This is a genomic window from Stenotrophomonas sp. NPDC047960, assembly GCF_043204395.1.
In the GTDB taxonomy this organism is placed as follows: domain Bacteria; phylum Pseudomonadota; class Gammaproteobacteria; order Xanthomonadales; family Xanthomonadaceae; genus Stenotrophomonas.
Genome location: NZ_JBIDBX010000007.1, coordinates 57672 through 114125, shown reverse-complemented (window position 1 = coordinate 114125; position 56454 = coordinate 57672). Strand labels below are relative to the sequence as shown.

Below are 56454 nucleotides of genomic sequence, written 5' to 3'. Positions count from 1 at the left end.
TTGTGCTGCGGGTGCAGGCCGATGCCCGCGCCCTTGTGCAGCACGCGCTTGCGCAGCACGAACGGAAGGTCTTTGTCGTCGGCGAAGAACGGGTAGGCGGTGGTCGGTCCGGCGCCGCCGTGCGGGCCCGGCTGGGAAATGCCGATATCGCGCTCGTGAACCACGCGCGAGGGCCTGGCCGGGTCGCTGCCCTGCCCTGCGGGCTGGCTCACGTCGCAGTCGATGTCGCGCTTCAGGGCCGGTTTCAGCTCGGGGGTCAACGCCACCCAGTCGCGCAGTACCAGGCAGGCCACGGCGGTGGCACCGGCGGTGCTGAAGTGGGTGCCGTCGGCCTTGTTCTGCTCGGGTACGAACATGAAGTAGGGTTTGGCGCCCTGCTCGCCCAGCGCGCGGATCCAGCGGGTGGAGCTGGCATTGAGGTCGATCAGCGCCACCTGTTCGCGCGCGGCCAGCTGCTTCACCGCCTGGGTGTACAGCCCGTGCGTGTCCAGCAGCGAACCGAAGTCGTACAGCAGCCTCGCCACCGGAGTGATCAACACCGGCGTGGCGCGCTTGTCGCGGGCCAGCTGCACATAGCGCATCAGGTACTGCGGGTAGGCGGTGTCCGGGTCGTCGTAGCGGGTGGGGTCTTCGAACTTGGCGTCGTTGTGGCCGAACTGGATCAGCAACACGTCACCCGGTTGGAGCTCGGCGGCGATCGCGTCGAGGCGCTTTTCCTCGATGAAGCTGCGCGCGCTGCGGCCGCCCTTGGCGTGGTTGCGCACCTCCCACACAGCAGGGTCCAGGTAACTCTGCAGTGTCTGTCCCCAGCCGGCCTGCGGCGCGCGTTCCGGGCCGTACCCGGCGGCGGTGGAATCGCCGGCGATGAAGATGCGGTGCGGCGCCGCGTGCGCGGCGGTCGCAAGGAAAAGCAACGACAGCAACAACGAAGAACGCAGCATGTTCGTGCCCCGTAGCGCCGGGCCCTGCCCGGCGGTCGCATGATGTCAGGTTGCGTGGGCCGGGCAGAGCCCGGCGCTACGCATGAAGCGAGGTAGGTATCGACCGTTGGTCGATACCTTGGCGTTACCGGGCGAGCCAACCACCGTCTACGGGAATGACCGAGCCATTGACGTAATCCGACGCGCTCGACGCCAGGAACACGGCCGTACCGGCGAGGTCTTCCGGGGTGCCCCAGCGGCCGGCCGGGATGCGGTCGAGGATGGACTTGTTGCGGTCCTCGTCGGCGCGCAGCGCGGCGGTGTTGTCGGTGGCCATGTAGCCCGGGGCGATCGCGTTGACGTTGATGCCCTTGTTGGCCCACTCGTTGGCCAACAGGCGGGTGATGCCGGCGATGCCGCTCTTGCTGGCGGTGTACGACGGCACCCGGATCCCGCCCTGGAAGGACAGCATCGAGGCGATGTTGATGATCTTGCCGCGGCCCTGCGCGATGAAATGACGACCGGCCGCCTGCGAGATGAAGAACGCGGACTTGATGTTGACGTTCATCACGTCGTCCCAGTCCTGTTCGCTGAAGTCCACCGCATCGGCGCGGCGGATCAGGCCGGCGTTGTTGACCAGGATATCCAGGCCACCCAGCCCTTCGATGGTTTCGCGGATCACCCGCTCCACCGGCTCGATGCTGATCAGGTTTGCTTCCACCGCCAGGCAGCGGCGGCCCAGCGCGGTGATCCTGGCGATGGTCTCGGTGGGCGGCGCGATGCCGGCCACGGCCACGTCGGCGCCGGCCTGTGCCAGCGCCACGGCGATGCCCTGCCCCAGGCCGGTGTTGCCACCGGTGACGAGGGCGACCTTGCCTTCCAGACTGAACGGATTAGCCATTGCGGTTACGGTCCTTATCCAATGCGGTGTGGGTTACTTGAGCTGGCAGATGTCCAGCACGTGCATGTCGGTGTAATCCAGGTTTTCGCCGCCCATCGCCCAGATGAAGGCGTAGTTGCTGGTGCCGGCACCCATGTGGATCGACCACGGCGGGGACACCACCGCTTCGTTGTTCTGGATCACGATGTGACGCTGCGCGTCCGGCTCGCCCATGAAGTGGTACACGCGATCGTTCTGGCCCAGATCGAAGTAGAAATAGACCTCGCTGCGGCGGTCGTGCAGGTGCGGCGGCATGGTGTTCCAGACGCTGCCCGGCTTCAGCACGGTCAGGCCCAGCAGCAGCTGCGAGGACTGGCAGGTGGCCGGCACGATGTACTGGTAGATGGTGCGCTCGTTGCTGGTTTCCAGCGCGCCGCGCTCCAGGGCAACCGCATCCTTGATCGACAGCTGCTTGGTCTCGAAGCGTGCGTGCGCCGGGGTCGAGGCCAGGTAGAACTGCGCCGGGGTGGCGGCATCATCGGAGGCGAACACCACCTCTTCGCTGCCCATGGCCACGTACAGGCCATCCTTCGGGCCCAGCGTGTAGACGGTGCCATCGACGGTGACGGTGCCACTGCCGGCGCCGACGTTGATCACGCCCAGCTCACGGCGCTCCAGGAACGCGTGGCCGGCGGCCGAAGCCGGTTCGGTCTGCCTGGGCAGGGCCACCGGACCCTTCACCGGGGCCGCACCGCCGAGCACGAAGCGCTCGTAGTGGGTGTACTTCAGGGTCACCGCGTCGGCATTGAACAGGCCGTCGAGCAGGTACAGCTCGCGCAGGTCGTCGTTGCTGGCGCCCTTGATGGCGTCGGGATGGGTGGCGTAGTGGGTCTTGCAGTACATGGCGTCTCCAGAGCAGGGGTGGGCCGACGGGCGGTCCCGGCGCGATTTCCTCCATTCTAGCCAAGCAGGAAACCGGTGTCATTTTGCATTGCGGGATCGGTGGGAAGTCACGACCAACGGTCGTGGCCTACCGGGTGAAATCATGTCCGGGGCGAACGGGGGGCTTGGCTTGCCGGTAGGTCACGACCGTTGGTCGTGACCGGCATCGCTCACTCAATCTTCCGGCGGTTGGCACGAATCGCGCACGATCAGGTGCGGCCGCACGCTGGCAATCTGCAGTGCCGCCTGCCCGTCGGGCTGGACCAGCATCGCCGCGGCGGTGCGGCCGGTGTCGCGGGTGTGGCGGCGCACCGAGGTCAGCGACGGCCACAGCCGCGAGGCCAGCGGGCTGTCGTCGTAGCCGATGATCGAAAGCTGGCGCGGAATGTTGATGCCCGCGCGCAGCGCCACCTTGTAGATACCGGCAGCCATTTCATCGTTGCCGGTGAAGATCGCGGTCGGGCGCTGCTTGCCCAGCAGCAGCTTTTCGGCAGCGGCCACACCGGATTCGAAGGTATAACCGGCTTCCACGATGCGCCCGGGCGGCAGCTCGATCCCGCGCTGGGCGAGGGCATCGATGAAGCCGGCGGTGCGCTCGTGCGCCGAACGGTAGGCACTGGGGCCGGTGACCAGCGCGATGTCGCGGTGGCCCAGTGACAGCAGGTAATCGGCCGCTTCGGCGGCGCCGTCACGGTCGTGGGTGACCACCATCTGCGAGGTGTCGTCCAGCGGCAGCGCGGCGATGCGGGTGAAGCGGCAGCCGATCTCATCCAGCATGTCCACCAGTGCCTGGTCTTCTGAGGCGCGTGGCACCAGGATCACCCCATGCAGCTTCTGCTGCTGCACGAAGCGGCGCACGCCTTCGATGTAACCGGGGCTGCGCGAATCACACGGGTGCACCACCAGTTCGAAGCTGGAGCCACGCAGCGCGTCCAGCGCGCCGTACTGCATGTCCACGATGTACTGCGCGGTGGGGTTGTCGTAGACCATGCCGATCAGGAAGGAGCGGCGGAAGGCCAGCCCGCGCGCCAGCGGGTCGGGGGTGTAACCCACCTCGCGCATCAGCGTTTCCACCTTCTCACGGGTGTCCTTGCGCACCAGTGGCGAGTTGTTGATGATCCGAGAAACCGTTTTCTTGGATACACCCGACAGCCGCGCGATGTCATTGATCGTGGCGGCCTTGCCCTTGGTCAACCCGTGCGGTGACGGGTCGGTCTTGCTGCGCAGTGACATGTGTTCAAACCATGAGAGGTCGATGGAGTCTACCGGCGCCCTCAATCAAGGGCGCGGTAGCGGAACTGGCGGAAGGTCACCTTGCCGTCGCCGGCAGCGTACAGGGCCGGCTTCAGGGCGAGGAACTTCCCGGCCACATTGTGATGGTAGCCGGAGACTTCCATCTGAACCGGGTACTTCTGCCAGGTTCTGCCGTCGGTGCTGGAATGGAAGGTCACGATGTGCCGGTTGTTGGTCACCCGCAGCCACAGCTTGCCGCCTTTGGCACTGGGGGCCAGCCGGGTGGGGCGCTCCTCGCCGTAGCGGTGCATGATGAACTTCTCGCCGTTGCTGCCCACGCCCACATACAGCCGGTCGCTGTAGAAGAGCAGGGCACCGCCCACCGCGCCGGGCGCGATGTCCATTTCGACCTCGAACTGGTAGGCCTGGTCGCTGGCGATGGCGGTCAGCGGCGAGCTGTCCTTCGGGGTGTCGCCCTTGCCCTGCACGGTCAGCCCGTTGGCACCGAAGGCGAGCCGCTTGTATTCGTCCTGGGCCGGGTTGAAGAACGACCACTGTGCGCCCAGGGTCTTGCCCGTGAAGTCGTCCGACAGCGCCATGCCGTGCGGGCCGACCGACTCGCCCGAAGGCTTGGCCAGCGGCTGGCCGAGATCGCCGCCCTTGGCCACGAACCAGCCGTCGTCGGTCCACTCGATCGGCTCCAGCAGCGCCTGGCGGCCCAGTGTCCAATAGCCGTTCTCGTAGCCGTGGTAGATCATCCACCAGCGCCCGTCGGTGCCTTCCACCACGGTGGCATGGCCGCGCGACCACCACGGCTCGCTGGCGGACTTCGTGCGGGTGATCGGGTTGTTTGGTGCGTTCACCCACGGCCCGTGGATCGAGCGCGAGCGCGCGGTAATCACCATGTGCCCGGTCGGCGGGCCGGCGGTACCGCCCACGGCAGTGGTCATGTAGTACCAGCCGTTGTGGAAGTTGATCTTCGGGCCTTCCTGCGCGTAAGCCTCCACATCCCAGCTTTCCGGGTATTTCCAGCCGTCGTAGACGTGTCTGGGTTTGCCCACCACGCTCAGGCCATCGTCGGCCAGCTGCACGTATGCGCCGCCGCTGAGGAACAGGTAGCGCTTGCCGTCTTCCCCCACCGCGTGGCCCGGGTCGATGTAGCCGCCCAGGCCGATGTCGATCGGCTCACTCCAGGGCCCGCGGATGCTGTCGGACCACACCACGAAGTTGCTGCGGGTCTCGCCGGTGCGTGCCGGGAAGTAGATGAAGTAGCGGCCTTGGTGCTTGACGATGTCCGGCGCCCAGATCGCCCCTACGTTCTTCGTGATGGCATGGCCCAACGGCTGCCAGTTCACCAGGTCGCGCGAGTGCCAGATCGGCAGGCCCGGGTAGGCGTCGAACGAGGACAGCGTGAGGTAATAGTCGTCGCCATCTTTCAGCACCGATGGATCCGGGCGGTCGCCGGCAAACACGGGGTTGAGGAAGGTGCCATCGCCCAGGTCGGCCTGGCGCTGGTTTTCGATGCCACGCTTCCAGGTCGGGGCGGGCGCTTCCGCGGCGTGCAGCGGTGCGGCCAGCAACAGCCCAGCGGTGGCCAGCCCGGCCAGCAGATTCTTCATGCGCATGGAAAATCTCCCTTGTAGGATGCCGGACCCGTCCCGGCAGGACGGGTCCACGTCAGCATTGGCGCGGCGCGGTCACGCGCGCAGCAACGCCGGCAACCACAGCGACAGCTGCGGGAAGAAGGTCACGATGAACAGCACGGCCAGGGCGGCGAACCAGAACGGCCAGATCGAACGCATGCTCTCGCCCACGCTGATTTTTCCGATCGCCGTGCCGATGAACAGCACCGAGCCCACCGGCGGGGTCACCAGGCCCAGTCCACCGGTCAGCACCAGCACCAGCCCGAAGTGGATCGGGTCGATCCCGTAGGCCTTGGCCACCGGCAGGAAGATCGGCGTGCAGATCAGGATCATGGGCGCCAGGTCCATGAAGGTACCCAGCAGCAGCAGCATCACTACGATCATCAGCAGCACCATGAACTGGCTGTGCGCGAAGGACTGCAGGAAGTCCACCGCCGCCGCCGGTACCTGCAGGAACGCCAGCAGCCAGCCAAACACCGCCGCAGTGGCGATCACGAACAGGATCACACCGGTGCTGCGTGCGGCATGGGTCACCGTGCCCATGAACTCGCGCCAGTTGAGCTGCCGGTACAGCACCGTTGTCACCACCAGCGCATAGACCACGGCGATGGCCGCGCTCTCCACAGCCGTGAAGATGCCGGCACGGATGCCAACGAAGATCAGCGCCACCAGCCCAAGCCCGGGCAAGGCCGAGACCAGCCGCAGCGTCACCGCGCGCCAGCCCGGGAACACTTCCACGCCATAGCCGCGGCGGCGCGCGACCACGTAGCCGGTGACCATCAGGGTGACGGTCATCAGCAGTGCCGGGACGATGCCGGCCGCGAACAGGTCGGCAATGGAGAGGCCACCACCGGCGGCGGCCGAGAACAGGATCAGGTTGTGGGACGGCGGCACCAGCAATGCCACCAGCGCGGCGGTGATGCTCACGTTCACCGCGAAATCACGGTCGTAACCGCGCTTGACCATCTGCGGAATCATGGTGCCACCGACGGCGGACACGTCGGCGATTGCCGAGCCGGACACGCCACCGAAGAACAGTGAGGACAGGATCGACACCTGGCCGAGGCCGCCACGCAGGCGCCCCACCAGCGAGGAGGCGAGCGAGATCAACCGTTCGGAAATCCCGCCGCGCATCATGATTTCGCCGGCGAAGATGAAAAGCGGAATGGCGATCAGCGAGGCCGAACCGGTACCGGCCGAGATCTGCTGCACCAACACCAGCGTCGGCAGGTCGAGGTACCACAACGTGGCCAGCGCGGCCGCAGCCAGCGCATAGGCTACCGGTACCCCCAGCAGCAGCAGGACGGCGAATACGGTGAAAAGAATCGTAATACCCATGACTCAGCGGTCTCCTTCTGCGTCGGTGGCAGCCGGTTGCACGGCCTGCACCATCTGGTTCAGCGCGAACACCGCCATCAACGCACCACCAATGGACAGCGGCAGGTAGTTGATGCTCTGCGGCAGGTTGGCACCAGCAGTCTTGATGTCCAGCCCGTCCAGCAGCAGCACGGCGGCCCACCAGGCGATCACCACGCCCAGTACCGCCACCACCAGCGACGCGAACACATCCACCGCACGGCGGACGGCCGGGGCCATGTGCGCAGCCAGCAGAAAGAAGCCGAAGTGTCGGCGGGTGTGCACGCCGGTGGCTGCACCCAGACTCATTGCCGTGGCCAGCAGCAGCAGCGTCACCGGCTCGGTCCAGCTGGGCGAATCATTGATGACATAGCGGGCAAACACCTGCCAGCCCTGCACCACTACCAGCCCGAGCAGGGCGAGCACGGCGATGTGGATGGTGACGTCGGCAATCCGGTCCAGCGCGCGTTGTGGCGCCGAACGCAGGTCGAGGGTGGTTTCAGAACGCGTATCGGACATCGCGGCGGGCCTCAGGCGAAGTCGCGGATGCGACGGGTGAGCGCGGCCAGTTCCGGCTGCAGCAGGTACTGCTGCAGCAGCGGGTCGGCGGCCTTGCGGAAGGCCGGCATATCGACCTCGTTGAACTGGATGCCGAAGTCGGCCACGGCCTGGCGGGCCTTGCTTTCCGAGGCATCCCATTGCTGGCGCATCACGCCCACCGATTCACGCGCGGTCTGCAGCAGCAGCTGGCGGTCTTCGGGGCTGAGTGATTCGAAGCTGCGGCGCGACATCAGCAGCACGTCCGGCGCATACGAATGATCGCTCTGCGACCAGTAGCGCGCGGCCTCGAAGTGGCGGCTGGAATGGAAGCTGCGCATGTTGTTTTCCGCGCCGTCGATCATGTGCGTTTCCATGCCCGAGAACGTGTCGCCCAGCGACATCGGCGTCGGGTTGGCGCCGAGCAGGCGCATCAGCTGGATGAAGATGTCCGAGGAGGCCACGCGCAGCTTCAGGCCGTGCAGGTCGTTGGGTTCAACGATCGGGTGCTTGGTGTTGTAGAAGCAGCGCGCGCCGGAATCGTAGATGGCCAGGCCCACCAGGTCGCGGTGTTCAAAGCCACGCAGCACCGTGTCGGCCACGCCCGCGTCCAAGGCGCGGCGCATGTGCGCCACCGATTCGAACACGTAGGGCAGGCACAGCGCCTGGGTCAACGGGAACGCGTTGTTGAGCGCACCCGAGTACACACGGGTGATGTCGATGGCGCCGAAGCGGGCCATGTCGATCGCTTCGGATTCGCGGCCCAGCTGGCCGGAATGGTACTGGCGCAGCCTGAGGCGGCCACCGGTTTTTTCTTCCAGCTGCTGGCCGATCCACTTCACCGCGGTCACGGTGGGGTAGTCGGCCACGTGCACATCGGTGGCGGTCAGCAGCCGCGCGCCGTCGGGCGCGCTACTGCCTGGGCCGGAACAGGCCGACAGCACGGGCACGCTGAGCGCACCCAGACTGGTGGCAAGGAAACTTCTGCGAGTAATCATCTGCGCCCTCCCAAGCGTACTCGCCATGGCCGCACGGTTACCCGGCGGCGATGGCCCTGCAGGTAATGTCGCCGTACCCGGCGAAACGGATCAGTGCCTGTTGGCCTACGGCGATGTCATGGATACCGGTGGCATTGCCACTGGCGATCAGGTCGCCGGCCTTCAGCGGGCGCCCGCGCTGGGCCGAACGGGCCAGTGCGAAGGCATAGGCGGTGCGCAGGCCACCCGGCAGCAGGGTGGCGCCACCGGTGCCTACCACTTCGCCTTCGATGCGGGTTTCGGCGCGCAGGTCGGCATCGTCCAGCCGGGTCCAGTCCGCAATCTCCGGGCCCAGCACCAGGCCGTTGTTGTTGCCGAAGTCCGACACCACCACGCGCGGGCCCAGCATGTTGATCGTGGCCAGCGGGCTGCTGGCCACTTCCACGCCGATGAACAGCTTGGCGGGCAGGGCTTCAGCCTCTTCGGCGGTCCAGTGCAGCTTGTCGGCCGGGGCGTCCTGCTGAAGCTGGATCACGTACTCCGCTTCGACCGCGCCGAAGCCGCCGACGAACACCGGAATGTCCACTGTTCCACCGGTAGCATTCCAGAGCCGCTGAGAGAAAATCGGGCCCAGCAGGCGGTCGTCGCCGGAGCTGTCGCGGCGCTCGGCTGCGATGTAGCCGACCTTCCAGCCCACTACCTCATCATTCCAGAGCGCGATCGCCTGATCCTGCACCTGGTAAGCGGTGACCAGGTCTTCCGGGATGGTTCCGGGAAAATCCGGCAGGGAACGGCCCTGCTGGCGGGCCGTGACGAACGCGTGGGCGATGCCGCCCAACCCCTGTTCTGGCAGGTCCTGTTTGCCTTGATCGTTGCTCAAGCGGGTCTCCCGGTGATTTGTTGCACTGCCCATCGACAGCACTTGGATGAGCTGTATATGGTAAACCGGTGTCATTGGCAATGTGCACCGCATCAGAACGTGCACAGGCCCGGCACGCTACCGTTTGCCCACCCTGAGAGGACTGCCGCGGATGCGTTGTGCTGTGTTGATGTCCCTGCTGGCCAGCTGCCTGCTGGCCGCCGTTGCCCCGACGCCGGCCCAGGCCGCCGAACGCCCGGTGCCGCAGAGCGAGCCCGCCCCGGGCGCACCCACCCGCATCGCGCTCTGGCCCTCCGGCAAGGTGCCTGGTGAGTCCACCTTCGCCACCGTTCCCAATGTGATCGAGCGCAGCCGCGACAGCGCGCTGCCGGACCGCTACATCGACAACGTCAGCGCGCCGTACCTGGTCGCCTACCGCCCGGCCAGACCCAACGGCACCGCCCTGCTGGTCATACCCGGTGGCGGCTACCAGCGCATCGTCCTGGACAAGGAAGGCACCGCGCTTGTGCCGGCCTTCGTGGAGCAGGCTGGGGTCACCCTGTTCGTGCTGCGCTACCGGCTGCCGGCCGGGCGCGCGGACCGTCAGGCCGCACTGGCCGATGCACAGCGCGCGATGCGGGTGATCCGCGCCGGCGCGGCGAAGTGGCAGCTGGATCCGCAACGGGTCGGCGTGATCGGCTTTTCCGCCGGCGGCCATGTTGCTGCGCGGCTGAGCAACGGCTACGCCACCGCATTGCCGGGCATCGGGGATGCCACCGATGCGCTCAGCGCGCGCCCGGATTTCGCGCTGCTGCTGTACCCGGTGATCGACATGGGCCGGCATGCGCACAGCGGCTCGCGTACCCGGCTGTTGGGCGAACGCCCCACGCCCGCGCTGGAGCAGCAGTATTCGATGCAGGCGCAGGTCAGCGTGCAGACCCCGCCTACCTTCCTGGTCCACGCGCAGGACGACGCCGTGGTCTCCGTGCACAACAGCCTGCTGTATTACCAGGCGCTGCTGGCGGCAGGCGTGCCCACCGAGATGCACCTGTTCGCGCACGGCGCGCATGGCTTCGGCGTGCGCCTGCCGACCGGTGCACCTGCGGCACAGTGGCCCGCACTGGCGTTGCGCTGGATGCAGGGGCAGGGGCAGGGCGCGGAGAAGACGCCATGACCGTCACGACTGCGGACCTGCAGCGCCGCCGCTTCCTGCGCGACAGCGCGCGCTACGCGATGTTGCTGGCGGCCGCCCCGTTGCCGCTGGTGTCGTCGCTGGCAAGCGGGTCCACCCGCACCACCCCCACCGCCTCACTGGCGAAGGTGCGCGGCGGCCGCCTGCGTGGCCGGTATGACCATGGCGTGCACCGTTTCCTTGGCGTGCCCTATGGCGCGGACACCGCCGCCCGCCGTTTCCAGCCGGCGCTGCCCGAGCTGCCGTGGCACGGCGTGCGCGATGCGCTGGCCTACGGCGCCTCTGCACCGCAGGGTGGCAACGACGGCCCCGGCAGCGAGGACTGCCTGTTCCTCAACGTATGGACACCGGCACTGCGCGACGGCGCGCGCCGTCCGATCCTGTTCTACATCCACGGCGGCGCCTACAACAACGGCTCCGGCAGCGACCCGCAATACGACGGCAGGGCGCTGTGCCGGCGTGGCGATGTGGTGGTTGTCACCGTCAACCACCGGCTCAACGTGTTCGGGTACCTGTACCTGGCGCAGCTCGGCGATGCGCGCTTCGCCGCCTCCGGTAATGTCGGCCAGCTCGATCTGGTCCAGGCGCTGCAGTGGGTGCGCGAGCATGCGCACGAATTCGGCGGCGACGCCGGCAACATCACCGTGTTCGGCCAGTCCGGCGGAGGCGCCAAGATCGCCACGCTGATGGCCATGCCCGCCGCGCGCGGCCTGTTCCAGCGCGCCTGGACCATGAGCGGGCAGCAGGTCACCGCCGCCGGCCCGCGCGCGGCCACCCAGCGCGCGCAGATCGCCATGCAGGCGGTGGGCGCACAGGATGTGGAGGCCCTGCTGGCGCTGCCGGTGCCGGCGTTGCTGGCGGCCACCCGCGCGCGCGACCCGTCGCGGGTGGAGAACACCAGCCTGTACTTCGGGCCCGTGGTCGATGGCGGCGCGCTGCCGGCACACCCGTTCTGGCCGCAGGCGCCCCAGCAGTCCGCCGGAATCCCGATGGTGATCGGCAACACCCACGACGAAACGCGCGCGTTCCTGGGCCACGACCCAGCCAACTTCGCGCTGACCTGGGACACCCTGCCGGCGAAGCTTGAAAAGGAACAGTTCGTCGATCTGCTGCCATCGGCCGTGATTGCCGAGTATCGGCGCCTGTATCCGCAGTACACGCCTTCGGAGGTCTTCTTCGCCGCCACCACCGCCGGCCGTTCCTGGCGCGGCGCGGTGGAGGAACTGGAAGCCCGGGCGCGGCAGGGCGCACCCACCTGGGCCTACCAGCTGGATTGGGGTTCACCGCTGGACGGCGGCAGGCTGGGTGCCTTCCACACCCTCGATATCCCGCTGGTGTTCGACAACATCCGCGCAGAGGGGTCGCGTACCGGCGACGGAGCCGACGCACAGCGCATGGCGGCAGCGATGAGCAATGCCTTGATCGCTTTTGCCCGCACCGGCGACCCCAACCACGCCAGTCTCCCGCAGTGGGAGCAATACACCCTTGGTCGTCGCCAGACCATGCTGTTCAACACGCCACCACAGCTCGCTGACGACCCGCGTGGCGGCGAGCGGCGCCTGTACCAGCAAGCCCCCTTCGTACAACGGGGCACGATGTAGCGACACGCCACGCGTGCCCGCGCACACCCGGCCCCGCTCCGAACAACGATAGGCAGCACCAACCAAACAACGAAATTTGATAGATTTTCGGCCAATACGCATTCATCAGCCGTGATTCAGATCAAACATGTCCTTAACCTGCATCGCCTAGACTGGGGACATGCAGGACCTTTGCGATCCCTTTCCGCCGTTCCATGGCCGCGATCGATTGATAGCCGCCATCGATCATGCCGTGCAGCATGACGATCCACAGCAGATCGCCAGAACGTTGCGTGGCGCGCTGTGCGAGGCCATTGCCGACAGCCGCATCCAACTGCCGGCCTGCGTGCACCGCCCGATCCGCGACCACTACGCCCGCCGCGAGCTGTACCGCAGCGCCGCCCACGGCTACAGCATCGTGGCGATGAGCTGGGCGCCGGGGCAGGGCACGCCGCTGCATGACCACAGCGGCCTGTGGTGCGTGGAAGGCGTGTGGCTGGGGCAGCTGGAAGTTACCCAGTACCGGCTGCTGGAACGTCGCGGCGAGCGCTTCCGCTTCCAGCCCGAACCGGCAGTGATCGGCGACTGCGGCAGCGCAGGTAGCCTGATCCCACCGCACGAATACCACACCATCCGCAACACCAGCGACGAACGGCTGGCCATCTCCGTGCATGTCTACCAGGGCGAAATGACCCGCAGCGCGATCTTCGAGCCCGGCCAGGACGGCTGGTACGAGCGCAGGTTGAAGGAAATGGAAACCGACGCGGCGTAGTCAGGCACCGTTGGGTTGGATGCACCAGACCGCTTCGTCGCCGTTGCTGAAGCGCGTCAACGAGAAGCCGGCACCGGCGTAGACCTCGGTGGATCCGGCGCCCTCAGGCAGCTTCAACGGCCAGTTCGGCAACGACACTCGCGCCGTGGGAAACCCCACGTGCAACGCCCAGAAGACGCCGGCCGCATGCGCGATCACCAGCTGGACCCGCCCAGTGCCATCGCGCACTTCAACGTGGTCCACACCGCCGTCCTCGTACTCCCGAACGCGCCAACCGCCAGGTGCGCCAGGAACGTCAGCATGTACCCGCGGACGTACCCCGCTCCGCACCGCCTCATCGAGGTCGGCGACGTTGGTGTTCATAGTGTTTCCCCCAAGAGAGGTGGCGCTGGGCATCGGCGTGGCGATGACGACCAGATGCTATCTGCGGCCGTTGGGGTGATGCGTTGAAAAAAATCCTAGATTTGATGCGGGGTTCACTGCAACCGGTAGCGCTGAACCGCGTCGCGGGTCAGGATGCCTGCATGTTCCCATCTCCCGAAGGAGCCGCCGCCGTGACCTACCGTCCCTTCCTGCAGGTCAATGTCTTCAGTACCGACCCGCTGCTGGGCAATCCGTTGGCCGTGGTTCTGGATGCCGATGGCTTGACCGATGCACGCATGGCCGCCTTCGCGCGCTGGACCAACCTGAGCGAGACGACGTTTATCTCCAAGCCGGACGACCCGCGGGCCGATTACCGGGTGCGGATCTTCACCACGCTGGGGGAATTGCCATTCGCCGGGCATCCCACGCTGGGCAGCTGCCATGCGTGGCTGGCAAAGGGTGGCGTGCCGAAAGATGGGGAGATCGTGCAGCAGTGCGGGATTGGACTGGTGCGGATCCGCCACGATGCATCCGGGCTGGCGTTTGAAGCCCCGCCGTTGCAGCGCGACGGGCCGTTGGAGCCTGCGCTACGCGAACGGGTGAGAGCCGGGTTGGGGGTGGCCGTTGATGACCTGCTGGATGCGCAGTGGGTGGACAACGGGCCGCCGTGGCTTGCGTTGCGGTTGCGCAGCCGCGCGGCCGTGTTGGCGTTACGGCCGGACTATGCGGCGTTGGATGGATTGATGGTGGGCGCGTTCGCCGCATGCGGCGAGGGCGACGCGGTGGATGCGGCATTTGAATCGCGCGCGTTCATTGCCGGGGAGGCCGCGCCAGAGGATCCGGTGACCGGGAGCCTCAATGCAGGCATCGCGCGGTGGTTGGTGCGCGAGGGTGGCGCGCCGGAGCGGTATGTGATCAGCCAAGGCACAGTGTTGGGCCGTGCCGGGCGCGTGCAGGTGGAACGGGTGGGGGATGCGTTGTGGATCGGGGGTGCGTGCGTGACGTGTATCGAGGGGTCGGTGAGGTTGTAGGCGGTCACTCGACCGCCACCACATTGTTGAGCTGGGTCACTTCGGCGCCGCCATCGGCCAGCATCACCCGCACCTTCAACCCGCTGCGGCTACCGGCCGGCAGCGGCAATGCCACCGTGGTGGTCTTCGGCACCAGGTCGGTGGGCGCCGCCATCGCTGGAACCTGGATCCGTGCCAGCTCGCGCCCGCCCGCGTCTTCCAGCACCACCGTCCCCAACGGCGTGCCCACATGCCCCAGGCTGTGCACGGTCACATGCACCTGCCGTCCATCCACGCGCACATCACCGCGGCCTACCCCCAGATCCGGCCGCTGCTCCACCGGCGTGCCCGCCCGGATCAGCTCGAACTCCACCACCTGCGCCTGTCCCGGCGCGAACCGCAGCGGAATGGAGGCGCTGCGCTCCAGCGTCACCTCGCGCACATCGGCCCTGCCGTCGATCCGGTCATCCCCATCCCGGTCCACCCCACTGGTCATCCGCCAGGTCCCGGCGGTGACATTCCACGTGCTCATCTGCGCATCCACCGCGCGCTTGCCGGTGTTGTACGCAATCACCTTGAAGCGCTCGGTCGACGGCGCATGCACCAGCAGTGCGACCTGCTCGGCTGCATCGGGCTGGGCGAAACGCCAGCTTACCGTATGCCCTGGCCAGCTCTGGTTGCGCTTGAGCGCAATACCGCCCAGGCGTGCCCGCTGCAGGAACTCACTCGGTGCTTCCACCCGGTCCGACCACCAATGACCTTCGGTGTTCATGTACTCGCGCTGCGCCTTCGCCTGGATGCCATCGGCGTGCAGCGCTTCAAGGTATTTCTTGTCGCCGGTGGACTGCCACGCCATCAGGCTGGAGAACCCGGTGTTGCCTGCGTCAGCATCGGCCACCAGGGTCGGGTTCCAGGCGGCCGCTTTGCCCAGGACCTCGACGTAGTTCTCGCCCAGGTTGGCCAGCGCGCCTGGGCCGCCGCGCTCTACGCGGTAGTCCAGCGCCTTCAGGTATTTGTCGTCGCCGCTCCAGCGCCATGCCGCCCAGAACGTGTGCATCACATCGCCACCACCCGAGCCGTTGTTGAGCTCGCCGCCACGCACCTTGCCCGTGGCCCAGTTGATCTCGTTGGGCAGCGCCCAGCGACCCTTGTCGTCGGTGTAGGCGTGGGCCAGGTAGCTGTCGGCCAGCCCGGTGACCAGCTTGCGGCCGGTCGGGTCGGCGTTGTACTGGCCGATCAGGAACGCCGGGTGCAGCGCCGGGAACGAATACGGCTTCTGCCACTGCCAGTTCGGCTCGCGGTAGACCTTGTTGCCGCCGAACCAGTTGCTGGAGAACAGCAGGTGGCCCTGCGGGTTGGGCAGGATGATGCGCTCGTCGAACGCCTTCACCGTTTCCATCAGGCGCTCCACCGTGAGCGGGTCGCCCCAGTTGAGGTACAGCATGGCGCTGTTGGCGTTGATGCCTTCCTCGTAGGCGTGCAGCTCATCGGTTTCGATGGTGCTCAAGCCATTGGAGAACATGCCGTTGCGGTACACCGCATCGGACAGCGCGGTGAGCGAGCGGTTCAGTCGCTCCGGCTCCACGCCCATCAGGGCCAGCCCCGGCCACTGCTGGGTCAGGTCGGTGTCATCGGAAATGCCGCCGCCAAAGTCGCCGTAGGCGATCTGGCGGTTGTCGATCCACCAGTCCACGAAGCGGCGCACGTACTTCAGGTCTTCGGTCTGGCGGAACGCCCACAGCGGCACGCCCTTCGGCGCTTCGGGCTGGGTGAACGGCGGTTTGCCCTGGCTGTTGTAGCTGATGTAGTTCCAGTACAGCCGGCTCAGTTCGTGGTCGGGGTCGACCCGCAGCAGGTCGGTCAGGTCCGCGTACACGCGCGCATACAGGCGCTGGCGCTTGGAGGTGGTGTGCTCTTCGACCAGGAAGCCCCAGTTGTCGCGGGCCTGGTTGAAGCGGTCGGCCACGTGTTCTTTCTTCGCTTCCGCACGCGCCTTGTAGACCATGCGGATCTCCGCGCCATCCAGCGAGGCCGCGTTGAAGCCCGGCGCGCCCGAGGCGATGCTGATCCACAGGCTGTCGGCGGTGAGGATGCGGTCGCGCAGGTCCAGCCACAGCGTGCGCTTCTCGTTCGGCTTCACCGACACCGACACGTCGATCATGTCACGCGCCGGCCAGATCGGGTCCTTGATGCGGATGTTGAGCGGAATCAGCCCATCGCGCACGGCCGGCAGGTTCAGCGCTGGCAGGTCGATGGCCACACCGTCCAGCCCGTCGTACATGTTTTCCCAGCTGTGTGCCCAACTGCGGATCAGCGGCTGTGCTGCGGGGGCGTCGCCCACGCCCGAGGGCACCAGCACGTGCACGATCGGCAGCGGGTTGGCCGGCAGCGTCTCCGCGTTGCGGCGGCGTGAGCCCGCACCCTTGGGCAGCGCCATCACCGTGCTGCGCTCGGCGACCGGGTAGCGGCCATCGATGTACTCGCGCAGCGTAGTGATGTTGAGGTAATCGGGCAGCGCCTGGCTGTCCACCCGGTAGCGCTGCTTGACCGTGCCGTCGGGCTCGGCCGCATCGCTGACCTGGTAGGCCCAGATCTCCTGGATGGGGGTTTCCTGCGCGGTGTTGTGGAAATGCAGCACGCCGCCGGTCTGCGCCGGAATGTCGTCCACGCTGCGCACCACGCCCTGCGGGCGATGCAGCAGGGTCGTTGCAGCACCGTCGCCGTTGCTGTGGCTGAGCGAGCCGAACGCCGCACCGCGCACTTCGATGCGGTTGACGGTCGCGCCCGCCGGCAGGGTCAGGTCGAGCTGCTGCCCGCCTTCGACGTACGTGTTCCAGTCCGGCAGCTGGAAGTAATCATTGCGCCCGGGCAGGCGCGAACGGTTGTACACGCCGGGCCAGGTGGTCTCGGCGATACCGTCGGTCGCCTTCCACATCCACTGCTTGTGGTCTTTGGTGTCGGCGAACTCGATCTTGCGGAAGGTGGTGGTCGGGCTGGCCAACGCGGGCGGCGCGACGCTGTCCCAGCCGAAGCGGTGGTTCCAGGCGCGCATCGCGCCGGAATCGGCGACGGCGGTGGTCGGTGCCTTGTTCGCCGCCAAGGCGGCCATGCCGGCGGCGTCCAACAGCTGGTCGTACACCCGGATCTCGTCGATATCGCTGCCGCGCAGGAAGTTGTAGCGGCTCTGCACCTGGTACGGCGCCATCACGCGGCCGGCGAGGCCGAGCTGGTCCAGGGCGGCATCGTAGTCGGCGGTGGTCTCCTGCCGGGCGACCTCCTTGCCGTCCACATACAGTCGCACGCCGTGGTTCTCATCCCAGCCGAAGGCGATGTGCTGCCACTGCCGGGGTGACGGATTCTGGTCGAGCTTGAATGACACGCGGGTGCGCGCCAGGTTGGCATCGGTCACGAAGGCATCGAAGCCGTGGCCGTTCCAGTCGATGCGCAGCCAAGCCATGTCCCAGCTGCTGTGGTCGGCATAGCCGACCCGGAAGATCACGAACGGCGCTTCACCCACCGCGTAGCGGGGGCGCCAGTAAAAACCAAGGGTACCGCGTTGGGCCTGGATGTTGCCCGGGGCATTCCAGGACAGCACGCCATCGTCTTCCCACTGGATGGCCGAACCGTGTTCGCCATCGGGCACGCGTTTGACCTTGTCCTGGAAATTCGGAATGGCGTCGCCGTGTGCGGTGTCGGCGGTAAAGCCCCTGTCGGCCGACACATGGAAGAGCAGCTCTGGCGCCGTCTGCGCCGAAGCAGCACCGGCCATCATCATCAACGCCAGCGCGACGGCCCTTGGTAGCGACGTCCGTTGGCCGGCCCTCGCAATCCCATCATCAACACAAAGCAGCATGTGACCTTTCCTTTCCACAGCGAGACGCCACGGCCGCAATGCCAACGCAAGGCCGTCAGAAACTAGCAAAGGGGACGCGGTGCGGCATCTTGCGCCGCAACAGCGGCGTGGTTGCCCACGCCGCTGCTGGTTGCGATGGATCAGAACTTGTAGCGCGCGCCCAGCATGAACTGCCGGCCGGTTTCGGTGTACTGCAACGGCAGGCGACCGGTGGCCGGCGAGTACACCCACTCGTCGCTCGCTTCGTTGGTCAGGTTCATGCCTTCCAGGCTCAGCTCCAGCTTGTCGCTGATCGCGTAGCGGATCGAAGCGTCGATGAAGGTGGTGCCGGTCATGCCGTGGGTACCGTCCACGTTGAAGCCTGCTTCGGTGCCGGGCACCTGGGTCAGGTAATCGTCGCGGTTGGTGGCCGACACGCGGCCGGAGAACACCTTGCCCTCATAGAACAGCGTGGCGTTCCAGCTCGACTTGGACAGACCGGTGAGGTCGGCCTTCATCACCGGCTGGCCGCTGGAGTTGATGTACTGGATCTGCGATTCCACCCAGGTGTAGTTCAGCTGGATGCCCAGGTTGGACCAGTTGCCCGGCAGGAAGGTGAAGGGCTGGGTGTAGTTCGCTTCCAGGCCGTGCAGCTCGCCACCGGGGGTGTTGACCGGCTTGGTGTAGGTGAAATCATCGGCCGGCGAGGCACCGGTACCGATCAGCAGCTCGGCAGGCAGGCCGCTGGCGCTGTACGGCGCCACTTCACGGGTGGTCTGCACGAAGCTTTCGATGTCCTTGTAGAACAGGCCGATACCGGCCATGGCACCTTCGCTGAAGTACCACTCGAAGCCCAGGTCCACGTTGGTGGCGCGGATCGGGTCCAGGTTCGGGTTGCCGCTGGAGATCGTGCGCGCACCGCCGGCCACGGCCACCGTGGCACCCGGGGTCAGGCTGCCCAGGCCCGGGCGGCTCATCACCTTGGCCGCACCCAGGCGGATCAGGAAGTCCGGCGCCACTTCGGCCACCACGTTGAACGAGGGCAGGGTGTCGTCGTAGCTGCGGTCCACCGTGGTGGATACCGTGCCGGTGGCCAGCGTGGAAAGACCGGTGGAGCTCTGCTTGGTCTTTACATAGCGCACGCCGAAGTTGCCGGAGAACGGAATGCTGCCCAGGTCGGTGGAGAACTCGCCCATCAGGTAGCCGCCGCGGTCTTCCTCATCCACGCTGCGCACGTTGTTGGCGCGCGGCGCGACGGCGAAGATGCCGGAGTTGCTGTAGATGTCGAACTGGTCGGCAATGGCGTCCAGGTTCGGCACCACCCACTGGTCCGGCGTACCGGTGATGCCCTTCAGGCCGGCCTGCTGGGTCATGTCCACCGGCACGATCTTGGTGCCGTTGGGGAAGTTGGGCACGGCCAGTTCGCTGGCGCGGCGCAGTTCCACGGTGCTGAAGGTGTAGTTCTTGGCCAGGATGCCGCCCTTCAGGCGGAAACCGGGGCTGATGTTCCAGTTGAAATCGACCTGCCCGGTGTCGAAATCATTGTCCACGTACTGCGGACGCAGGCGGATTTCCGCCAGTTCCCAACCCGCCGGGTTGGTCGGGTCGATGCCGTAGTTCAGCTTCGGGAACCGGCTGTTGCCCCGGTAGTCGTAGCTGTAACCATCCACATCGTACTTGTCCATGATGATGGTGGTCTGGATCGGGTTCTCGTGCTTGGAGCGCGAGATGCCGACCTTGCCGGACAAGGTGAAGTCATCGCCGAAGCGGTGCTGGCCGTTCAAGGCGATCTGCTTGAACTCGGTGCTCCACTCGTCATGGCGGTTTTCGGTGCGGATGTCGACGTTGTCGAATTCGCCGTAGACCAGCGCGTTGTTTTCGATCACGCCGTCCTTGACGGTCATGTTCGGCTTGCCGACCAGGCGCGGGGTGCCGCTGGTGCCGCGGCTGAAGGAAATGGCTTCGATGTAGTGCTCGTCGCGCTCGGCGTCGATCTTCGAGTACAGCGCATCCAGCGAGATTTCAGTGGCGTCGGTCGGCTTCCACTGCAGGGTGCCGGTCACGCCCAGGCGCTTCTGCTCGTGTTCCATCTGCACGTAGCGCGGGAAGCGCGGGTGGTAGACATTGGCCGAACGCGCGGCGGTGAACGGCGAAGACGCGCTGAAGTTGCCGTTGCTCGGGCCGTTGGCCCAGCGGCCGGTGTTGGAGCCTTCTTCCAGCGCCTGGCGCTCGGAATAGGCCACCGACAGCAGGCCGCCGAAGGTGCCGTCGGCCCAGGTGTTGGAGATCAGCGCGGCCACGCGCGGGTCGGCTTTCTGCGCCATGGCGTTGTAGCTGGCCTGGCCGCTGGCGGCGAAGGTGTAGCCGTCATAGTCGAACGGGCGCGCGGTGCGCAGGTCGACCGTGGCGCCCAGCGAGCCTTCTTCTACATCGGCCGAGGCGGTCTTGCGCACGATCAGCTGCGAGAACAGGTCCGACGCGAACACGTTGAAGTCGAAGCCACGGCCGCGGTTGGTGCCGCCGCTCTGGTCGCCGGCGCCTACCGTGGTCAGCGCTTCCATGCCGTTGATGCGCACGCGGGTGAAATCCGGGCCCAGGCCGCGCACCGAGATGTTGCGGCCTTCGCCGGCCTCACGGGTGATGACCACGCCGGGCACGCGCTGCAGCGACTCGGCCAGGTTCAGGTCGGGGAACTTGCCGATATCCTCGGCCACGATGGCGTCAACCACGCCCGATTCGCTGCGCTTGATGTCCAGCGCCTTCTCGACGCTGGCACGGTAGCCGGTGACGGTAACGGTATCCAGGTCGGTGGCCGCGGTCGGGGCCGGATCCTGCGCCAGGGTGGTACCGCTCAGCGCCAGGCCGATGGACAGGGCGAGCAAGGTAACCGGTGTCTTTTTATGGATGTTTCGATATTGCATGTTTTCCCTCTCCCAAGGTGCTACATGAAACAGCTATCCGGCGACGTGTCAGTGCAATGACACCGCTGGTCAGGGCGGACGTTAACAGTCCGTTGGGGATCGGGCATCTTGCACCGCAACAGACTTTCAATGTCCCGTAGACGCTTGCGGGACATAGGTTCCGACAAACCGGGCGGGTGGACGAAGGCCGCCGCACCGCTAGAATGACACCGCTAGCCATTACTGTCCGGGCTCTGACCCGCAGGTCATGCCCACCACGAAGGGATCCATCGCCATGAGTCGTGTTGTCTGTTTCGGGGAGTTGTTGCTGCGCATGAGCGCGCCGGGCCGCGAGCTGCTGCTGCAGACGCCGCAGCTGGCCGTGCACGCCGGCGGCGCGGAGGCCAACGTCGGCGTGTCGCTGGCCCATTTCGGGCACACCGTGCAGATGGTCAGCACGCTGCCGGCCAACCCGCTGGGCCAGTTCGTGGCCGGTGAACTGCGCAGGCATGGTGTGGACACCTCGCATGTAAAGACCCGCCCCGGCCGCATGGGACTGTACTTCCTCACCACCGGGGCGGTGCAGCGTGCCAGCGAGGTGGTCTACGACCGCGTGGACTCGGCATTCTCGCTGGGCACGGCGGCCGACCATGACTGGGATGCACTGCTGCGCGGCGCGCAGTGGCTGCACCTGTCCGGGGTGAGCCCGGCGCTGAACCCGGCGATGGCCGAAGCCACCCTGGTCGCAGCGCGCGCGGCGTGCGAGCGCGGGGTCAAGGTCTCGTTCGATGGCAACTTCCGCCCGTCACTGTGGGCGCGGTGGGAAGGCGATGCACCGCGCATCCTGCGCGAGCTGTTCGGCTGCGCCACCGTGGCCTTCGCCGACTACCGCGACATCGGCGTGGTGCTGGGCGGTCAGTTCGATCAGCCCGCGCTCGCCGACCGCGTGGACGCTGCCGCGGCGCAGGCCTTCGCCGCCTTCCCGCGCCTGCAGTGGATGGCGTGCACGCAGCGTACGCCGGTCAGCGTGGATCACCACACGCTCGGTGCGATGCTGCTGGGGCGCGACGGCACCCGCGCGGTGGCGCCCACGCGCGAATTGATCGGCATCGTCGATCGCATCGGCGGCGGCGATGCATTCGCCGCCGGCATCCTGCATGGCATGATGCAGGGCTTCGAACCGGAGCAGATCGTGCGTTTCGGCCTGGCCGCGGCCAGCCTGAAGCATTCCATCCCCGGTGATTTCAACCCCGTCAGTGAAGCTGACGTACTGGCCCTGACGGGCGAGGAGCGATTCGATGTCCGGCGCTGATCCGCGCGTACGCGCAGTTCTGAAACTGGCCCCGGTAATTCCGGTGTATACCCCTGAAAGCGTCGACGAGGCGGTGCATGTCGCCCAGGCGCTGTTCAATGGCGGGCTGCCGGTGATCGAGGTGACCCTGCGTACCGCCATTGCGATGGACGCGATCCAGGCGATGGTGGAAGCCGTGCCCGATGCGGTGGTGGGCGCAGGTACCGTGCTGACCGCTACCCAGATGGAGCGGGTCAAGGCCGTAGGTGGCCGCTTTGCGGTGGCACCGGGTGCGACCGAACGGCTGTATGCCGCCGCGCGCGATACCGACCTGCCGTTCCTACCCGGCATCGCTACGTCTTCCGAGCTGATGCTGGGCCTGGAGCACGGGCTGGATACGTTCAAGTTCTTCCCGGCCGTGCAGGCCGGTGGCACGGCGATGCTGTCGGCATGGAACGGCCCGTTCGGCGATGTGCGGTTCTGCCCGACCGGTGGAATCAGCGCGCAGACCGCGCGCGATTTCCTGCACCTGCCCAATGTGCTGTGCGTCGGTGGGTCGTGGTTGACCACGCGGGCGCTGCTGCACGCGTGCGATTGGGCGGGGATTGAAGCGTTGGCGCGGGATTCTGCTGCGCTGGTGGGGTGAGGTTACGGTCACGACCAACGGTCGTGACCTGTCGGGGCGCGTGTCCGGACGGGCTGCGGGTCCATAATGGGCGCCATCCCGTTGCTGGTATGCGCCCATGTCTGCGTTGTCCACTGCCAAGTCCGTCGTACTCTCCGTGCTCTGCGTGGTGGTGGCGCTGTTCGTGCTCGGCATGGTGAGCGGTGCCGGGGGCTGGATCGCGCCCTGGCTGGGGTTGGGCGAGGGTCAGGTGCGGCTCGGGTGGGACCTGGGCTGGACGATCCTCGGTGGTATTGCCGCTACGGCATTCGCTGCGCGGTATGCGCCGATGTGGCCGTACGTGCATGGCGGGGTGGTGTGGGTGTTGATTGCCGCCGCGTCGGTGTTTGCCGCGTGGGATCTGGGCAGCGACTACCCGTTCTGGTTTGTGGTGACGTTGCTGGTGTCGTTGCCGGTGCAGGCGATTGGAATCTGGTTGGGGACGCGGTATCGGCCCAGGGAGGTCGCGGGCAGCCACGCAGGGCGTGGCTTCGCGCGGTAATCGGTCGCCCGATCACAGCGTCGGCAAGACCTGCTTGATCTGATCGATCCCTTCCCAGGGATCTTTCTTCAGCTTCTGCGCACGCTGCAGCGCCTTCGGCAGCGGGAATGCATCGGCGGCGGTGATACGCCCCAACTCTTCCCACCGCAGCGGCACTGCGACGCCGGCGGATGGCCGGGCACGCAGCGACCACGAACACACGCTGGTGGCGCCGCGCGCATTGCGCAGCCAATCGATGAAGATCACGCCGTTGCGCTTGGCCTTGCTCATCGTTGCCACGTAGCGATCCGGCGCGTGCTCGGCCATTGCCTGTGCGAACGACTCGCAGAAAGCCTTGGCTTGCGCCCAATCCGCTTTGGGCGTGAGCGGCACCACCACGTGCACGCCCTTGCCGCCGGACAGGCGCACAAAGCTCTCCAGTCCGATCTCCTGCAGCCGGTCGCGCACATCGCGTGCTGCGGCCTTGATCGCCGCCCACGTCACGCCCTCACCGGGATCCAGGTCGAACACCAGCCGATCTGGATGCTCGGGGTCGTCGACGCTGGCACCCCATGGGTGCAGCTCCAGGGTATTCATCTGGACCAGCTGCAGCAGGCCCTCGCTGTCTTCGATATAGAGGTAGTCCTCGCGGCCGCTCTTCTGCTCCAGCGGGATGGCTTCCACCGCGTCGCCCAGCCCGGTGCCGTGGTGCTTCTGGAAGAAGCACTGCTTGTCCACGCCATCGGGGCAGCGCAGCAGTGACAGCGGCCGGCGGGCGACCTCGGGCAGTATCCAGCGCGCCATCTGCCGGTAGTAGTCGGCGACGTCACCCTTGGTCAGTCTGGCCTTGGCGAAGACCACGCGTTCGGGGTGCGAGATGTTCACGCCGTCAGCTTCCTGATCGGGCGCTCTCGCTTTTGCGGGGGCCTTCGTCGCTTTCGCGGCCTTCGCAGGTACCGCATTGGCTGTCGCGCCCAGGTCCCTGGCCGTCTTGTCCTCGCGCAGGCGCTTGAAGCTGGCCTGGCGCAGCAGCCCTTCCTTGGCCCAGCCGCGGAAGGCGACTTCGGCCACCAGCGTGGGCTTGACCCAATGCACGCTGCTGGCCTTGAACGGCACGTGCGAGGGCAGTTCCACGGCAGCCTTGTCGGTATCCAATGCCTTCAACTGGCGGTGCATGGCAGCCAGCCTGGCATCATCGAAGCCGGTACCCACGCGGCCCACGTAACGCAGACCGTCCTTGTCGGGCGCAGCCATCAGCAGTGAGCCGAACCCACTGCGTGAGCCCTTCGGGTCGGTGTAGCCCACGACCAGGAACTCATCGGTGTTCTCGTGCTTCACCTTCACCCAGCTGGGCGAGCGCGCATTGACGTAGGGCGCATCCACCCGCTTGCTGATGATGCCTTCGAAGCCCGCCTTGCCGCTGGCGTCGAACACCGCCGGACCGTGATCGTGCACGTGGTCGCTGTAAGCCAGCGTGCCGGGCGTATCACCCAGCAGTTCCTTCAGCAGTGTCTTGCGGGCCAGCAGCGGCGCGCGGCTGATATCCACGCCGGCCACACCGGGCATGTCGAACACCACGTAGCGTAACGGCTGTTTGGCGGTGCCGTCGATGACCTTCTGCAGCCCGGTGAAATCGCTGCGGCCCTGCCCATCCAGCACCACCAGCTCGCCATCCAGGCGCAGGTCGGTGACCGGCAGCGCCTGAATGGCCTGCACCACTTCCGGGAAGTCTTCGGTCCAGTTCAAGCCGTTGCGCGAGCGCAGCGCCACCACGCCATCGCGGACATCGGCCAGCAGGCGGTAGCCGTCCCATTTGATCTCGTGCAGCCAGGTTTCGCCGTCGGGTGCAGTGTCGCGATGATCGGTGAGCTGGGGTTTGAAGTCGTGGGGATAGGGCTTGTCGCGTGCATGTTGCAGTGACAGCGCGCGCTTGGCCCAGCGCGCGTCTGCATTGCGGCGTACGGCCGGCTTGATGGTACTTGTCGTCCTGGAAGAGCGGCTTGAGCTTGTCTTTGCAGTCGTTGTGGACTTGATGGTCTTTGCGGTCTTCGTAGACGTTTGCTTCGGTGGCACCGCTTCCTCCAGCAGCGCATCCGCATCTACATCGCGCGCCTCTTCGTCATCACGCTTTATCAGCAGCCACTGATGCTGCTTTCCCTTCATGTTGGTGCGCACCAGCTTCCAGCCGCCCTTGAGCCTGCGCCCATGCAGGACGAAGTCGAGCTTGCCTGCGGCGATCGCATCCAATGGATCGCCATCGCAGGCCCAGGTGCCGTGGTCATATACATCCACGTGGCCGGCGCCATAGTGCCCTTCGGGAATATCGCCCTCGAACGTGGCGTACGACAGCGGGTGGTCTTCCACCTCCACCGCCAGGCGCTTCTCGCCCACGCGCAGCGACGGCCCCTTCGGTACCGCCCAGCTCTTCAGCACGCCATCGGCTTCCAGCCGGAAATCGTAATGCCGGGAACTGGCATGGTGCAGCTGCACCACGAAGATCGGCCGGCGCGCGGCGGCGCCCCGGCGCTCGTCGTCGGGCTCGGGGGTTTCACCGAAGCGGCGCTTGCGCCGGTACTCCTGCAACGACATGGCCGCTTACCCGGCCTTGCGCGTCGGCGCGCGTTTGGCTGCTTTCTTCGTCGCCTTGGTGGTCTTGCTGGCGCTCCTGGTTGCCTTGGCCGCCTTCTTTGTCGGCGCCGCCTTCTTGGCAGGCGCAGCCTTCTTCACCACCTTCGACACGGCCGTCTTCTTGGCCGGGGTGCGCTTCTTCGCATCCAGGCTTTTCTGCAGCAGCGACATGAAGTCCACCACGTTGGTGGTGGCATCATGCGGCGCGGCCGGTTCGTCTTCCACCGTAGTGGTGCCACCCTTCTGCTTGATGCGCTTGGTCAGCACCGCCTGCAGGCGTTCGCGGAATTCATCGTGGTAGTCATCCGGCTTCCACTCGCCTGACATGGACTCGATGAGCTGTTCGGCCATCGCCGTTTCCTTGCTGCTGATCCGGTAGTCGGCCAGCGAGCCGGTGGGAAGCTTGTGTTCTTCCGGATCGACCAGCTCCTGCGGGTAACGCAGGATCAGCAGCACCAGCGCATGCTCATGCGGCATCACCGCGCACAGGTATTCGCGGGTGCGCACCACCACGCGCGCAATGCCCACCTTGCCGGTGCTGCGCAGCGTTTCACGCAACAGCACATAGCCTTTCTCGGCCTTCTTTCCCGGCACCAGCAGGTAAGGCTTCTCGAAGTAGCGCGGGTCGATCTGGCTGGCATCGACGAAGCTCTCCACTTCCACGGTTTCGTGGCTTTCCGGCGCAGCCGATTTGATATCGGCTTCGTCAAGCACGACATAGCTGCCCTTGTCGTACTCAAAGGCCTTGACGATGTCCTTCCACGGTACTTCTTCGCCGGTATCGGCGTTGACCCGCTCGAAGCGGATCGGCTTGCGGTCGCGCGAATCGAGCATGCGGAAGCTGAGGTCGGTCTTGCGTTCGCCGGACATCAGCGACACCGGCACGTTCAACAGCCCGAATGACAGGGTTCCAGTCCAGATCGGTCGGGCCATGGCGGCATTACTCCAGTGCAAAGGGGCAGACGCCAGCTGTACCGCGCCGGCCGTGAAACGCCTGTGTCCGGACCGTGCAGGCCGGCTGCACGCCACGGATTACTGAAGTGCGGCGTGCACCGCTGCCGCCGGCATGTGGTCCAGCGCCAGCCACGCGTCTTCCACGATGGCACGCGCCTGCGTCCAACCCAGCCGCGATTGCCCGCGCATCTGCTCCCAGTGCTCTGCCAGCTCACCCTCGGTATCGTCGTCGCCCCCGCGTGGCCAGTCAGCGTGGTGCGTGGTCAGGGCAAAGGAATAGGCTGGGTAGAGGTCTTTCCAGCTGCGCCGACCCTGGCGGCGGCGGCGTTCGTAGTCATGCCGCATGTACTGCAGATAGTCCTGCGCGATGGCTTCCGGTTCTTCGGTCCGGGAACGGCGACCGTGCCGCGCGGATGGCGGCTGAAGACAGGCGTTGAACAGCGCGGGGGCGGCACGTCGGTCCAGGCGGGGCATGACACGTCTCCGGCGGAGGTGGGGGTTGGCAGGAATAGCCCCGGCGCCGTTATCCAGTCGTGACAGATCTGTCGAGAAAGCCGGTTCGCGCTTCACGTCGAGCACCCACCGCGCGTGCGTACAGTTCAGCCAAATCCCAGTTGAGGAGTAGTTTCCATGCCACGCGACCCCCTGCGCGACGCCACGGCCCCGGTTCCCGGTGAGCAGCGCGCCAAACATGACATCTGGGACGCCGAGGACCGTGGCGCCGGGATGTCACCGTCCCATTCCCCCGAGCATCTGCGCACCGGCGTCGACCCCGTGCACGGCTCCCGCGACCGCAAGGACCCGTCCGCCGCCCCGCACCCGGGCGGGGAAGAGCATGAGCACCATCGCGAGCAGCGCAAGGCGCACGAGAGCGATAACCAGGACGAGGCGTTGGAGGAGACGTTCCCCGCCAGTGATCCCACGTCGCCATTTGTGCCGGCGAAGATTCCCAAGTGAATGGGGGCAGTGCGCGGGCGATCATGCGCCGCGCTCGCCACGACCAACGGTCGTGACCTACCGGGTAGCGCACGACCGTTGGTCGTGCGCCCTCTGAATCACTGCCATGCCCACTGCACGCCCACGCTGTAGCGCCGGTCCGGTCCCGGTTCGAAGAACCGCTGGTTGCCGTCGTTGACGATCACCGAGCCGATGTAACGCTGGTCCAGCACGTTGTCCACCCGCGCGAACACCCGCAACGCGCCCTGCGCGGTGGTCCACTTGCGGGCCGCTTCCAGGTTGAACAGGGCGTAGCCCGGCGCCTTGTCGGTGGCCAGGTCGTTCACCACCGTATCGCTGGAGGCCACCACCTCCCCGGCCCACTGCCACGCGCCAGGCTGGTACTGCACACGCCCGGACCACTGCTGCTCCGGCACGCCCGGCAGCCGGGAACCGGCCGCCACCACCGTGTTGGGGACGGCGCAGCCCGTGCCCGCGCACACCAGGTACGGCTCGCGCACCGTGGCTTCCACGTAGGTATAGGCCAGGCTGGCCTCCAGCGCTGCGGTGATCGGCATCTGCAGGCTGGCTTCCACGCCCTGCCGGCGGGTCCTGCCGATGTTGCGATAAGTGCTGCGCCCGTTGGTGTTGCTGGCCACGGCCAGCTCGTCATCGGTATCGGCGCGGAACACCGCCGCATCGAAGGCCGCGCCAGCGGCACCCCGCCACTTGCCGCCCAGCTCCAGGTTCCGGCTGCGCGCTGGCGACAGGTTCAGCGCCAACCCAGCCGCCCCATCCGACCGGTAGCCCAACTCGTTGAAGGTGGGCGTCTCGAACCCGCGCCCGGCCGAGGCATACACCCGCCACGCATCGCTGGCGTGGAAGACCACCCCAGCCACCGGCGTCGTGGCCGAGTAGTCGCGCGCGCCGCTGTCGTCCGGGTTGCGCGCGGTGATGTAGTGGTCGTTGGAACGGAAGCGCACCTCGCTGTGGCGCACCCCCAGCAGCAGCGACCAGCGCGGCGCCCACTGCCAGAACGCCTGCGCGAACTGGTCCACGTTGCGCACCCGGTCGCGCTGGTCGCGCCGCAGTGCGCCGCGCACCCCCAGCGTATCGCCGACGAAATTCTCGTAACCGCGCCGATCCTGCTGCTGTTGGTCGGCATTGGCGCCGATCACCACTTCCAGCGGCCTCCCCGCCCAGTCGCCCTGCCAGGCCCAGCGCAGGTCCAGCCCGCCGTAGCCGCCGTCAAGGTCGATCACCCCGCCGGCATGCAGCGGGTTGGCTTGCGGCCCCGGCGGAATGGCCAGGAACTGCTCCACGCTGCGCTGCCCGGCATAGCCCATCGCGCGCCAGGTCTGGGCCCCCTCGGTACGGGTGAACACCAGCCCGGCCTGCGCCTGGCGCACCGATTTGCGGGTGTTGTACTGCGTGGCCACCGCCGTGGCCTGGCGCGGGTCCTGCCGCACCTGATCGCGGGTGAGGCCCAGCGGGTCCTGCGCGTCGGGCGAATCGAAGTAATTCAGCACTAGGTCCAGCTGCCCGCCGCCCACCTCGGTGCCCAGCCGCGCGTTCACCGATTCGCGGCGCGCGGCGCTGTGCTCGCGCCAGCCATCAGTGCGGAAGTGGTTGGCTGCCACGTTGTAGCGCACCGGCCCCTGCTCGCCGCGCAGTTGCGCCCCGGCACTGAGCGTGCCGTCGCTGCCGCCGGCCACGCGCAGCCGCCAGGGATCCCCGGCCTGGCCATCGGCACTCCACACCTGCACCACGCCGCCGGAGGAGTTGCCGTACAGCGCCGAGAACGGACCGCGCAGTACCTCCACGCGCTGGGCGGAAAGCAGGCTGGCGTGCGAGAGCTGGCCCTGCCCATCGGGCATCGTGGCCGGCACCCCGTCCACCAGCACCCGCACCCCACGCACCCCGAACGTGGACCGCGCGCCGAAGCCACGGATGCTGAGCTGGGTGTCCTGGGCCAGGTTCTGGCGGTCGCGGGCGACCACGCCGGGCACCCCGCTCAATGCGTCAGCAATCTGGGCCAGGTTGCCGTTGGATTCGTCATCCAGCCACACCGTGCTGAGCGAGGCCGGCAGGTCCACATCGGCCACCTGCTGGCCGCGTGCGGCCTGCACCTGAACCGTGGGCAGCCGCTCGATAGGGGCAGGGGACACCGGGGCGGCCTGGGCCTGGGCCAGGTGTGGCAGGGCGGTGGCCGATAGCAGCGCACAGCAGCGGGCCAGCGGGGTAAGACGGAACATGCGCAGAGGGGGTTCTCCGGAAAAAGGGCACCGCGCGACAGGGTACGGTGTCGTTCGTGACGGCAGCTGCCGCGCCCACGCCAAGGCTTTGTTACGATGGCCTGGTTTCGGCTGATTCTGCCGCAAACCTGATCGCGCCAACCTCCCCCATCCGTCATCCGAATGAGTACCGCCGTGTCCTTCTTTGCAAATGTGGAACTGGTCCCGGGCGACCCGATCCTGGGCCTGACCGAGGCGTACAACGCCGACAGCCGCCCCACCAAGGTCAATCTGGGCGTGGGCATCTATTACGACGAAAGCGGCCGCATTCCGCTGCTTCGCGCCGTAAAGCAGATCGAGCAGCAGCTGGCTGCCGAAGCCAAACCGCGCGGCTACCTGCCGATCGACGGCCTGCCTGCCTACACCCAGGCCACCCGCGAACTGGTCTTCGGCAAAGAGTCGCCGCTGCTGGCCGCCGGCCGCGTGGCCACCTCGCAGACCATCGGTGGCAGCGGTGCCCTGCGCGTGGGCGCGGACCTGCTGCACCGCCTGCTGCCGCACGCCACCATCGCCATCAGCAACCCGAGCTGGGAAAACCACCGCGCGGTGTTCGGTGCAGCCGGCTTTGAAGTGGTCGAATACGCCTACTTCGACCCGGCCACCCACGGCGTGGATTTCGCCGGCATGCTGGCTGACCTGGGCAAGCTGCAGCCGGGCACCGTGGTGCTGCTGCACGCCTGCTGCCACAACCCCACCGGCGCCGACCTCACCGTGGCCCAGTGGAAGCAGGTGGCCGAGCTGCTGAAGGAACGCCAGCTGTTCCCGTTCATCGACATGGCCTACCAGGGCTTCGACAAGGGCATCGACGAAGATGGCGCCGCCGTGCGCATCATCGCCGAGGCCGGCATCGACAGCTTCGTGGTCGCCAACTCGTACTCCAAGTCGTTCTCGCTGTATGGCGAGCGCGTGGGCGCGTTGTCGGTGGTGGCCCCGGATGCGAACGCCGCCAAGGCCGTGCAGTCGCAGGTCAAGCGCATCATCCGCACCATCTACTCCAGCCCCTCCACCCACGGCGCGGCCCTGGTGGCCGGCGTGCTGACCAGCCCCGAGCTGCGCCAGCTGTGGGAGCAGGAGCTGACCGAGATGCGCGAGCGCATCCACGCCCTGCGCCACGGCCTGGTCGACAAGCTGGTGGCCGCCGGTGCACCGGAGTTCGCCTTCATCAACGACCAGGCCGGCATGTTCTCGTACTCGGGCCTGAGCCGTGCGCAGGTGGACCGCCTGCGCGACGAGTACGGCATCTACGCCGTCGGCACCGGCCGCATCTGCGTGGCCGCGCTGAACCAGGGCAACCTGGAATACGTGGCCAAGGCGGTGTCGACCGTCGCCAAGGGCTGAGCGGCTGCAACGATGCAATGAAGGACGGCCGCCACGTGCGGCCGTTTTTCTTTTCGTGCCTGCATGCTGAAACCGGTTACGTGTCCCGGTTGCCTCGTAATGCCCTGCCGAACGGGCCACAATACGGCCCCCGAAATGTCTTTGGCAGCCATTCCATGTCCCGTACGTCGCTTACCCGGTACCTGATTGAAGAGCAGCACGCAGGCCGCATCAACGCCGACCTGCGCCAGCTCATCGCAGTGGTTGGCCGCGCCTGCACCAACATCTCCATCGCGGTCAGCAAGGGCGCGCTGGGCGGTGTGCTCGGCGACGCCGGCACCGGCAACGTCCAGGGCGAGGCGCAGAAGAAGCTCGACGTGATCAGCAACGAGATCCTGCTCGAAGCCAACGCCTGGGGCGGTCACCTCGCCGCCTGCGCCTCCGAGGAAATGGACCACTGCCAGCCCGTGCCGGATACCTACCCGCGCGGCGACTTCCTGCTGCTGTTCGATCCCCTCGATGGCAGCTCCAACATCGACGTGAACGTCTCGGTCGGCACCATCTTCTCGGTGCTGCGCAGCCCGGCGGGCACCGGGCAGCCCACCGACGAGAGCTTCCTGCAACCTGGCACCGCCCAGATCGCGGCGGGCTACTGCATCTACGGCCCCAGCACGCAGATGGTGCTCACCACCGGCCACGGCACCCATTCGTTCACCCTGGACCGTGAAACCGGCGAGTTCGTGCTCACCCAGCGCGGCATGACGATTCCCGAAGACACCCAGGAATTTGCCATCAACATGTCCAACCAGCGCCATTGGGAAGCCCCGATGCAGGGCTACGTGCAGGACCTGCTGGCTGGCAGGGAAGGCGCGCGCGGCAAGAACTTCAACATGCGCTGGATTGCCAGCATGGTGGCCGATGTGCACCGCATCCTGACCCGCGGCGGCATCTTCATCTACCCCTGGGACAAGAAGGACCCCAGCAAGGCCGGCAAGCTGCGCCTGATGTACGAAGCCAACCCCATGGGCCTGCTGGTGGAACAGGCCGGCGGCGCCGCCACCACCGGCCGCGAGCGCATCCTGGACATCCAGCCCGACCACCTGCACCAGCGCGTGCCGGTGTTCCTGGGCTCACGCAATGAAGTGGCCGAAGCCACCCGTTACCACCGCCAGCACGACGCCCAGGGCTGACGGTCACATCACCCCGTTGCACATTGCAACGGGGTGACACCTGCACCAACACAGGTCAACATCGGGCTCAAACGCCCACGGATGACCCCATGCAGGCCGAAACCCCGCTCGACTTCATTGAAGTAATCCACAACGCCATCCCGGTTGAGACCTGTGCCGCAATTCAGGCGCAAATGCGCGCCAGCGCCCAGCTCCAACCCGGCGAAGTAGGCAGCGGCGTGTTCCCGGAACTCAAGCACAGCAAGGATCTGCGCATAAGTGGGCGCCCGGAGTGGCGCCAGGTCGAAATACAGCTGCAACAGGCAGTATTCAGCGGCGTTTTGAGTTATCTACGCCGTTATCCACAGGCGCTGATCTCGCCGCTCATGTTGCAGGTCCAGGACAACGATGGCACCGCGCGCCGCCTGAAAGCCGAAGATTTTCCCGGCATGGACGACAACGCGCTGTCCGGACTGGCCCGTACGTGCCTGCGCCCGGGCGCCATCAACCTGCAGTGGTATGCGGCAGGCGAGGGTGGATACCCCTATTGGCACTGCGAGCTGTACCCGCGCGACCCGGGCGGGGAAACCCTGCACCGGCACCTGCTGTGGACCCTGTACCTCAACGACGAGTTCGAGGCCGGAGAGACCGAGTTCCTGTTCCAGGACCGGAAGGTGGCGCCGCGTACCGGGAGCCTGTTGATCGCGCCGACGGCCTTCACCCACACCCACCGGGGCAACCGCCCGCAGGGGGGGGACAAGTTCATTGCGACAAGCTGGATCCTGTTCCAGAGCGCGGAGAAGCTTTACGGGGGTGGGTGAGGCAAGGGCAGCCGACCTGGCACTTAACCTCCTGCGCCACTTCAGAGATGAATTCTCCTAGATTTGAGAGGAGTATCAATGCAGGAGAATTGACATGTTCCGATGGCCGCTGGCATGTACAGCTTTCGCAGCACTGCTGAATTGTGTGGGTTGCTCGGTGCAGGGAATCGACGCCGAACCAGGAGCTGGGTCTGAAACTGTCGCACTTGCCGAGCACAGCAACCCGGATTCGTTGGAGAGTCAGCACCGCATATCTGCTGATGGGTCCATTCTGCGACCATCGTCAGGTCCAGGTCTGGAATCGGAGGCGCTGGTGGACTTGCCCTACCTTCCAACCGAGTCAGCATTGGTCGAGAAGGACGGCATTTCGGCCAACCTGGCTGACGAAATTGTTGAGTCACAGGGTGCCTTCTCCGAGGCGCTTATTAAGATGGCCGGAGACGAAATTAAGAGCATGGAGGCTCAGGACCTGGCCAAGCACTACCGCGGTGCGATTGAGCGTGCTGTAGGAAAGAACGGTGCGGTGGAGAATCTCTCGTGCGGCCTCAGCGTTTGCGTAGGATCTGTACGTGCGGCATCCATAGCGGACCACGACGCTTGGCTGAGCCGCCTGCAAGAGGATCCTGGCGCCGACACCTTTGGCTTCATCGAAGCGATCGAGCGTACTGGTGATCAGTTCCAGAGCCGGTTCGTGTTCTCTACGGATCCCGCACTCAAGGCGATCGTGGTGCACTGACCTTGACTCCCGCGGCACCATCATCCGCGACGCGCTGACACACGGGCGTACCAGTTGACTGAGGTAGCCTCGTCCGTCAAATCTGCGTCTGAGTTGGTTGCGACAAGCTGGATCCTGTTCCAGAGGGCAGAGAAGCCGTACGCGGATGGGGGATATCTGTGGGCTGGTTCACACGGAAACACCATTCGAAATGCTGCAACGGGCTGCACACGTCAATCAGTAGGCTGTGCCTACTGAAATCGAAAATTTAACAGAAGCAATCGCTTTGTGTTCCGCAGCCGACGTCTGCATGGTGGGTGCCGGAGCTCAAAAACTCCGCATAACCGAGAATAGTGGATGCCCCATGTCGGGAGGGTGGTTAATACAAGACCCTTCACGGGGGAATACGCCCGCCGTCTGGTTATGCACGGTTTTTGACCTCCCGACGCCCTCGCCTTAACCGGCGAGGGCCATTCCCCGTAGGAGGCACATCATGAAGAACGACCCGGCCCAGCCGACTGAAGACCAACGCGTCCCGCGCGAGCGGTGGATGCAGTACGGCCAGATCAACAACGTACGTGCCGTGCCGCAGATCTCCGAGCGGGACCGCGACCACTTTGGCCCCGTCCCCTTTGTCATGCTGCGCGGCACCTGGCTGCGCAGGTTCGGCTTTGAAGTGGGTGTCCATATCAGGATCGAAGTAGTCCATGGCCAGATCACCGTCAGACCGCTGTGGAACGACGACCAGTTAAAGGGCCAGTCCGCGGCGGCAGACAAGCCCATTACGTGGCGCGCGCAAGTAAAGGACCGCTGAGGACCGAGGCTGGGCGGGCCCCAACGCAGCGCCATGTAGTGGCACCGCATCCGCCCATGTGCTTCCATTGCCAGGCACACATATCCGCGAGGAGTCCGCCATGCCCCTGGCCCGCATTGACCTCCGCAAAGGCAAGACCGCCGCCTACCGGCAGCAGGTTGGCCAGGTGGTGTACGACGCCATGCTCAGCATCGGGGTGCCCAAGGATGATCGCTTCCAGATCATCCAGGAGCACGAATCGGATGGCCTCATCTACGACCCCGGCTACCTGGGCATTGCGCGCACCGATGACTTCATCTGCATCCAGGTCACCTGGAACGAGGGCCGCACCCTGGAGCAGAAGAAAGCCTTCTACAGCGCCGTCGCCCATGGCCTTCACGAAGCAGTTGGCGTCCGCCTTGAGGATGTCTTCATCAACCTGGTGGAGGTGAAGCGTGAGAACTGGTCGTTCGGGAATGGACTGGCGCAGTACGCGATGTGAGCCCCCCGGGAAGAGTGTGAGTGCGTACGTGGCCGGGTCTCTTACGATTGGCCTCACTCGATTCGGCGAATACTCGCCGTCTTCTTTCCGGTTGAACGCTGACGCAAGGCTGTCCGATAGATCGTTATCGCCATCAATGCCCCGAAAGCCGCAACCCCAAAGCCGATGACATCTTCCGCTCCAAAGCTCTCGCCGTGAACCAGTTTCGCCGCGACCATACGAGAATAATTCAGCGGCATGATGGACATGACTACGACTGCTGCCCAGCAGATGTACTTCATGATTCCGCTCCTACTTGAATCTTCATCATGTGCGCCAGATGGTTGGATTGCCAACATTGTTGCTCAACGAGATCTTAGGTAGGGTTCGGCCAGACCGAAAGAGGATCACCCATGCTGAAGGAAGTCGGCGGCGTCCCCATCCAACCCAGGCACCGCGCCACGTGCCACTGCGGCGCCGTGGAGCTGGAGCTTGATCTTCCCAACGGCATCGAGAGCCCACGCCGGTGTGACTGCTCGATCTGCCGGCGCAAAGGCGCGGTAGTGGCTTCGGTGCCTCTCTCAGGGCTTCGCGTGGTGAAGGGTGCAGAGCACCTCAAGCGCTACGAGTTCAACACCCACACGGCCAAGCACTACTTCTGCGGCATCTGTGGCATTTATACCCATCACCAACGCCGCTCGAACCCTCATCAGTACGGGTTCAACGTCGGGTGCCTGGAGGGCATCAATCCTTTCGCCATACCCAACGTTCCCGTGGAGGATGGAGTTCACCATCCGGCCGACAGTACAAGCTGACGGGTGGTGGGGCAGGCCGGCCCGCAACCTGCCTCCGTGATAATGTGATGGGTTGCACCCACCCGCCTGCCAACCCATGCCCACCACGCCCAAACCCCGCGTTGCCACCCAGGCCGGAACCGGCTTCCGCACGCTTTGGCCGCTGCTGGCGGTCATGCTGTTCTTCCTCGGCAGCGGGTTTCTGGCCGGCAAGAACATCCGCACCATCCGCGAGGGCAACGCCCTGGTCATCCGCTCCCAGGAGACGATGACTGCCTTGGGCGATGTGCTTTCTGCGGTGCAGGACGCCGAAACCGGCCAGCGCGGCTATCTGCTGACGGGCGATGACAGCTACCTGGAGCCGTATCGCACGGCCCTGGGTGTGGCCAGCACCCGGCTGGCGACAGTGGAGAAGTCCCTGGCCGATGACCCGGCCCAGGTGGACCGGCTGAAGCTGCTGGCACGGCGGGTCCAGGACAAGCTGGACGAACTGCATGAAACCATCGAGGTGCGACGCACCCAAGGGCTGGAGCCCACCTTGGCAGTGGTCGGCTCCAACCGTGGCAAGGCGGCAATGGATGACATCCGGGCGCGCCTGGCCGCCATGGGCGCCATCGAGCTGGACAAGCGCGCCAAGCGTCTGGAAGAAATGGAATCGGCCTACAACACGGCGCTGAGCTCCGGCACGGCCAGTGCGGTACTGGGCATCGTGCTGACGATCTTCATCGCCATCCTGCTGCGCCGCCACACCCGCGCCCGCGAGCGCGATGCGTGGCTGCAGCGGGGCCGACTGGAGCTCACCACGGCCACCGGCGGCGACCTGGACAGCGGTTCGCTGGCGCGGGCCAGCCTGGGCTTCCTGGCCGGCTTCACCGGCGCACAGGCCGGCATGCTGTTCGTGCCGGAGGACAACGGCTTCCGGCAGATCGGTGCGGTGGGCACCGCCTTCGCCCCGGATGGCACCGACCAGCGGCGCGACAGCGGCGGCCTGCTCGGCCGCGCAGTGGACGAGAAGCGCGTGCTGGTGGTGTCGGACGTACCACCGGGCTACTTCACGGTCGGCTCCGGACTGGGGCAGGCGCAGCCGCGCCACCTCGTCATCGCTCCCAGCATCCACGAAGGTGAGGTGAGCGGGGTGATCGAGCTGGGCTTCTTCAGCGCGGTGCCGGCCGAGGTGGTGGAACTGCTCCAGCTGGCCTCCGGCGACATGGCGGTGGCGCTGAGGTCGGCGGCGTACCGGGCCAGGCTCTCCGAGCTGCTGGCGCAGACCCAGCGGCAGACCGAAGCGCTGCAGGTGCAGAGCGAGGAACTGCGCGTCTCCAACGAGGAACTGGAGGAGCAGAGCCGGGCACTGCGTGGCTCGCAGCACGAGCTGGAAGAGCAGCAGGCCGAGCTGGAGCAGACCAACAACCAGCTTTTCGACCAGTCGCAGCAGCTTGAAGAGGAGCGCGACAAGCTGGCGCGTGCCAACGCGGCCATCGTTGCCGAATCGCACAAGGTGCAGCGCGCGAGCCAGTACAAGTCCGAGTTCCTGGCCAACATGTCGCACGAGCTGCGCACGCCGCTCAACTCGGCGCTCATCCTTTCCAAGCTGCTGGGCGACAACCGCGACGGCAACCTGAGCGCGGAGCAGGTGAAGTTCGCGCGGACCATCCATTCTTCCGGTACCGACCTGCTCAACCTCATCAACGAGATTCTGGACCTGTCCAAGATCGAGGCAGGGCACATCGAGGTACACGCCGAGCGCTTTGGCGTTGAGAAGCTGCTGACCGATGTCTCCGCGCTGCTGGGCCCGGTAGCCAGCGAGAAGGGCCTTACGCTGGACGTCTCGATGACCGCCGACTGCCCGGTGGTGATCGAATCCGATCGCCAACGCGTCGAGCAGATACTCAAGAACCTGCTTTCGAACGCACTGAAGTTCACCGAGGTAGGCGGCGTGACAGTGTCGGTGTCGTCGGCCGGCAACGGCAAGGTGGCGTTCGCGGTGACCGACAGCGGCATCGGCATTGCGCCCGAGCAGCAGGCGCGCATTTTCGATGCCTTCCAGCAAGCCGATGGTTCGATCAGCCGCCGCTATGGCGGCACCGGCCTGGGGCTGTCCATTTCCCAGGAGCTTGCACGCCTGCTGGGCGGCGACATCACCGTGGAAAGCGAGCCCGGCAAGGGCAGTTGTTTCCGGCTGGTGGTGGAAGCGCGGCTGGCCAACGGGGGCCATGTCGCAGCTCCCGCAGCAATCCCGGCGGCAGCATCCGTGCCCGCCCGCGCCGCATCCGCGCCCGCTGAGCCGGCCCTGGCACAGCGCCCGCGCCCGGCATCGCCTTCCGCACGCCAGGCAGGCGTCGCCGGTGCGGCGGCGGGCAGCGGTGACCGCGGCCTGATCCTGATCATCGAGGATGACATTGCCTTCGGCGAGATCGTCAGCGACCTGGCACGCGAGATGGGCTTCCGTGCCCGGGTCGCGCAGACTGCGGGCGAGGCGCTGGCCGCCGCACGCGCCGAGCTTCCGCACGCCATCGTGCTGGACGTTGGCCTGCCTGATCAGTCGGGCCTGTCGGTGCTGGACATCCTCAAGCACGACATCCGTACGCGGCACATTCCGATCCACGTGGTTTCGGCGACGGACCATTCGCGCAAGGCCCTGGCACTGGGCGCGGTGGGGTATCTGGGCAAGCCGGCCACCCGCGATGAGCTGGCCGGTGTGCTGCTCTCGCTGGAGCGCCGGCTGTCGCTGCGTCCGCGCCTGGTGCTGGTGGTGGAAGATGACGATGTGCAGCTGGACGCGGTGCGCCAGCTGCTGGCGCTGGCCGACGTGGAAACCATCGGCGCGCGCACGGCCTCGGAGTGCCTGCAGGCACTGGCCCAGAACACATTCGACTGCATGGTGCTGGACCTGAGCCTGCCCGATGCCTCCGGCTTCGAGCTGCTGGAGCTGCTCAGCGAGCAGAGCCCGCATGCGCTGCCGCCGATCATCGTCTACACCGGCCGGGTGTTGTCGCCCGCCGAAGAGGTGCGGCTGGGAAGGTACTCGAGTTCGATCATCATCAAGGGCGCGCGCTCACCCGAGCGCCTGCTCGATGAAGTGACGCTGTTCCTGCACAAGGTAGTGAGCGATCTGCCGGAATCGCAGCAGGGCATGATCCGCACGGCGCAGCACCGCGACACGGCACTGGAAGGCCGCCGCGTGCTGGTCGTCGAGGATGACGTGCGCAACATCTACGCGCTGATGAATGTGCTGGAGCCGCACGGCTGCAAGGTCACGATCGCGCGCAACGGCCAGGAAGCCATCGATGCGCTGACCACCGCAGTAGAAGGGCCGTCGCCCATTGAACTGGTGCTGATGGACATCATGATGCCGGTAAAGGATGGCCTGACCGCCACCCGTGAAATCCGCCAGGACGGCCGCTTCGGCAAGCTGCCGATCATCGCCCTCACCGCGAAGGCGATGCCGGATGACCAGCAGCAGTGCATCCAGGCCGGTGCAAACGATTACGTGGCCAAGCCACTGGACGTGGACAAGCTGGTGTCGCTGATCCGGGTGTGGCTGATGGCGTGAGCCCGCTGCACTTCCAACCGAAGCCGCGCCTGCTCCCGCTGCACCCATAGCTCGGCGCCGGCTTTGCCGTTGGCAAAGGCGGTGCATCGGCGATGCCGCCGGGCTTCGGGCTCGCGATGCGCATCAAGCATGGCCACCCATTCCTTGCCACGCTCGGGTTGATAGATGTGGACCACCCACGTGTCGCCATGGGCGATCACCGTTTCGTCGTAAGCGGTGGCGGCGGGTTTTATCCATCGGAAGTCGGGCGGGAGCATGGGCGAGAGCATTACCGTTCCGCCTCTCAAACACTGCGACGTGATCGCGGCACTTCACCCGGACTACTTCCTCACCGTGCATTGCACCCGAAGGAAGCCTGTCGCAGTCAGAGCTTGCCAGCTGCCTTGTAACACCTGACACCCTGTTCGATCAGCTTCTGTAGCTCCTGCAGCAGGGCGGGATCCAGGACGTCAAAATTGAAACAGGATTTCCCCTGCATGTGCTTCTTCAGAGCAGGGCTGAGGCCCGCCAGCAGCTCGGGAAAGTCGTAGACCGGCATGAAGTGGAGGGCATGCCTATTGGCAGAGACTTTCACCGCTCCGAAGAACTGCGGCTTGCCCTTGCTGTCAGCGACGTTGCAGTTGGCGTAGAAGTGGGTGTCGGTATCGTGCACGACCGCCAGCGCATCCTTGTGGGCCAGCAGTAGATCGCGCAATGCGATGAACAACGCCGAGGGCATCGCCGATTCCGAATTTTGCGCCTGGGAGATGGGTCTGCCTGGAGTCTTCATGGGTAGCTCCGGAAGTTCTCGCCACCATACCGCCGGCGCGGGCACAACGGGTAGTGGCTACCTGGCCCCACCGTTTGAGGGTGACCGGGGACGGCGCTATGCTGGCCCAGCTATCACGATGGGAGCTGCGGGTGCGAAGTGGATTGATTCGGTGTGTCGTTCTGGCGCTCGCGTGCATCTCGGGTATCGCCGATGCGGCCGAACCGGATCGGCGCATCGCGCTGACCATCGACGATCTCCCGTGGCAGCGGCTGGGCGAACGTGCCGAGCCGGATCTCGCCGCCCAACACGCCAGGTTGCTTGGCGCCCTGAAGCAGGCCAACGTCCCGGTGGTGGGCTTCGTCAACGAAGCCAAGCTTGAGGTCGGCGGCCAGGTGCAGCCCACGCGCGTGCAGATGCTGCGCGACTGGCGTGATGCCGGGTTCGAGCTGGGCAACCACACCTTCGGGCATGTCGACCTGCATGCGATCCCGCTGGACGCCTACGAGCAGGACATCCTTCACGGTGAAGCCACCCTGCGCCCGCTGCTGGCCGAAACCGGGCAGGTGCCGCGCTGGTTCCGCCACCCGTACCTGCATGCAGGGCAGTCGCCTGAGGTGCGCGCTGAACTTGGCGCGTTCCTGAAACAGCACGGCTATGAGATCGCCCCGGTCACGATCGATAACAGCGAATGGATCTGGGCCTTTGCGTACGACCACGTGCGCGATACCGAGACCGATCCCGCCAAACGGGACGCGCTGATGCAGCAGCTGCGCCGTGGCTACGTGCCGTACATGCTCAACAAGCTCGACTACTACGAACAGAAGTCGCAGGAACTACTCGGCCGGCTGCCGGCACAGATCTGGCTGATGCATGCCAACGCGCTCAATGCCGATACTCTGGGCGAGCTGGTGGCCGCCACCCGTCGGCGCGGCTACCGCTTCATCTCGCTGGAAGTAGCGTTGCAGGATCCTGCCTACCAGCGCGCCGACGGTTACAACGGCGGCAGTGGCATGAGCTGGATCCAGCGCTGGGCGATGGCCGAGAAGGTGCCGAAGGCGTTCTACGCGGGCGAACCCGCGGTGCCTGGCTGGGTGATGACGCTAGCCGGGCGCGGTGGGGAGTAGTTGAGCCCGACAGATCGATCAGTTTTCCTGATAATCGCTTTCATCGTACGTGCCCGCAACCGTGCAGGTCAGCTGCGGTGCTCCGCCGTCGCTCAGCATGAGCTCACCCATCGTGGTCGTGCGCCCACCCGCTGTGCTGAGTTTTGCAGCCTTTCGCACCGCCGCCGCGTTGGTACCGAGCGTCGCGGTGTAGCTCTCGCCCAGTTCGCCGTCCGGGTCGATGAAGATGGACACTTCCTGTACCGGCAGACCGAACACCGTGAAAGGCACAGGTGGCTTGATGGCCTCAATGCCGCCGGATTCGTCACGGGGCAGGGCTTTCCAGGCGGCGGCGGTCGTATCAGGCTTGGCGCGGCATTCAACAGCTGCTTGGATCGCGGGTGCTACGGCCTGCCATTGCGTAGCGTTGATCGCCTGCGCTGCCGGGGCGAACAAGGCGCCAACAAGCACCGTGATGAGGAACTTGGTGGTTGCGCAGAGCTGATGCAGCTTCCCTTGGGTATTGGTCATGACGCATTCCGTTTGCGATGTGGGGTTCTGCTTCCGGCGCAAGTTTACTGCGCAACGCATCAGGCCGCACAATGGCGGCCTGATGGTCTACAGGGTTGCGATGCTCAGAAGAAGATCGCGTAGAGGATCAACAGCGGGATCGGTACGCCGAGTGCCCAGAGCAGCAGGGTCTTCATGGGAAGTCTCCTTGTTCGATTGGGAAGTTACAGGTCGCGGCGACGGCCGCCCCACGTGGCGCTGAGGCTGGCGAAGAAGGCACCGATCAGCAGCGTGATGAACAGCCACAGCGCCGCGTACGCCGTGGCCTTGCGCGCATCGTCCGTGACTTCCTTGGCCTTGTTCTTCGCGTCTTCCAGCGCAGCACGCATGCGGGTCTGGGTCTCGGTGACACGCGCTTCTGCTTCCGCCTGGCTCATGCCGGTCTCGCGGGAGATCACCTGGGCCAGGTACTGCTTGTCTGCCGGGTTCAGGCCTTCGGACTGCAGGCTGGTGACGATGATGCGGTTCACCTCGGCACGTACTTCACGGCGGTCGCCGCTTGGGCGCGGGCCCTGCGGCGGCAGCGGGCGCGGCGGCGCACCGTTGGCAGGGCCAACGCCCGGAACCATCGCCGACGGATCGACCGGCGCGGCAGGATCGGCCGGCGCCTGGCCGGGCATGGGTGCCGGCATGCTTCCACTGCGGAACAGCGAATCGACCCAGTAGTTCAGATCGCCTTGGTCCGAACCTGCGACAGCGGTGCCGGCGCCTGCGGCGGCCACACCGGCGGTGGATGCTGCAGCACCTGCAGTTGCGCCGACCGCTTTGACGCCGGTGCCGAGCACGCCGCCAATGGCCGACGTCAGCAGGCCCGCGGTGAGCAGGGTGGCGACGGCCCAGGACACGAAGCCGTGGGCGGTATCGCGGAAGTAGGTTTCATCGCCGTGCAGGCGGGTCCACTTGGTGCGCAGGCGGCCGGCCAGGTAGCCGCCGAGGCCGGAGGCGGCCAGCGCGGTAAAGGTCAGCCAGGCGATGCTGCCCCAGCCGAAAGTTTCCTTGGAGACGCCATCAAACGCCCACGGCGATACCGAGGACAGGCCGAGGCCAACGCCGAGGATCAGCAGGACCAGCGACAGCGCGGCGGCGGCGATGGCACCAGCAAGGATCGCGCCCCAGGACACCGCGCTTTCGGGTGCAGGTTCGATGACGGATGTTTCACTCACAACGGCGATGTCGGGCCCGAGGGCGCCTCGATCGGGGTAATCAACTCGGGTGTTCATGGATATCGCGCTCTTTTGGAATGCTGCAGCTGCAGCTGGCCATCAGAGGCTGCGCGAACGGTGGTGAAATCGGCGAGACATGAAGTTTCACGCGTTGTATGCGTGGCTGCTTTGCGCGTCAGCGGTGACGGCTTCTGCGTGCGTTTCTCCGTTTTCAGTTCATGCGCTACTGCATCAACCCACGTTATCGGCGGTCGTTTGGGAAGCGACCCTACCCGCCGTTGCTGCCTCGGGCTAGAACAGGGAGCCCTGCGGGGAGTCTTCGCGCGGCGGCAGCGGCCGCACGAACTTCGTGCAGTCGAGCTTTGGCCAATGGCTGTTCTGCGCATCGAAGCCAAGGCGCTTGCGAGCGAGCTTGAAGCGGCTGGAAAGCAAATCGGCGTAGACACCTTCGCCGCGCATGCGGGTGCCGAATTCGCTGTTGTAGTCCTTGCCGCCACGCAGCTGGTTGATGGTGCTCATCACGTGCGCGGCGCGGTCTGGGTGATGCGTATCGAGCCAGTCGCGGAACAGCGGGGCCACTTCCAACGGGAGGCGCAGCAGCACGTAACCGGCGGTGCTGGCGCCGGCGTCGCGCGATGCTTCGAGCACCGCTTCCAGTTCCGCATCGTTGATCCAGGGAATCACCGGGGCCACCATCACGCCCACCGGAATGCCGGCGTCGTGCAGGCGACGCATGGCACGCAGCCGCGCATGCGGGGCTGATGCGCGCGGCTCAAGGCGCGCCGACAGATGCGGGTCCAGCGAGGTCACCGAGAAGTGCACGCTGACCAGGTTCTTCTCCGCCAGCGGCGCAAGCAGATCGATATCGCGCTCCACCAATGCGTTCTTGGTAATGAGCGAGAACGGGTGCTGGGTGTCCAGCATCACTTCGATCAGCTGGCGGGTGAGCTTGAGCTTGCGTTCGATCGGCTGGTAGGCGTCGGTGTTGATGCCCAGGGCAATCGGTTGCGGGGTGTAGGCGGGCCGCGAGAGTTCCTTGCGCAGCAGCTGCGGGGCGTTGGTCTTGGCGAACAGCTTGGTTTCGAAGTCCAGGCCCGGCGACAGATTGAGGAAGGCGTGCGAGGGGCGCGCGAAGCAGTACGAGCAGCCGTGCTCGCAGCCTCGGTAGGGATTCACTGATTGGCTGAAACCCACGTCGGGCGATCTGTTGCGGCTGATGATGCTGCGCGCGGTTTCGGCGCGCACTTCGGTGCGCAGGCGCGGGGGGGCGAATTCTTCGCTGGTTTCCGGTTCCCAGCCGTCGTCCATGGCTTCGCTGACCGTGACTTCGAAACGGCCGGCGAGATGCGTGGTGGAACCACGGCCTTTGATTGCGATACCCATCTTCAGAGGCTACCGGCGAGACGTCTCAGGGGTTGAGACGTTGTGTGGAGCGCGGGGGTGGGTGGAGCGGTGCGCATGGATTAGTAGTATTACTAACCACAGGACCGGAGGGAAGCGGAATCCGCAGCGCTGTTGGGTTTGGGCTGAATCGTTGGGGTTTGTTCCCCAGGGTTATCCACAGGGGATTCTTCAGCGCAGTTGGATGCCAGCGAAGAGCATCCGGGCAGGGCCCGGATCTACGTTTGCGTGGAATCCGTCAAATGAGGGCGAGGTAGCCCTTTACCGTTGCGTCCAGCCCGACGTACAGGGCTTCGCTGATCAGGGCGTGGCCGATCGAGACTTCGAGGACGTTCGGGACCGTTTGCAGGAAATCGCGTAGATTTTCCTGGGAAAGATCGTGGCCGGCGTTGACCCCTAGGCCGGCGGCCTGCGCGCGGCGGGCGGCGTCGGCGAACAAGGCCAGCATCACGGTGGCGTCGCCTGCAGCGTGCGCTTCGGCATAGGGGCCGGTGTAGAGCTCGATGCGGTCGGCGCCGATCGCGGCCGCCTGGGCCAGGTCAGGGTTGCCGGCGTCCACGAACAGGCTCACCCGGCAGCCGTAGCTTTTCAGCTCCGCGATCAGCGGGCGCAGCCGTTCGGCGTCGCGGCTGAAATCGAACCCGTGGTCGGAGGTGAGCTGGCCATCACTGTCGGGCACCAGGGTGGCCTGGGCCGGGCGGGTCTGCGCGCACAGCGGCAGCAGCCCCGGGTAACCCGGGCGCGGCGGGGCGAACGGGTTGCCTTCGATGTTGAACTCCACGCCGCGTGCGGTGGTCAGCGCGGAAAGAGCGAGCACGTCCTCGGCGTGGATGTGCCGGCGGTCGGGGCGCGGGTGTACGGTGACGCCGTGGGCACCGGCGTCCAAACAGGCGGTGGCCGCCTGCAGTACATCAGGGTCCTGGCCGCCGCGCGAATTGCGCAGGACGGCGATCTTGTTCACGTTGACGCTGAGGTGGGTCATAGGCTCGGGGGAAGGTCATTCGGGTCGCGGTCGGCCTCGCGCCGGGCCTGGGCCTGCTCACGCAGCCGGCGCAGCTCGGCGGGGTCGATCGCGTTGTAGATGTCGTGCTGGCTGCCGGCATCGCGTTGTCCATCGCCAAAGGCGGCGACGTAGCGCCCGCGTATCCACGCCAGCAGGAACAGCAGGGCACCGGCGAGCCACAGCATCATCAGCCCGGTGGACGGCGTCTTCATGGCAAAGGCAAAACAGCCCAGCGACAGCAGCAGGAACAGCCAATACATTGTCATTCTCCCCGTTGGCCTGCGCAGTGTAGCGCTGGGGTAGGGGCGGTTCCACGTGACCGTTACAACAGCGGCGAAGCCAGGCGCGCGAATGCCTCGGGCACCCGGTGCAGCCACAACGAGCGCCGCCGGTCGTCCCGGACCGGGCTGGCGGCGGCGAATTCTGCGGCCAGGATCTTCTCCAGCTCGGCCACGCAGGCTTCGTCGCTGATCATCATGGAAAGCTCGAAGTTGAGCCGGAAGCTGCGATGGTCAAAGTTTGCGCTGCCGGCAATGCACACGTCGTGGTCGGCGATGAAGGCCTTGGTGTGCAGCATGCGCGGCCCGTACTCGTAGATCTTGACGCCCGCCTGCAGCAGTTCGTCGAAGTACGAGCGTGCGGCCTGGGTGACGAACCAGGAGTCGCTCATCTTCGGCACCAGCAGGCGCACGTCCAGGCCGCCGAGTGCAGCAGAGGTGAGGGCCATGCGTGCGGCTTCACCGGGCACGAAGTAGGGCGTGACCAGCCACACGCGTTCGCGCGCTTCATGGATGGCGGCAACCTGCAGGCGATGGATGGTTTCCCATGACGAATCCGGGCCGGATACCAGCACCTGCGCGTTGATGCTGCCATCCTTGCGGCTGGGCATGTCGCTGGGCCACAGCTGGGCGATGTTGAAGCGCTCTTTGGGTTCACCGGTGGCGTAGATCCAGTCTTCGATGAAGACCAGCTGCAGGCTGCGCACCACATTGCCCTCCAGGCGCATGTGCAGGTCGCGGTAGGCATCGGGCCGGCGGCTTTCGTCTTCTTCGTCGGTGATGTTGATGCCACCGGTGAAGGCTACACGGCCGTCGATCACCACCAGCTTGCGGTGGGTGCGCATGTTCATCCAGGGACGCTTGAAGGGTTTGAGCAGCTGCCTGGGATGGAACCACGCCACTTCCGCGCCGGCGTCCCGCAGAGGTTTGAGGAAGGCCTTGCGGATGCCGGCAGACCCCACCGCATCCAGCAGCAGGCGCACGCGCACCCCGTCACGGGCTCGCTCGACCAGGGCATCGCGCAGCGCGGTGCCAGCGTGGTCGGGATTGAAGATGTAGTACTCCACGTGGAGGTGGTCACGTGCCTGGGAAACGGCCTTCAACAGCGCGGCATAGGTTTGTGCGCCGTCCACCAGCCACTCCACTTCGGTGGCCGAACTGGGCGCCAGGCCAGTGGTTGCCTGGGCGATCTTGGCCAGCTCCGTACAGTCCGCATCCGGCGGGCACACGCTGTTGTAGTGCTCCATGCCGGAGCGCGCGCGGCCACGCCTCAGGCGCTGTCGCTTCACCTTCTGTGGGCCCAGCAGGTAGTACACGAACAGGCCAAGGTAGGGCAGCGCAGCCAGCGAAAGAATCCAGCTGAGGGTAGCCACCGGTTCGCGCTTCTGCAGCATGATCCAGCCGATCAGCCACAACAGGTACAGCACGTAGGCGGCGATGAGCAGCGGACGCAGATGCGGGACGGCATCCAGCCAGTGGAGCCAGTCGGCAAGGGCGGGGTAGGTGGCGAGCATGCGCGGATCATAGCCGGACAACGGCGTTCAGGGCATGGAATGAAAAAAAGCGCCCCTGTTACCAGGGGCGCTTTCCAGTCGCGTCATGACTTGGGTCTTGCGTATTACTGCTGCTGCTGGAACCCGATCTTCTTCATCTGCGCGTTCTTCGCGGCGGCCAGAACCTTGGCCATCACGTCGTACTCGGAGTCCGGGCTGGCGTCGATGCGCAGCTCGGGCTGGTTGGTCGGGTCACGCTGCACTTCCTGTTCCATACGCTGCTGGAGCTCAGCCGTTGCAACCGGGCTGTTGTTCCAGAACACCTGGTTGCTGGCGTCGATCCGCAGCTCGATCGGCGGCGGCGGTTCGACCAGCTGCGGCGGTGGGTTGAGCACGCGCTGCGGCAGGTCCACGGCGATCGGGTACGTCATGATCGGCGCGGTAACGATGAAGATGATCAACAGCACCAGCATCACGTCCACGAGGGGCGTAACGTTGATGTCGGCCATTGGGCCCTTGCCACCACCAGAACTGAATGCCATGGCTTACTGCCCCTTCTCTTTGGTGGCCACGAAGCCAACGTCGAGCATGCCCTGCTCCTGCGCGATCTTGGTCATCTCGTTGATGACGCGCATCTTGGTGGTGCGGTCACCACGCAGATTGAGCGGGGGCTGGGGGGTCTGCTGGGCGGCGGTCGCCAGGCGCGACTCGAGAGTCTGCTTGTCGATTTCTTCGTCGTTCCAGTAAATCGAGCCGTCTTCCTTCACCGCCAGGGTGATGGGGCCCTTGCGATCAGCCGCATCTTCCGGCTTCTGCACCAGGTTGGCCTCAGGCAGGTCGACTTTGACCTTATGGGACATCAGGGGCGCCGTGATGATGAAGATGATCAGCAGCACCAGCATCACGTCCACGAGGGGCGTAACGTTGATGTCGGCCATGGGGCCGCCGCTGTTACCACTACTGAAAGCCATAACGGGCTCCGTCTAGATCGTGTTGACTACGTTCTCGCTGGGTACAGCGCGTCGCAATTAGCGGACGCGCGAACCGGTGGCGAAGAAGTCGTGCAGGTCGTGAGCGAACGTATCGAACTTGCTGATCGTGGCGCTGTTGATCTTGCTGAAGAAGTTGAAGGCGAACACGGCCGGGATTGCCACGAACAGACCGATGGCGGTCATGATCAGGGCTTCACCCACCGGGCCGGCAACGGCGTCGATGGAGGCCGAACCGGTTGCACCGATCTTGATCAGCGCGCCGTAGATGCCCCACACGGTACCGAGCAGACCGACGAACGGAGCGGTTGCACCGACGGTGGCCAGCAGGGTCATGCCCGACTGCAGGTTGTTGCTTTCGCGGGTCACGGCCTGACGCAGGGCGCGGTCGACGAACTCCGAACGGCTCAGGTTTTCACCCAGGCCACCGGTGGCGCCGCCTTCGGCACGCTGGTGGTGGGCAGCAGCCTGGGCAGCGTCCAGTGCGATCTTGGAGAACGGCTCGGAGGCCGGCTGTTCTTCCATGGCGCGGATGGCGTCCTGTGCGTTCGGGGTATCCCAGAACAGGCTCACGACCTTGTCGGCAGCACCCTTCAGGCGAGCAGCACGGAAGATGTTGATGACGGTCCAGTACCAGGACATGGCCGACATGATCACCAGGGTGAGAAGCACGACCCAGGAGACGGCGAAGTCACCCGGCTTGGAGGTCATTTCGTGGATCAGATGCTCGAAGCCCATCTGCGAGAGGGCATTCGACGGGTTGCCCCCGGCAGCAGCGGCGATGAAGAGTTCCTGCAGCATGACGCTTACCTTTGTTGTGTGTGGTGATGAATGTTGTAGCTAGGTTCAAGTGACAGGTAGGTGGCCGGCGGCCACCCGGCCCATCAATTCAGCGCAAAGTTGACCGGGACGCGGACGCGACCTGCAGCTTTCTTCCCGCCCGATTCGGCTGCGTTGAAGCGCCATTTACGGGCGGCTTCCATCGCGGCACGGTCCAGATCGCGGTTACGGCTGGACTTTTCGACCGACACATTGGTGACGTTGCCGTTGGCATCGACATCAATGATCAGGATCACTTCACCCTGGATACCTGCGCGGAACGCGGCCGGCGGGTAACGCGGGGGATTCATGGCCTTGGACGAGATATCGACGCTGGCCTCGATGGAACTCGGCGGCTGCGGCGGGCTCGGCGGACTCGGCGGCGTGACGATGTCGTTCGGACGCGGTTCCGGCACGTCGATCACCGGGGCCTGCGGCGGCGGCGGCACCGGCGAGGGCTTGGGCGGCGACAGGTTCTTGACCGGCGGCGGCGGCGTTTCAGTCGGCGGCGGCGGCGGCGGCGGCGGTGGGGGCGGCGGCGGAGCGTCGACCAGGGTCACCATGATGTTGCGTTCCTTCTCCGCCACGGCCTTGGGGGCCACGGCAGGAATGAGGAGCAGCATCAAGGCGGCGAGATGCAATGCGATTACAAAGGCGATACCCACGATGCGCGGCCAGCTGAGGCCGGTGTCATCGCGTTGTTCGTACCTGTGAACGACTAGTTGTTCCGTCATGCGCCAAGAGCTCATTAGTGGGGCCGGGTACCTGGGGACAGATAGCCCATGATCAGCGGTGCATGACACCGCAGGAACCTCCAAGCTTATACCAATCCTGAGCGCCTGCGCATCACTCACGCAGGCGTTCAGGCGTTATTCCTACTTACTTCAGGTTGATGATTTTCTTGGCATCCGCCTGGTTCTTCACACCCTTCGCCAGCGCCTGCTGGGCGGCCGTCTTGGCCTCCGGAATGCGACCTTCCGAATGCAAGACACGTGCCAGGTTCAAGTAGGTTTCACCATCCTTGGAAAGCGGGGCGGCCTTCTGCCACGCTTCGATCGCCTTGTCCGTCTGTGCGGGTTCGGAGTAGTAGTACGCCTGGGCCAGAGCGAGCTGCGCCTGGTAATCGTCCGGCTTCAGGATGCCCTTCTGCAGGCCGTCGTTGATTACGGCGATGACCTCGGCTTCCTTCTTGTCCGAGTTGGCATAGATCGAGTAGGCCTGCTTGTACTCGCGTTCCTCGGTCAGCTGGCCGCCCTTGAAGAGCTTGTCCATGACCGCACCGGCCTTGTCCATCTGATCGGCCTGCAGGTACATGCTGGCCAGATTCATCTGGGCCTTCTTGTCAGCCGGATTCTTGGCTGCCAGGGCTTCGGCCTGCTTTACCGCTTCGCCGCTCTGGCCCGATTCGGACAGGGCCGCCATCAGCAGCTGGTTCCAGTTGTCCTTCGGCTCGGTGGCGCCTGCGATGGCCTGCTGGATCACCGGCACCGCTTCCGGGTAACGCTCCAGCTGGTACAGGGCTTGGCCCTTGATGATCAGCTCTTCCGGCTTGGTCGACTTGGTTTCAGCGAAGTACTTGTCCAGGGTGGCCAGGCCCTCGGCGAGCTGGTCGTCCTGGATCTGCAGCTGGCCCAGCATCAGCATCGACTGGAAGTGGCCGTTGTTGTCCAGGCCGTTGAATTCCAACACCTGCTGCAGGTACTTCTTCGCAGAGGCGTTGTCGTCGGTGTTGTACGCGGCCTGCGATGCCAGCTGTGCGGCGAGCGACTTGTCGTACGCATTGGCGGCACTGTTGGCCAGGATTTCATTGGCCGCCGACAGCGTCTCGGGGAACTTCTGATCGTTGTAGCTGTCGATCATCTTCTGCAGCTGCTTGCCCAGCTTCGGCGACGCCTTGATGTCCGGCTCGGCACGGGTGGCCTGCGGGTACAGCGCTTCGGCCTTGGCCTGGTCCTTCTTGCCACCACGGCGATCGCTGCGATCGGTGGAGCGGGTCTGGGCGACGGCGTCAGTGACCACAACGCCACCGATGGCGGTTGCGATGAGGACGGAAAGCACGGCTTGCTTGTGGTTGCGGAAAATCATCTTTCACCTCGATCGAACCGCCGTGGCGGCATCAAAACGGACTGTCAGAAAAATCTGAGCCGCCAAACGTATCAGAAACCGATGGCGTGAGAAATCGTTTCCGATGCTGCAATACAGCATCCTTTGGTCGAATCACCCACACTTCGGGCGCCGTCCAGCGGCTTGGGCCTGCTGGAATACACCGGTGAGTGCGGGGGCGTCGCGTTGCAGCTCCCGGATCCGGTTGGCTGGATCGGGGTGGGTGGACAGCCACTGCGGGGAACGCCCACCGCTGGCGGCCATCATGTTCTGCCACAGGTTGACGGCCTGGGCCGGGTCGAAGCCCGCCTCGGCCATCAGCCGCTGACCGACCACGTCGGCTTCGCTTTCCTGGGTACGCGACCCGGGCAACAGGAAGGCTGCCTGCGCGCCGGCACCGCCGAGCTGGTTGACCGTGCTGGCCGCGCCCTCGCCGTACGCCGCGCCGGCCAGCGCGCCAAGCACGGCCAGGCCGGTCTGGGCGCCCATCTGGCGGGTGAGACGCTCTTCGTGGTGGCGCGAAATGACATGACCGATCTCATGCCCGATCACGGCGGCCAGCTGGTCCTGGTTCTTGGCCACGGTAAAGATGCCGGTGTTCACCCCGACCTTGCCACCGGGCAACGCGAAGGCATTCGGTTCGGCGTCGACGAACACGGCGGTCTCCCACCGTACGCCACGGTACTGCGGCGGCAGCTGGGCCACCAGCGCATTGACCACGCACTGCACGTAACCGTTCTGACGGCCGTCGCTGCTGATCTTCTGCTTCTTCTTGGTTTCGGCAAACGCCTGTGCGCCGAGCTGGTCCAGCTCGGCCTGCGAGACGCCGCCCACCATCTGCTTGCGCCCGGTGGGCGAGGTGGTGGTGGCACAGGCGCTGAGCGCCAAGGTGATGACAAGTCCGAGCAGCAAGGGTTTCAAGGCGGGGACTCCCGTGTTCATATCTGCAGTGTGGCGGGCGGAATGTAAGGTTTTGTCAAACCGGCAGGGTTAGTGCAACCCCAGGAACACCAGTGCGGCCAGGGCAATGGCATTGTTCAACGCATGCGCCACGATCGGTGCCCACAAGGTGCCGGTGCGCTGGTACAGCCACGCGAACGCAGCGCCCATGCCGCCGTACACCAGCCACAACTGGGCAATTTCCCAGGGGCCGTTGGCGCTGGTCCCAGGCACTTCGTGGACCAGCGCGAACGCCAGGCTGCTGAGCAGCATGCCCAGCCACGGGCGACCGGCCTGCCACAGGCGGCCGAACAGTACGCGGCGGAACAGCAGTTCTTCGTAGGCCGGGGCCAGCACGATGGCGAACAGGGCCAGGAACCATGGGAAGCGGGCCAACGCCTGTTCCATCAGGGCAAGGTTGGTGGGTACCGGTTCGATGCCGGCCTGGCGCGCCAGCCATGCGATGCCGTTGCTGCCGATGATCACGGCCACGGCAACCACCGCGGTCCAGCCCCATGTCGAGGGCCGCAGGGCAGCCTCGAACGAGGCGCGGCGTTCGGCCGCGTCGGCGCGGCGCCGGAGGAAATACAGGAATACGGCAGCGCCGCCAGTGGCGAACACGGCCATCAGAATCTGTGCGAGCGCGCCGGGTTGGCCCACCTGCTGGGCAAGCGCTTCGGCGGCCTGCGCGCCGGTGTCGCGGACCACGATCACGGCCCGGTAAAGACCCCAGAGCAGGCCGCTGGCCATGCTGAGCCCAAGCAGGGCGAGGGTGGCGATACCCAGATCGATCAGGAATCCCGCAACGGGCGAAGCGGGTTTCCGTTGGGGCGCCTTGGGCAGGGCGGGCGGCAGCGGAGGCGTGGTGGACGCCGGGACGGTGGCGGACATCGGGTTCCTGGCAGCAATAGGCGGTGGCCGGGCCGGATTGCAGGTCGCAACCGGCCGGCCCTGAGCCGATTGTGTCAGATATCCAGGTTGGCGACCCGCAGCGCGTTGTCTTCGATGAAATCGCGGCGCGGCTCCACCACGTCTCCCATCAGGGTGCTGAAGATCTGGTCGGCCGCCACGGCGTCCTCGATGCGCACCTGCAGCAGCCGGCGCGTGTCGGGGTTCACGGTGGTGTCCCACAACTGTTCCGGGTTCATTTCGCCCAGGCCCTTGAAGCGCTGGATCTGGCGGCCCTTCTTGGCCTCGTCCAGCAGCCAGTTGCGGGCATCGGCGAAACTGCCGATCTCCGACGACTTGGCGCCGCGTACGATCTTGGCCCCCTCGCGCACGAGGCCGTGCAGCAGCAGTGAGGACTGGTGCAGCGCACGCAGTTCGCCGGTCTCGAAGGCCGACAGCGGCAGCACCTGGATCAGCTGTTCGCCCATGTGGCGACGGGTGACCAGCAGCGCGGCCGGACGCTCTTCGGTGGGTTCCTGCAATTCCAGGCTGAAGCGCGGCGAACCCAGGCTGCCCTGGTTGAGGCGCTTGGCCAGTGCGGCCAGGCCTTCGTCGGCGCCGGCCCTGCGCAGGTGCTCCAGGTCCATCGGGGTGAAATCGACCAGGGCTTCAAGCACCTGGCGATCGTAGCGATGGGCATTGCGGCCGATCGCTTCCTGCGCCGAAGCGTAGGCCAGCAGCAGCTTTTCCAGCGCGACGCCTTCGATGGCCGGTTCGTTCTCGGCCGGAATCAACGAGGCATTTTCCACCGCATTGCTCGCCAGGTACGCATCCAGCGCAGGGTCGTCCTTCAGGTAGAGCTCCTGCTTGCCCTGCTTGATCTTGTACAGCGGCGGCAGGCCGATGTAGACATGGCCACGCTCGATCAGCTCCGGCATCTGTCGGTAGAAGAACGTCAGCAGCAGGGTGCGGATGTGCGCGCCGTCTACGTCGGCGTCGGTCATGATGATGATGCGGTGGTAGCGCAGCTTGTCCGGGTTGTACTCGTCGCGGCCGATGCCGGTGCCCAGCGCGGTGATCAGCGTACCGACCTGGTCAGAGGCCAGCATGCGATCGAAGCGGGCACGTTCCACGTTGAGGATCTTGCCGCGCAGCGGCAGCACCGCCTGGTTCTTGCGGTTGCGCCCCTGCTTGGCCGAACCGCCCGCGGAGTCACCCTCGACGATGAACAGTTCGGACAAGGCCGGGTCTTTTTCCTGGCAGTCGGCGAGCTTGCCGGGCAGGCCGGCGATATCCAGCGCGCCCTTGCGGCGGGTCAGGTCGCGCGCCTTGCGCGCTGCTTCACGGGCACGGGCAGCGTCGACGATCTTGCCGGCGATGGCTTTGGCTTCGTTCGGGTTTTCCTGCAGGAATTCTTCCAGGCGCTGACCGAATGCGCTTTCCACGGCCGGGCGCACATCCGAGCTGACCAGCTTTTCCTTGGTCTGGCTGGAGAAGCTGGGGTCAGGCACCTTCACCGACAGCACGGCGATCATGCCTTCGCGCATGTCATCACCGGTCAGGTTGATCTTGGCCTGTTTGGCGATGCCGTTCTGCTCGATGTAGTTGTTGAGCACGCGGGTAAGCGCGCCGCGGAAGCCGGCAAGGTGGGTACCGCCGTCCTTCTGCGGGATGTTGTTGGTGAAGCAGTACATCGTTTCCTGGTAGGAATCGGTCCACTGCAGCGCCACCTCGACGGTAATGCCGTTGGATTCGCCGGTAACCGAAATGACGTTCGGGTGCAGGGGAGTCTTCAGCTGCGCCAGATGCTCCACGAAGCTGCGGATGCCGCCTTCGTAATGGAAATCGTCGCGGCGGCCATCGCCACGCTCATCGACCAGAACGATTTTGACGCCTGAGTTCAGGAACGAGAGTTCGCGCAGGCGGCGTGCCAGGATCTCGTAGTGGAACTCGACGTTATCGTGGAACGCGGTGACCGACGGCCAGAAGCGAAGCGTGGTACCGCGCTTGCTGCTGGCTTCCACCTGCGCCAGCGGGCTGACAGCTGCACCATCGGCGTATTCCTGGTGAAAGTGGAACCCGCTCTGGAAAATGTCCAGGGTGAGCTTCTGCGACAACGCGTTGACCACGCTGACGCCGACGCCGTGCAGGCCGCCGGAAACCTTGTAGCTGTTGTCGTCGAACTTGCCGCCGGCGTGCAGCACGGTCATGACCACTTCGGCAGCAGAGACTTCGCGGCCGAGCTTCTGGCTCATCTGCGCGTGCTTGCCGGTGGGGATGCCGCGGCCGTTGTCGGACACCGACACAGAGCCGTCGGCATGGATCGTCACCGCGACGTGATCAGCGTGGCCTGCCAGCGCTTCGTCGATGGAGTTGTCGACGACTTCGAACACCATGTGGTGCAGACCGGTGCCGTCATGGACGTCGCCGATGTACATGCCGGGCCGCTTGCGGACCGCCTCCAGGCCTTCCAGGGCGGTGATGCTGTTGGCGTCGTAATTGCCGGTAGGTGCCGGAGTGTTCTGTTCTTCAGTCATTGCGCTTGCCATAGGCTCCGCAGTTCGGGCCGCCGCAGGAAGCGGGGCGCCGATGGATAAGGGGTTGCAACAGCAATTATACCAGCCGGGCGGTTCCGCCCCTGCCGGCACTATGGCACAAGCTGGACTTGGCCATGTTCCACGTGGAACCGGGTGATATCGGTGCGGTCCTGCAGCGCGGCGGGGGGTTCGGTGGCGGTGATGAAGATCTGCGCGGGCCCCGCGCGTAGTCGATCCAGTACCCGCGCCTGATGGGTGCGATCAAGCTCCGACGCGAGGTCATCCAGCGCGATCACCGGCCATTCGCCGCGCTGTTCGGCGTAATCCTCCGCCTGGGCCAACAGGCAGGTGAGGGCGGTGAGCTTGGCTTGGCCGCGTGACAGGGCGTCGCGGCCGGGAATCGTGGCGAATCCCACGCTCCAGTCGGCCCGGTGCGGACCCACCGAGGTGTAGCCTGCCAACCGATCCCGTTCGCGGGCCAGAAGCAGGGCGTCTGAGAGCGATAGTTCGTGTTTGCGCCAGCCCGGACT

51 protein-coding genes (2 of these 51 running past the window's edge) are annotated in these 56454 nt (G+C 65.8%); 17 read left to right on the top strand and 34 right to left on the bottom strand.

Features of this window, described 5'->3' with window-relative positions; all coding sequences use genetic code 11:
* The 9 genes from ACGFZ3_RS15755 to ACGFZ3_RS15715 form a co-directional block, all read right to left on the bottom strand.
* A protein-coding gene (locus ACGFZ3_RS15755) for a GDSL-type esterase/lipase family protein (RefSeq protein ID WP_392923176.1) crosses the window boundary here: on the bottom strand, window positions 1-941 show its 5' portion. Its footprint begins 166 nt before the window's first position; 941 of the gene's 1107 nt are visible here — the first part of the coding sequence; the start codon lies at window positions 939-941; its stop codon lies off the left edge, out of view.
* A gap of 124 nt (window positions 942-1065) precedes the next feature.
* Window positions 1066-1821, bottom strand: a complete 756-nt coding sequence (gene kduD / locus ACGFZ3_RS15750; RefSeq protein WP_392923174.1) for a 2-dehydro-3-deoxy-D-gluconate 5-dehydrogenase KduD — start codon at window positions 1819-1821, stop codon at window positions 1066-1068.
* Between the two features lie 33 nt (window positions 1822-1854).
* Complete coding sequence (kduI, locus tag ACGFZ3_RS15745; protein ID WP_392923172.1) at window positions 1855-2703, bottom strand: 5-dehydro-4-deoxy-D-glucuronate isomerase; 849 nt, start codon at window positions 2701-2703, stop codon at window positions 1855-1857.
* Window positions 2704-2916: 213 nt separating this feature from the next.
* Window positions 2917-3975, bottom strand: a complete 1059-nt coding sequence (locus ACGFZ3_RS15740) for a LacI family DNA-binding transcriptional regulator (protein WP_093535383.1) — start codon at window positions 3973-3975, stop codon at window positions 2917-2919.
* Window positions 3976-4016: 41 nt separating this feature from the next.
* Window positions 4017-5600, bottom strand: coding sequence for a family 43 glycosylhydrolase (locus tag ACGFZ3_RS15735; RefSeq protein WP_392923169.1), 1584 nt, complete (start codon window positions 5598-5600; stop codon window positions 4017-4019).
* A gap of 72 nt (window positions 5601-5672) precedes the next feature.
* The gene (locus ACGFZ3_RS15730) at window positions 5673-6956 is read right to left on the bottom strand and encodes a TRAP transporter large permease (protein WP_392923166.1); all 1284 of its coding nucleotides are present in this window, start codon (window positions 6954-6956) and stop codon (window positions 5673-5675) included.
* A 3-nt stretch (window positions 6957-6959) separates the two neighbouring features.
* A complete protein-coding gene (locus ACGFZ3_RS15725; RefSeq protein ID WP_392923162.1) occupies window positions 6960-7493 on the bottom strand; it encodes a TRAP transporter small permease in 534 nt (177 codons plus the stop codon).
* 11 nt (window positions 7494-7504) lie between these two features.
* Window positions 7505-8509: a TRAP transporter substrate-binding protein gene (locus ACGFZ3_RS15720; RefSeq protein ID WP_392923160.1), complete on the bottom strand. Its 1005-nt coding sequence runs from the start codon at window positions 8507-8509 to the stop codon at window positions 7505-7507.
* Window positions 8510-8546: 37 nt separating this feature from the next.
* Entirely contained in the window at window positions 8547-9368 is an 822-nt protein-coding gene (locus ACGFZ3_RS15715; protein ID WP_392923157.1) for a 2-keto-4-pentenoate hydratase, read from the bottom strand.
* A 169-nt stretch (window positions 9369-9537) separates the two neighbouring features.
* On the opposite strand from ACGFZ3_RS15715, the gene ACGFZ3_RS15710 reads away from it, so the two are divergent.
* From ACGFZ3_RS15710 to ACGFZ3_RS15700, 3 genes are all read left to right on the top strand, one after another.
* Window positions 9538-10521, top strand: coding sequence for an alpha/beta hydrolase (locus tag ACGFZ3_RS15710; protein WP_392923154.1), 984 nt, complete (start codon window positions 9538-9540; stop codon window positions 10519-10521).
* Window positions 10518-12140 carry a carboxylesterase/lipase family protein gene (locus tag ACGFZ3_RS15705; RefSeq protein WP_392923151.1) on the top strand — a complete coding sequence of 541 codons (1623 nt, stop codon included), beginning with the start codon at window positions 10518-10520 and terminating at the stop codon, window positions 12138-12140. Before ACGFZ3_RS15710 ends, ACGFZ3_RS15705 begins: the two co-directional genes overlap by 4 nt.
* Window positions 12141-12300: 160 nt before the next feature.
* The gene (locus ACGFZ3_RS15700; protein WP_392923148.1) at window positions 12301-12891 is read left to right on the top strand and encodes a cysteine dioxygenase; all 591 of its coding nucleotides are present in this window, start codon (window positions 12301-12303) and stop codon (window positions 12889-12891) included.
* Here ACGFZ3_RS15700 and ACGFZ3_RS15695 read toward each other — a convergent pair whose 3' ends face one another.
* Entirely contained in the window at window positions 12892-13254 is a 363-nt protein-coding gene (locus ACGFZ3_RS15695) for a hypothetical protein (RefSeq protein ID WP_392923145.1), read from the bottom strand.
* 191 nt (window positions 13255-13445) lie between these two features.
* On the opposite strand from ACGFZ3_RS15695, the gene ACGFZ3_RS15690 reads away from it, so the two are divergent.
* Window positions 13446-14285: a PhzF family phenazine biosynthesis protein gene (locus ACGFZ3_RS15690; protein WP_392923142.1), complete on the top strand. Its 840-nt coding sequence runs from the start codon at window positions 13446-13448 to the stop codon at window positions 14283-14285.
* A gap of 4 nt (window positions 14286-14289) precedes the next feature.
* On the opposite strand, the gene ACGFZ3_RS15685 is transcribed toward ACGFZ3_RS15690, so the two are convergent.
* Together ACGFZ3_RS15685 and ACGFZ3_RS15680 are read right to left on the bottom strand one after the other, a co-directional pair.
* The gene (locus ACGFZ3_RS15685; protein ID WP_392923140.1) at window positions 14290-18036 is read right to left on the bottom strand and encodes a LamG-like jellyroll fold domain-containing protein; all 3747 of its coding nucleotides are present in this window, start codon (window positions 18034-18036) and stop codon (window positions 14290-14292) included.
* A gap of 221 nt (window positions 18037-18257) precedes the next feature.
* Complete coding sequence (locus ACGFZ3_RS15680) at window positions 18258-21017, bottom strand: TonB-dependent receptor (RefSeq protein ID WP_392923137.1); 2760 nt, start codon at window positions 21015-21017, stop codon at window positions 18258-18260.
* 274 nt (window positions 21018-21291) lie between these two features.
* Here ACGFZ3_RS15680 and ACGFZ3_RS15675 point away from each other — a divergent pair, with 274 nt between their 5' ends.
* The 3 genes from ACGFZ3_RS15675 (at window position 21292) to ACGFZ3_RS15665 (ending at window position 23453) form a co-directional block, all read left to right on the top strand.
* Window positions 21292-22308, top strand: coding sequence for a sugar kinase (locus tag ACGFZ3_RS15675; protein WP_392923133.1), 1017 nt, complete (start codon window positions 21292-21294; stop codon window positions 22306-22308).
* Window positions 22295-22933 (top strand): bifunctional 4-hydroxy-2-oxoglutarate aldolase/2-dehydro-3-deoxy-phosphogluconate aldolase, encoded by a 639-nt coding sequence (gene eda, locus ACGFZ3_RS15670; RefSeq protein WP_392923130.1) that lies wholly within the window; start codon window positions 22295-22297, stop codon window positions 22931-22933. The genes ACGFZ3_RS15675 and eda overlap by 14 nt, the downstream gene beginning before the upstream one ends.
* A 97-nt stretch (window positions 22934-23030) precedes the next feature.
* Complete coding sequence (locus tag ACGFZ3_RS15665) at window positions 23031-23453, top strand: hypothetical protein (RefSeq protein WP_392923127.1); 423 nt, start codon at window positions 23031-23033, stop codon at window positions 23451-23453.
* Window positions 23454-23465: 12 nt separating this feature from the next.
* On the opposite strand, the gene ligD is transcribed toward ACGFZ3_RS15665, so the two are convergent.
* From ligD to ACGFZ3_RS15650, 3 genes are all read right to left on the bottom strand, one after another.
* Complete coding sequence (gene ligD / locus ACGFZ3_RS15660) at window positions 23466-26021, bottom strand: DNA ligase D (protein ID WP_392923124.1); 2556 nt, start codon at window positions 26019-26021, stop codon at window positions 23466-23468.
* A gap of 6 nt (window positions 26022-26027) precedes the next feature.
* Entirely contained in the window at window positions 26028-26993 is a 966-nt protein-coding gene (locus tag ACGFZ3_RS15655) for a Ku protein (RefSeq protein ID WP_392923121.1), read from the bottom strand.
* Window positions 26994-27092: 99 nt separating this feature from the next.
* Window positions 27093-27488, bottom strand: a complete 396-nt coding sequence (locus ACGFZ3_RS15650) for a hypothetical protein (protein ID WP_392923117.1) — start codon at window positions 27486-27488, stop codon at window positions 27093-27095.
* A 156-nt stretch (window positions 27489-27644) separates the two neighbouring features.
* Here ACGFZ3_RS15650 and ACGFZ3_RS15645 point away from each other — a divergent pair, with 156 nt between their 5' ends.
* Window positions 27645-27971, top strand: a complete 327-nt coding sequence (locus tag ACGFZ3_RS15645) for a hypothetical protein (protein ID WP_392923114.1) — start codon at window positions 27645-27647, stop codon at window positions 27969-27971.
* 98 nt (window positions 27972-28069) lie between these two features.
* On the opposite strand, the gene ACGFZ3_RS15640 is transcribed toward ACGFZ3_RS15645, so the two are convergent.
* Window positions 28070-30205: a TonB-dependent receptor family protein gene (locus ACGFZ3_RS15640; protein WP_392923111.1), complete on the bottom strand. Its 2136-nt coding sequence runs from the start codon at window positions 30203-30205 to the stop codon at window positions 28070-28072.
* 174 nt (window positions 30206-30379) lie between these two features.
* Here ACGFZ3_RS15640 and ACGFZ3_RS15635 point away from each other — a divergent pair, with 174 nt between their 5' ends.
* The 6 genes from ACGFZ3_RS15635 to ACGFZ3_RS15610 all read left to right on the top strand — a co-directional run bounded on the left by ACGFZ3_RS15635 (window position 30380) and on the right by ACGFZ3_RS15610 (window position 35561).
* Window positions 30380-31582 (top strand): aromatic amino acid transaminase, encoded by a 1203-nt coding sequence (locus ACGFZ3_RS15635; protein ID WP_392923108.1) that lies wholly within the window; start codon window positions 30380-30382, stop codon window positions 31580-31582.
* Between the two features lie 155 nt (window positions 31583-31737).
* Window positions 31738-32751 (top strand): class 1 fructose-bisphosphatase, encoded by a 1014-nt coding sequence (locus ACGFZ3_RS15630; RefSeq protein ID WP_392923106.1) that lies wholly within the window; start codon window positions 31738-31740, stop codon window positions 32749-32751.
* Window positions 32752-32840: 89 nt separating this feature from the next.
* Complete coding sequence (locus ACGFZ3_RS15625) at window positions 32841-33551, top strand: 2OG-Fe(II) oxygenase (RefSeq protein ID WP_392923103.1); 711 nt, start codon at window positions 32841-32843, stop codon at window positions 33549-33551.
* Between the two features lie 94 nt (window positions 33552-33645).
* The gene (locus ACGFZ3_RS15620) at window positions 33646-34287 is read left to right on the top strand and encodes a hypothetical protein (RefSeq protein ID WP_392923100.1); all 642 of its coding nucleotides are present in this window, start codon (window positions 33646-33648) and stop codon (window positions 34285-34287) included.
* A gap of 472 nt (window positions 34288-34759) precedes the next feature.
* The gene (locus ACGFZ3_RS15615) at window positions 34760-35080 is read left to right on the top strand and encodes a SymE family type I addiction module toxin (RefSeq protein WP_392923097.1); all 321 of its coding nucleotides are present in this window, start codon (window positions 34760-34762) and stop codon (window positions 35078-35080) included.
* Between the two features lie 100 nt (window positions 35081-35180).
* Complete coding sequence (locus ACGFZ3_RS15610) at window positions 35181-35561, top strand: tautomerase family protein (RefSeq protein ID WP_392923094.1); 381 nt, start codon at window positions 35181-35183, stop codon at window positions 35559-35561.
* A gap of 53 nt (window positions 35562-35614) precedes the next feature.
* Here the strand turns inward: ACGFZ3_RS15610 and ACGFZ3_RS15605 are convergent, their stop codons facing one another.
* A complete protein-coding gene (locus ACGFZ3_RS15605) occupies window positions 35615-35842 on the bottom strand; it encodes a hypothetical protein (RefSeq protein ID WP_392923090.1) in 228 nt (75 codons plus the stop codon).
* Between the two features lie 111 nt (window positions 35843-35953).
* Here ACGFZ3_RS15605 and ACGFZ3_RS15600 point away from each other — a divergent pair, with 111 nt between their 5' ends.
* Together ACGFZ3_RS15600 and ACGFZ3_RS15595 are read left to right on the top strand one after the other, a co-directional pair.
* Entirely contained in the window at window positions 35954-36355 is a 402-nt protein-coding gene (locus tag ACGFZ3_RS15600; RefSeq protein WP_392923087.1) for a GFA family protein, read from the top strand.
* A 76-nt stretch (window positions 36356-36431) separates the two neighbouring features.
* Window positions 36432-39887, top strand: a complete 3456-nt coding sequence (locus tag ACGFZ3_RS15595) for a response regulator (RefSeq protein ID WP_392923084.1) — start codon at window positions 36432-36434, stop codon at window positions 39885-39887.
* Here ACGFZ3_RS15595 and ACGFZ3_RS15590 read toward each other — a convergent pair.
* Both ACGFZ3_RS15590 and ACGFZ3_RS15585 read right to left on the bottom strand, forming a co-directional pair.
* Complete coding sequence (locus ACGFZ3_RS15590) at window positions 39821-40144, bottom strand: hypothetical protein (protein WP_392923082.1); 324 nt, start codon at window positions 40142-40144, stop codon at window positions 39821-39823. The two genes, ACGFZ3_RS15595 and ACGFZ3_RS15590, sit on opposite strands and share 67 nt — an antisense overlap.
* 107 nt (window positions 40145-40251) lie before the next feature.
* On the bottom strand, window positions 40252-40656 hold the full coding sequence (locus ACGFZ3_RS15585; protein ID WP_392923080.1) for a hypothetical protein: 405 nt from the start codon (window positions 40654-40656) through the stop codon (window positions 40252-40254).
* 98 nt (window positions 40657-40754) lie between these two features.
* On the opposite strand from ACGFZ3_RS15585, the gene ACGFZ3_RS15580 reads away from it, so the two are divergent.
* Window positions 40755-41762, top strand: a complete 1008-nt coding sequence (locus tag ACGFZ3_RS15580) for a polysaccharide deacetylase family protein (protein WP_392923077.1) — start codon at window positions 40755-40757, stop codon at window positions 41760-41762.
* An 18-nt stretch (window positions 41763-41780) separates the two neighbouring features.
* Here the strand turns inward: ACGFZ3_RS15580 and ACGFZ3_RS15575 are convergent, their stop codons facing one another.
* The 15 genes from ACGFZ3_RS15575 to recF form a co-directional block, all read right to left on the bottom strand.
* On the bottom strand, window positions 41781-42272 hold the full coding sequence (locus ACGFZ3_RS15575; protein WP_392923074.1) for a hypothetical protein: 492 nt from the start codon (window positions 42270-42272) through the stop codon (window positions 41781-41783).
* A gap of 203 nt (window positions 42273-42475) precedes the next feature.
* Window positions 42476-43531 (bottom strand): hypothetical protein, encoded by a 1056-nt coding sequence (locus ACGFZ3_RS15570; RefSeq protein WP_392923072.1) that lies wholly within the window; start codon window positions 43529-43531, stop codon window positions 42476-42478.
* A 234-nt stretch (window positions 43532-43765) separates the two neighbouring features.
* Entirely contained in the window at window positions 43766-44857 is a 1092-nt protein-coding gene (locus ACGFZ3_RS15565) for a PA0069 family radical SAM protein (protein WP_392923069.1), read from the bottom strand.
* A gap of 256 nt (window positions 44858-45113) precedes the next feature.
* On the bottom strand, window positions 45114-45857 hold the full coding sequence (locus tag ACGFZ3_RS15560) for a pyridoxine 5'-phosphate synthase (protein ID WP_392923065.1): 744 nt from the start codon (window positions 45855-45857) through the stop codon (window positions 45114-45116).
* Window positions 45854-46138 (bottom strand): hypothetical protein, encoded by a 285-nt coding sequence (locus tag ACGFZ3_RS15555; protein WP_392923586.1) that lies wholly within the window; start codon window positions 46136-46138, stop codon window positions 45854-45856. The genes ACGFZ3_RS15560 and ACGFZ3_RS15555 overlap by 4 nt, the downstream gene beginning before the upstream one ends.
* 62 nt (window positions 46139-46200) lie before the next feature.
* Complete coding sequence (cls, locus tag ACGFZ3_RS15550; protein ID WP_392923062.1) at window positions 46201-47670, bottom strand: cardiolipin synthase; 1470 nt, start codon at window positions 47668-47670, stop codon at window positions 46201-46203.
* 104 nt (window positions 47671-47774) lie between these two features.
* A complete protein-coding gene (locus ACGFZ3_RS15545) occupies window positions 47775-48191 on the bottom strand; it encodes a biopolymer transporter ExbD (protein ID WP_068848037.1) in 417 nt (138 codons plus the stop codon).
* A 3-nt stretch (window positions 48192-48194) separates the two neighbouring features.
* On the bottom strand, window positions 48195-48620 hold the full coding sequence (locus tag ACGFZ3_RS15540) for an ExbD/TolR family protein (RefSeq protein WP_392923058.1): 426 nt from the start codon (window positions 48618-48620) through the stop codon (window positions 48195-48197).
* Between the two features lie 57 nt (window positions 48621-48677).
* The gene (exbB, locus tag ACGFZ3_RS15535; RefSeq protein ID WP_392923055.1) at window positions 48678-49439 is read right to left on the bottom strand and encodes a TonB-system energizer ExbB; all 762 of its coding nucleotides are present in this window, start codon (window positions 49437-49439) and stop codon (window positions 48678-48680) included.
* 83 nt (window positions 49440-49522) lie between these two features.
* Window positions 49523-50080, bottom strand: coding sequence for an energy transducer TonB (locus tag ACGFZ3_RS15530; RefSeq protein ID WP_392923584.1), 558 nt, complete (start codon window positions 50078-50080; stop codon window positions 49523-49525).
* Between the two features lie 256 nt (window positions 50081-50336).
* Window positions 50337-51542, bottom strand: coding sequence for a tetratricopeptide repeat protein (locus ACGFZ3_RS15525; protein WP_392923052.1), 1206 nt, complete (start codon window positions 51540-51542; stop codon window positions 50337-50339).
* 132 nt (window positions 51543-51674) lie between these two features.
* Window positions 51675-52481, bottom strand: coding sequence for a M48 family metallopeptidase (locus ACGFZ3_RS15520; protein WP_392923049.1), 807 nt, complete (start codon window positions 52479-52481; stop codon window positions 51675-51677).
* 69 nt (window positions 52482-52550) lie between these two features.
* A complete protein-coding gene (locus ACGFZ3_RS15515) occupies window positions 52551-53390 on the bottom strand; it encodes a type II CAAX prenyl endopeptidase Rce1 family protein (RefSeq protein ID WP_392923047.1) in 840 nt (279 codons plus the stop codon).
* Window positions 53391-53464: 74 nt separating this feature from the next.
* The gene (gyrB, locus tag ACGFZ3_RS15510) at window positions 53465-55924 is read right to left on the bottom strand and encodes a DNA topoisomerase (ATP-hydrolyzing) subunit B (RefSeq protein WP_392923044.1); all 2460 of its coding nucleotides are present in this window, start codon (window positions 55922-55924) and stop codon (window positions 53465-53467) included.
* A gap of 110 nt (window positions 55925-56034) precedes the next feature.
* A protein-coding gene (gene recF / locus ACGFZ3_RS15505) for a DNA replication/repair protein RecF (RefSeq protein WP_392923041.1) crosses the window boundary here: on the bottom strand, window positions 56035-56454 show its end. It continues 678 nt past the right edge of the window; 420 of the gene's 1098 nt are visible here — the last part of the coding sequence; its start codon lies off the right edge, out of view; the stop codon is at window positions 56035-56037.

Coding starts and splice junctions, on each gene's coding strand:
- ACGFZ3_RS15565 (WP_392923069.1), bottom strand. CDS start 44,857: ATGGGTATCGCAATCAAAGGCCGTGGTTCCACCACGCATCTCGCCGGC.
- ACGFZ3_RS15680 (WP_392923137.1), bottom strand. CDS start 21,017: ATGCAATATCGAAACATCCATAAAAAGACACCGGTTACCTTGCTCGCC.
- ACGFZ3_RS15580 (WP_392923077.1), top strand. CDS start 40,755: ATGCTGGCCCAGCTATCACGATGGGAGCTGCGGGTGCGAAGTGGATTG.
- ACGFZ3_RS15720 (WP_392923160.1), bottom strand. CDS start 8,509: ATGATTACTCGCAGAAGTTTCCTTGCCACCAGTCTGGGTGCGCTCAGC.
- kduI (WP_392923172.1), bottom strand. CDS start 2,703: ATGTACTGCAAGACCCACTACGCCACCCATCCCGACGCCATCAAGGGC.
- ligD (WP_392923124.1), bottom strand. CDS start 26,021: ATGTCGTTGCAGGAGTACCGGCGCAAGCGCCGCTTCGGTGAAACCCCC.
- exbB (WP_392923055.1), bottom strand. CDS start 49,439: ATGCTGCAGGAACTCTTCATCGCCGCTGCTGCCGGGGGCAACCCGTCG.
- ACGFZ3_RS15540 (WP_392923058.1), bottom strand. CDS start 48,620: ATGGCTTTCAGTAGTGGTAACAGCGGCGGCCCCATGGCCGACATCAAC.
- ACGFZ3_RS15530 (WP_392923584.1), bottom strand. CDS start 50,080: ATGCTGCTCCTCATTCCTGCCGTGGCCCCCAAGGCCGTGGCGGAGAAG.
- ACGFZ3_RS15525 (WP_392923052.1), bottom strand. CDS start 51,542: ATGATTTTCCGCAACCACAAGCAAGCCGTGCTTTCCGTCCTCATCGCA.
- ACGFZ3_RS15725 (WP_392923162.1), bottom strand. CDS start 7,493: ATGTCCGATACGCGTTCTGAAACCACCCTCGACCTGCGTTCGGCGCCA.
- ACGFZ3_RS15545 (WP_068848037.1), bottom strand. CDS start 48,191: ATGGCATTCAGTTCTGGTGGTGGCAAGGGCCCAATGGCCGACATCAAC.
- ACGFZ3_RS15705 (WP_392923151.1), top strand. CDS start 10,518: ATGACCGTCACGACTGCGGACCTGCAGCGCCGCCGCTTCCTGCGCGAC.
- ACGFZ3_RS15600 (WP_392923087.1), top strand. CDS start 35,954: ATGCTGAAGGAAGTCGGCGGCGTCCCCATCCAACCCAGGCACCGCGCC.
- gyrB (WP_392923044.1), bottom strand. CDS start 55,924: ATGACTGAAGAACAGAACACTCCGGCACCTACCGGCAATTACGACGCC.
- kduD (WP_392923174.1), bottom strand. CDS start 1,821: ATGGCTAATCCGTTCAGTCTGGAAGGCAAGGTCGCCCTCGTCACCGGT.
- ACGFZ3_RS15515 (WP_392923047.1), bottom strand. CDS start 53,390: ATGTCCGCCACCGTCCCGGCGTCCACCACGCCTCCGCTGCCGCCCGCC.
- ACGFZ3_RS15585 (WP_392923080.1), bottom strand. CDS start 40,656: ATGAAGACTCCAGGCAGACCCATCTCCCAGGCGCAAAATTCGGAATCG.
- ACGFZ3_RS15640 (WP_392923111.1), bottom strand. CDS start 30,205: ATGTTCCGTCTTACCCCGCTGGCCCGCTGCTGTGCGCTGCTATCGGCC.
- ACGFZ3_RS15595 (WP_392923084.1), top strand. CDS start 36,432: ATGCCCACCACGCCCAAACCCCGCGTTGCCACCCAGGCCGGAACCGGC.
- ACGFZ3_RS15735 (WP_392923169.1), bottom strand. CDS start 5,600: ATGCGCATGAAGAATCTGCTGGCCGGGCTGGCCACCGCTGGGCTGTTG.
- cls (WP_392923062.1), bottom strand. CDS start 47,670: ATGCTCGCCACCTACCCCGCCCTTGCCGACTGGCTCCACTGGCTGGAT.
- ACGFZ3_RS15655 (WP_392923121.1), bottom strand. CDS start 26,993: ATGGCCCGACCGATCTGGACTGGAACCCTGTCATTCGGGCTGTTGAAC.
- ACGFZ3_RS15685 (WP_392923140.1), bottom strand. CDS start 18,036: ATGATGGCCGGTGCTGCTTCGGCGCAGACGGCGCCAGAGCTGCTCTTC.
- ACGFZ3_RS15575 (WP_392923074.1), bottom strand. CDS start 42,272: ATGACCAATACCCAAGGGAAGCTGCATCAGCTCTGCGCAACCACCAAG.
- ACGFZ3_RS15710 (WP_392923154.1), top strand. CDS start 9,538: ATGTCCCTGCTGGCCAGCTGCCTGCTGGCCGCCGTTGCCCCGACGCCG.
- ACGFZ3_RS15610 (WP_392923094.1), top strand. CDS start 35,181: ATGCCCCTGGCCCGCATTGACCTCCGCAAAGGCAAGACCGCCGCCTAC.
- ACGFZ3_RS15700 (WP_392923148.1), top strand. CDS start 12,301: ATGCAGGACCTTTGCGATCCCTTTCCGCCGTTCCATGGCCGCGATCGA.
- ACGFZ3_RS15650 (WP_392923117.1), bottom strand. CDS start 27,488: ATGCCCCGCCTGGACCGACGTGCCGCCCCCGCGCTGTTCAACGCCTGT.
- ACGFZ3_RS15560 (WP_392923065.1), bottom strand. CDS start 45,857: ATGACCCACCTCAGCGTCAACGTGAACAAGATCGCCGTCCTGCGCAAT.
- ACGFZ3_RS15665 (WP_392923127.1), top strand. CDS start 23,031: ATGTCTGCGTTGTCCACTGCCAAGTCCGTCGTACTCTCCGTGCTCTGC.
- ACGFZ3_RS15570 (WP_392923072.1), bottom strand. CDS start 43,531: ATGAACACCCGAGTTGATTACCCCGATCGAGGCGCCCTCGGGCCCGAC.
- ACGFZ3_RS15730 (WP_392923166.1), bottom strand. CDS start 6,956: ATGGGTATTACGATTCTTTTCACCGTATTCGCCGTCCTGCTGCTGCTG.
- ACGFZ3_RS15590 (WP_392923082.1), bottom strand. CDS start 40,144: ATGCTCCCGCCCGACTTCCGATGGATAAAACCCGCCGCCACCGCTTAC.
- ACGFZ3_RS15555 (WP_392923586.1), bottom strand. CDS start 46,138: ATGTATTGGCTGTTCCTGCTGCTGTCGCTGGGCTGTTTTGCCTTTGCC.
- ACGFZ3_RS15695 (WP_392923145.1), bottom strand. CDS start 13,254: ATGAACACCAACGTCGCCGACCTCGATGAGGCGGTGCGGAGCGGGGTA.
- ACGFZ3_RS15630 (WP_392923106.1), top strand. CDS start 31,738: ATGTCCCGTACGTCGCTTACCCGGTACCTGATTGAAGAGCAGCACGCA.
- ACGFZ3_RS15605 (WP_392923090.1), bottom strand. CDS start 35,842: ATGAAGTACATCTGCTGGGCAGCAGTCGTAGTCATGTCCATCATGCCG.
- eda (WP_392923130.1), top strand. CDS start 22,295: ATGTCCGGCGCTGATCCGCGCGTACGCGCAGTTCTGAAACTGGCCCCG.
- ACGFZ3_RS15675 (WP_392923133.1), top strand. CDS start 21,292: ATGAGTCGTGTTGTCTGTTTCGGGGAGTTGTTGCTGCGCATGAGCGCG.
- ACGFZ3_RS15645 (WP_392923114.1), top strand. CDS start 27,645: ATGCCACGCGACCCCCTGCGCGACGCCACGGCCCCGGTTCCCGGTGAG.
- ACGFZ3_RS15625 (WP_392923103.1), top strand. CDS start 32,841: ATGCAGGCCGAAACCCCGCTCGACTTCATTGAAGTAATCCACAACGCC.
- ACGFZ3_RS15615 (WP_392923097.1), top strand. CDS start 34,760: ATGAAGAACGACCCGGCCCAGCCGACTGAAGACCAACGCGTCCCGCGC.
- ACGFZ3_RS15740 (WP_093535383.1), bottom strand. CDS start 3,975: ATGTCACTGCGCAGCAAGACCGACCCGTCACCGCACGGGTTGACCAAG.
- ACGFZ3_RS15620 (WP_392923100.1), top strand. CDS start 33,646: ATGTTCCGATGGCCGCTGGCATGTACAGCTTTCGCAGCACTGCTGAAT.